Source organism: Enterobacter cloacae complex sp. 394F7 (assembly GCF_057320385.1).
Genome location: NZ_JBXWCS010000009.1, coordinates 1 through 57,350, shown reverse-complemented (window position 1 = coordinate 57,350; position 57,350 = coordinate 1). Strand labels below are relative to the sequence as shown.

The following is a 57,350-nucleotide window of genomic DNA, read 5'->3' as shown; positions in this document are numbered from 1 at the left end:
TGCGCAGAAACTGTTATTTGGCTACAGCGATGAAGGTGATATTACTCATCTGTTCAGCGGCTACTTTGATACCCATATTGGTGCCAAGCGTGAGGTGCAGTCTTATCAGAATATTGCGGCGCAGACGGGCATCGCCCCGTCGCAGATCCTGTTCCTGTCGGATATCCATCAGGAGCTGGACGCCGCTGAGCAGGCCGGTTTTCGCACCCTGCAGCTGATTCGCGGTGATGATGACGGCGCAAGCCACCATCATCAGGTTCACCAGTTCGACGAGATTAACCCGGAGCAGATCCCTTCATGAGCGCATTAACCATTTATTCCGATAAAGACGCCAGTAAGCACCTGTGGCACAGCACCGACGCCGCCGAGATCGCCCAACAGCTCAACGCCAAAGGCGTGCGTTTTGAACGCTGGGCGGCTGACCGTGATTTAGGGCGCGACCCTGCCCCAGAAGTGGTCATTGACGCTTACCAGCATGCCATCGACAAACTGGTCGCGGAGAAAGGCTATCAGAGCTGGGATGTGATCAGCCTGCGCGCCGACAACCCGCAAAAAGAAGCGCTGCGCGCGAAATTCCTCAACGAGCACACCCACGGCGAAGATGAAGTGCGCTTTTTCGTGGAAGGCGCGGGATTGTTCTGCCTGCACATTGGCAATGAGGTGTATCAGGTGCTGTGCGAGAAAAACGACCTGATTTCGGTACCGGCGGGCACACCACACTGGTTTGATATGGGCTCAGAGCCAAACTTTACGGCCATCCGTATATTCGATAATCCGGAGGGCTGGGTGGCGCAGTTTACCGGTGATGCGATTGCGGATGCGTATCCGCGTCTGGCATAGGTGAAAATTGCTCCCTCTCCCTTTGGGAGAGGGCTGGGGTGAGGGGGAACATACAGCTCTGGTGGTCATTTCCGCAGTCACACATTAATTAAATACTGGCGATAATCCTCTGCACATCTGCCCCAACCAATTTTGCCAAATGCACAAACTCCACCACATCTAACCTGCGTTCACCACTTTCCACTTTAGCGATAAACGACTGCGGTTTTCCCAGCGCCTCCGCAAGCTGCGTCTGAGTAATCCCTTTCTCTTTACGTGCCTTCTTCAACGCATTGATAACTCGCTGGTATTCATCTGAATAAACTGAGGCCATTGTTCCGATTCCATACAAATATCCTGAAATCGAATATCCTCCCATTGTCTTTTTATCCCAAAACGGGATAATTGAGCCCGTAACGAACTTACGTAAGGAGGATACAATGCGTGATAAAAACTGGCATCCTGCCGATATCGTTGCCGCGCTAAAGAAACACGGAACAAGCCTGGCAGCCTTGTCACGTAAGGCTGGACTATCATCATCTACACTGGCAAATGCGCTTTCCCGGCCATGGCCTAAAGGGGAATGGCTAATCGCTCAGGCGCTCAACATCTCGCCTGAAGTGATATGGCCGGAAAGGTATTTTGATGAAAAGGGGACACCCATTTTTCGTCAGAGAAGGGCGACAAGAAAACGCCCCCATCTTTAACACTATCACCGTATGCTCCCCCTCACCCCAACCCTCTCCCTCAAGGGAGAGGGGGTCTGAGAGACTTCACATACCCCACCAGCTGATCCAGCACGATCCCCCAGCCTTCATGGAAGCCCATCTGTTCATGCTGCTCACGGATTTCTTTCGTGGGATGGCGCGCAATCGCCGTATAGCGGGTTTTGCCCTCCCCGAGATCCTCCAGCAACAAAATCGCCGTCATAAACGGCTTTTCGGCCGGTTTCCACCCTTCGGTATAGCCGTCGGTAAAGACCAGCTTTTTACCGGGATCGATTTCCAGGAAAACACCTTTATTGTCCATTTTTTGCCCGTCCACGTCGAAAACGGTATTGAATCGTCCACCCACGCGCAGGTCGAGGTCGCATTCGGTCACTTTATGGGGGGCAGGAATAAAGAAGTTTTTGATGTGCTCTGGCGTCGTCCAGCAAAGCCACAGCAGGTCGCGCGGTGCATCCACCACGCGTTCCAGTTTTAAGTCTGTTTCGGGATCGAGCGTCACGATGTTGTCCTCTCAGGGGAACCCCTTACAAGGATAGCCGGACTCAGGCGAATTTCCCCTTTGCTACCGCTTCCGGCGTGACCACGCCCGTATCCAGTACCCAGCCGCTTATCAGCGAGGCTGGGGTGACGTCAAACGCCGGGTTGTAAACCTGCGCATTTTCCGGTGCCCACTGTACCGCGCCGAAGCTTCCCGCCACGCCCGTCACTTCGCTGGCCGCGCGCTGTTCAATCGGGATCGCCTCACCGTTCGGGCACGCCGGGTCGAGGGTGGTTTGCGGGGCGGCGACATAGAACGGAATGCCGTGAAATTTCGCCAGCACCGCCAGGGAATAGGTGCCGATTTTGTTGGCCACATCGCCGTTGGCGGCAATACGATCTGCCCCCACCCACACGGCATCTACCTCCCCTTTTGCCATCAGGCTGGCGGCCATGGAGTCGGTAATCAGCTGATACGGCACGCCCAGCTCGCCGAGCTCCCACGCGGTCAGCCTGCCGCCCTGCAGCAGCGGACGGGTTTCATCCACCCAGACGTTGCTGACGTTGCCCTCCTGATGTGCGCGAGCAATAACACCCAGCGCAGTGCCGACGCCTGCGGTTGCCAGACCGCCAGTGTTACAGTGGGTCAGCAGGCGGCTACCGGGCTTCACCAGCGCGCTGCCCGCTGTCGCAATGGCGTCACAAAGCTGCCTGTCTTCGTCAATCAGTCGCAGAGCTTCCGTCACCAGCGCCGGAACGAAATCTTCCTGCCAGAGCGCCTGCTTCATGCGGTCGAGATTGTTCATCAGGTTGACCGCCGTCGGGCGGGCAGCGCGCAGCGTTTCCAGCGCCAGCGCCAGCTCGTCGCGGCTTTTCCCCTTTTCCGCCAGCAGCGCCAGCAGCAGACTTGCAGAGAGACCAATCAGCGGCGCACCGCGCACCCTAAGGGCGTGAATATGCCCCACCAGCGCCTCGACCGTTGAGGCGTCAAGCCAGCGTTTCTCCTGCGGAAGGGCCTGTTGGTCGAGAATAAAGAGCTGATTATCCGCCACCCGCAGGCTGGTCGTCTGTAATGTCTGCATGTCGTTAATTCCCTGTTGCGTTGTTGTAGCACATTGTGTCAGGATGAAATCCAGATGTATAGACGTCTAAATGTCTTTATTCGCAAATCAGTGAGGAGCAGGCAATGTCGCAATACCGTACCTTTACCGCCCAGGACGCCGTGGAGTATGCCAGGCAGTTTGGCGGCCTTGATAATCCATCATCACTGGTAGAGGCGCAGGAAGTAGGCGACGGCAATCTCAATCTGGTCTTCAAAATTTTCGATGCTCAGGGCGTGAGCCGCATCATCGTAAAACAGGCGCTGCCATACGTTCGCTGCGTCGGTGAGTCCTGGCCGCTGACGCTGGACCGCGCCCGTCTTGAGGCGCAAACGCTGGTGGAGCATTACAAACACAGCCCGCAGCATACCGTGAAAATTCATCATTTTGACCCGGAACTGGCGGTCATGGTGATGGAAGATCTCTCCGACCATCGCATCTGGCGCGGGGAGCTGATTAAGAATAACGCCTACCCGCAGGCTGCGCGTCAACTGGGGGAGTACCTGGCGCACACGCTGTTCCACACCAGCGATTTTTACCTGCACCCGCACCAGAAAAAAGCGCAGGTTGCCCAGTTCATTAACCCGGAGATGTGCGAGATCACTGAAGATCTGTTCTTTAACGATCCGTACCAGATCCACGAGCGCAACAACTATCCGGCAGAGCTGGAAAACGATGTCGCCGCCCTGCGCGACGACGATCAGTTGAAAATTGCCGTGGCCTCCCTGAAGCATCGCTTCTTCTCCCACGCCGAAGCGCTATTGCACGGGGATATCCACAGCGGATCGATTTTCGTGGCCGAGGGTAGCCTGAAAGCGATCGACGCCGAATTCGGTTACTTTGGCCCGATTGGGTTTGACGTGGGCACCGCCATCGGCAATCTGCTGCTGAACTTCTGTGGCCTGCCGGGGCATTTAGGCATCCGCGATGCCGCTGCCGCCCGGGAACAGCGTCTGATCGACATTCAGGCGTTATGGAATACCTTTGCGGAGCGCTTCCAGGCGCTGGCGCACGAGAAAACCCGGGATGCCGCGCTGAGTGCGCCGGGCTATGCCTCTGAATTTTTGAAAAAGGTCTGGCGAGATACCATTGGTTTCTGCGGAACGGAGCTGATCCGCCGCAGTGTGGGGCTGTCACACGTCGCGGACATCGATACCATTCAGGACGACGCGATGCGTCACGAATGTCTGCGCCACGCCATCACGCTGGGTAAAGCGCTGATTGTGATTGCTGATCGCATCGACAGCGTGGAAGAGCTGGTGGCAAGAGTGCGCCAGTACAGTTAAAAAAAACCTCCCTTTCGGGAGGTTTTTGCATCAGTTTTTGGTAAGCGTGGTGGTCACGGTGTAATCGAGAGACCACGATGAATGCCAGTCTTTACCGGCAAACTTGATATCCCCACGGTAAACCCCGCTCGGGAGATCCGGGTTATCGGCCTCAACATACTTAAGGCTGGCGCTATAGCCTGTGGTTTCCCAACTGCTACACAGAACCGCCACATTGAACGGACGGGTGGAGCAATCCGATCTGCGCTGCGCGCGAATCTTCACGTCATGGGTATTGCCTTGTTCGTCCTTCATCGGCACGACAAGCGTGCTGTAACCTTCTGCGGTCCATACCAGGGACGTCGGCCCCTGCGTACTTCCCGTTGCCACAAACCCAAGCGAAGGGAAACCAAATATTGCGCCCGTACTGAATGCTCTTGTCGAACCGGTGACGCTCCACATGGCTGAATAGCTGGCAATAAACACAACCGTTTGATCGGTTTTAGTGGTGTTATTACTCTCTGCACTCACCTTCGCCGTACCGGTATCCGGACCACTCAGCTTCACGGTCGCCACGCCGCTGCCATTGGTCACACTGGTTTGCGCTGAAAGGGTATTAAGCGTGGTGTTCCAGTTGACCGTCGCATTTTTGACGGCATTACCGTTTACGTCTTTCACCACTGCGGTGTAGGTAATGCGGTCGGTGTTGACTACCGCGTGGTCAGAACTGGCCTTGAGGCTCTCAACCCTGGCAGTGGTCGCATCGCCAATAAATGTTACCGGCTCCGCGTTTATCGCCGCCGTTGAACCGACAACTGTTGCGCTAACCGTTGCCGTTCCGGCCGTTGTCGTTGACGCCGTTACAACCGCCTGACCCGCTTCGTTGGTTTTTGTGCTGGCGCTGGCAAGCTTCACGCTGCTGTTATCTACACGCCACGCCACATCCACACCGCTAAGCGGGTTATGGTTGGCGTCTTCGACGGTGGCGGTCCAGCGTATGGTCGCGTTCCCGTCAGCCACCGCCTCTTTTTTATCCGCACTCAGGCTCGTAAATTGCGCTGTCGCCGGATTACCGGTCACGGAGAGAGTAAGCGTCTGACCGCTACCATTCACCGTCGCGGTAACCGTCATGTTGCCCGCTTTGCGCGATGAGAAGCGCGTTTCAGCCTGCCCTTGCGCATTGGTCATTGCTGAAACGGGCGTCAGGGTCACATCAGCCGCATTACTGCTGCTCCAGTTAACGGCAACGCCTGGTACAGGGTTCTGATGGCTGTCCACCACGGTTGCGGTTAACAGTACGGTATCGCTGTCAGCCACAATGCCGGTCGTTTTATCCGCCGTGAGGGTAGCCAGCTTTGCCGTGGTGGTGTCACCGGTGAAGGTCAGTTTTGTCACGCGTAACGTGTCACTGCCGAACGTGGCCTGAAGAGAATATTCCCCCGCGGTTTCAGAACGTAAGGTCACGCTCGCCTCACCCGATGCATTCGTCACGCTGCTCGTATCGGACAACGTCGCGCCGGAAGGGCTCACCGCCCAGCCAACCTTCGCTCCGTCAACCGGGTTGTCATTGGCATCCACAACGGTAGTGCGCACGGTGATACCGTCGGTGCCATTGGCTACCGCCGTCACGCTGTCGGCGGCCATCTCCGTCATTTTCGCGGTCGTGAGATCGGCCGTGAAGGTTGCACTGTCAGCACGAACGGGTGCGCTTTCAGCGGTCTGAGCCGTGATTACAACGCTGCCTGATTTCAGCGAGGTAACCACCAGCGAGGCATTGCCCTGCGCATCCGTCCGCGTACTGCTGGCGGCGAGCTTAACGTCTGGGTTATCTGCCGACCAGTTAACCTCTACGCCCGAAATGGCGTTACCCTGCAGATCGCGCACCTGCGCCGTCCAGGTAATACTGTCGCTGCCGTTGGCCACGGCCTGTTGCTTATCGGCCACCACGGCGGCGATACGCTGCGTGCTGGTGTCTGCGACAAACGTTACGGCTTCCGCTTTCACCGCATTCTGCTGATTTACATCAGCATAAACCCAGGCAACGCCCGTTTTTGCTGACGACAGCGACAGCGTTGCGTTTCCGGCGGCGTCGGTAACCGAGGTTTTGCTTCCTGCGGTCGTGCCATCTTCCCGCTTCACCGTCCAGTTAACCGTCACGCCTTCAAGCGGATGATTGCTGTTATCTGCGACCTGCGCGGTATACGATACGCTGTCGCTGTTATTGGCAACAATGCGGGTTTTATCGACATTGACCGATCTCACCTGTGCGCTGGCGCTGTCCGCAACAAATTTTAGCGTCGGGGTAGAGAGCGGGTTACCGTCCGCCAGTTGCGCACTCACTGTCGTCGCAACCACGTCACGACTAATGAGTTGAATGCTGGCCTGCCCTTGCTCATTGGTGAGGGTGCGTTCAGCAGACAGCTGAACCGCAGCGTTATCCGCTGTCCATTTCACCTCTTGCCCCGAAACGGGATTGCCGGACCGATCGACAACGCTTGCCACAACGACAATTGGCGTTACGCCGTCTGCCGGTGCGCTTACGGCCGACGGACTGAGTGAGGCAAGTTCCACAACCTCGGACACCGCCTCTTCAGTCACAGAGGCGGTAGCAAGCTTAATATTGCCGTCGATGAACGTCTGAATGGTGAGGGTGGCAGGCGCGGTTCCGCTGATAAGCGTTGCGCTGTATACGCCGCTGCTCGTTTCGCGAAACGCGCTTATTTGCGGTGCGACAGGCGCCGCGGTGCCTGTAACGGCATTTTTCAGGGTGATCGATGCGCCAAGACGCTCCGATAACCCGGTTGCAGCCTCGCCGGATGCGGTTTTTAGCGCCAATGTTAATACCGACTGACTGGTGCCATCCGCCGGTAAGCGGGACGGAGACGCCGTCAGGCTGGGCTGCAGCGTGGTCACGTCCATGCCGTTTACGTTCACCGTCATCCGCGCGGTATCAGAAGCGTTACCGTGCTTATCCCAGGCCGTTGCGGTTAACGTATACGCGTTGGAACCGCCATTTTTCCAGGCTGGAAGCGTAATCACCACCTGGGCCGGATCGGCACCCGGTGTGATTTTGCCGCCGTTACGTATCAAATTGTCACCCTGCCAGTCGATGCGTTCGAGCCCGTATTTCGTTTTAACCTTCGCGGTTACGGTCTGGCGGGCATTTTCATTCCCGGCGATGTTTTCTGGCAGTGCGAGCGAAATCAGCTCCTGCTTACGGTAATCCAGGACAATATTGTTATTACGATCGACCAGCTCCTGACGTGACCCCAGCAGCGTACGGCGTGCCCCCACCTGGTCCGCATCAAGCTGCGTGCGCAGCGGCACGCCCGGCGCCCAGTTGACCGCAAGGTTAAACTGCGTATCCGATGCCTCGCCCTTACCCATTTTTTGGTTTACACCCAGGGTAACCAGCGGAACGGGCGTGTAGCTCAGTCCAACGGTTACGGCGTAAGGATCTTTCTGACGATCGTCCTCATCGTCACCGAAAAGCCCGACGTGCTGACCATAGTATTGTTCGTAGACGAGGTTCGCCCCAAGCTGCGGATAGGCGGGAAGATACCCGGTTGCACGCAGGTCAAAGCCGTTCGCCACGCGCTCGTCATAATCGCGATAGCGGGACGAAGACATCCAGTCGCTTAAACGGTAGTAGCCGTTGGCTGAAAGACGCAGATAGTCCCAGCCTAGCTCGGCTCCAACACCAAGGCGCTGATGCTGATTCGCCGAAACCTGGCGATCGTAAAAGGTATTCACGCCCCACATCCATGCGGTATTAAATTCACGGTAGCCAAACCCGACATTAACGATATTTCTGTCGTCGTGACGACGACCACCCAATTGGGTGAACACCAGCGACGTTTTTTGCTCGTATAAAGGGATAAGCAGATCTAACTCCGCGTCCTGAATGGAAAAATGCTCATCAGTACCGATATTCAGACGCGTGGTACCGAATTGATTTAACCAGGACTCAATTTCCTGCGTGGCGGTATTTGTTGCCTGGGACGTAATTGCGCTGGCGACAGAACGGCCACTGCCGCTCTCCAGCAGTGACCCCGCCTGCACGGCGGTTTGTGCCACTACCCGCTCGGTGGTTTGCGGCTCGGCTACCTTATCCTGCGCGGCGACGGGCGTCGCGCCCAACGAAAATAACGACGGCGGAAGGAGTTGCAGTGCTATTTGCAACCAGGCTGCACATTTTTTCAGGCTCATTAAATTCATCCTTGAATAAAAAAAAGCCATAGTACGTATCAGGACTTAAAGATAAAGTCGGCGCGTTTATTTTAAGAATCTATAAATATAAGCATTCACCTTATAAATATATTTCAGCACCCCTTCCCCTCTCAGCCTAAATATTCAATCACCGACAATCCGCCGTTATAATCCGTGCTATAAATAATTCCCTGCGCATCCACAAAAACATCACACGACTGGATCACCTGCGGGCGATTCGGGCGTGTATCCATCATCCTTTCAGGTGCAGCAGGTACCAGCGCCCCCGTTTCCACCGGGCGGTAGGGATTCGAAATGTCATACGCACGCACCCCTGCATTCTGAAAGGTGGCGAAGATCAGCGTGGAACTGACAAAGCTTCCCGGCCGGTTCTCGTGCAGATTATGCGGGCCGAAATGCGCGCCTTTCGCCACGTAGTCTCTTTCATCCGGCTGCGGGAAGGTGGAGATACTTACCGGGTTCGACGGCTCGCGGATATCAAACAGCCAGATGAACTTCTCGCCGTCCTCCTGGTTGTCGAGCACCGCTTCGTCGAGCACCACCAGCAGATCGCGGTCCGGCAGCGGCAGCGCGGTATGCGTCCCGCCACCAAACGGCGGGCTCCAGTTGCGGTGGCTAATCAGCTTCGGCTGAGTGCGATCTTTGACATCCAGCAGCGTTAAACCACCGTCACGCCAGCTGCCGTAAGCCGTATCCCCGGCGATAATGGCATGATGCAGCGCATAGCGTTTGCCTTCCGGCCACTCTGGCCGTTCACCTGCGGCCTGGTTCATGCCCGGCAGCCACCAGCGCCCTGCCACTTCGGGCTTACGCGGATCGGCCAGGTCGATGGTCAGGAAGATATAGTCGGTAAAGCCGTCGATCAGCGCCGACACATAGGCCCAGCGACCGCCGACGTACCAGATGCGGTGAATGCCAATGCCATTTAACGACAGAAAACCGATTTCACGCGGCCTGTCCGGCGTGGAGATATCAAACACGCGCAGCCCGGCGCTCCAGCCTTTGTCCTGCACGTCGCTGACGGTCTCCCCCACCTGACGGGTGTAGTAGACCTTTTCATCGGCGAAGCGGGCATCGGCAAACAGATCCCGGGCGTTAATCACCAGTAGCAAATCGTCGTGTGCCTGCAAATGCACATTCCAGGTGCCGGGCGGCGCAGGTACATAACCCGCCGCTTTCGGGTTTTTCGGGTCGCGCACGTCAACAATCGAAAAGCCCTGCGACACCATATGGCCAATATACGCATAACCGCGGTGCACCATCAGTTGCACGCCGTCCGGGCGACCGCCCTGGTCGCTATGGCCAATCAGCCGCATATTGCGGCTGTATTCAGGGGTGGGTAATGTTGTCACCTTTAGCTCCTGTTGGTTTTCCCCCTCTCCCGGTGGGAGAGGGCCGGGGTGAGGGCATCAGGCAGCACCAGACGCCACCCGGCTTGTTTTTATTTATTTTTCGCTTCCAGCGTCGCAAACCACGGCGCAATAAAGTCTTCGGTCTGTCCCCAGCCCGGAATGATTTTCCCCAGCGACGCCACGTTCACCGCGCCCGGCTGGGCGGTCAGCAGCGCCTGCGGGATCGCCGCTGCTTTAAAATCATAGGTTGCAGGCGTCGGCTCCCCGGCAATCTTGTTGGCGATCAGACGCACGTTAGTTGCCCCAATCAGCTTCGGATCCACCGCCACGCTCACTGCCCACGGGCTTCCCGGCTCGCGCATCAGCTGTAAATCCTGGTTGGAGATGTCGATGCTGTAGAGCTTGATTTCAGTGCGGCCATTCTCCTTCAGGGCTTTATACGCCCCCTGGCTGAAGGCGTCCCAGGTGCCCCAGATAGCGTCGATTTTACCTTTCGGGTATTTCGCCAGAATTGCCCCGACCTTGTTGGCGGTATCGCCCTGCACGTCCGACGACACCGCGCCAATAGACTCCAGCTCTTTGATATTCGGGTACTGTTTCTGCAGTTCCTTATACGCCGCCTGACGACGCTCCATCGGCGGGAAACCGGCGACCCACAGCTTGACGATATTGGCCTTGCCGTTGAAATCTTTCGCCAGCTGGCCGAAGGAGAGATTCGTCAGGGAGGCATCGTCCTGCTGGGTGACCGTCACGCCTGGGATCTCGCCTTTGACGGCGGTATCAAACACCGAAACCTTAATCCCGGCATCCACCGCCTTCTTCACCAGCGCGGTCGCATACGGATCACGCCCCTGAGAGAGAATAATCCCGTCATATTTCTGGCTGATCGCCTGATTCACAAAGTCCTGGAATTTTGCGTCGTCACCGTTGCTTAAAAAGGTGCTGACCTTAAAGCCAAGTTTTTTTCCTTCCTGGATCGCCCCGGCGACAAACTGCGTGGTGTTGTCATCCGAGCCAAGGTTGCGGATCACCGCAATGCGAATGGGGCCGTCGTGGTTGGCAATGGCCGCCGGAACCGGTGCAGGCGTGGCCGCAAAGCCCGGCAGAGAGGTGAGTAACCCAAGAGCCACCAAAGAGAGTGCAATCTTTTTCATTTTTTATCCCGTTGTGTTGTCAGCGTTTTTGTATGTAAGTAATCGCCAGCGCCACGGCAAGCACCAGCCCTTTTATAATGTCCATGGCATAATACGGTACGGAGAGCATCACCAGCCCGTTCGACAGCACGCCCAGAATGACCGCCCCCACCAGCGTTCCAAGCGCGTTCGGCTTGCCGGAACCGGCCAGCGAAAAGCCGATCCACGCTGCCGCCACCGCGTCCATCAGATACCCGCCGCCCGCATTCACCTGCGACGACCCAATGCGCGAGGCCAGCAAAATCCCGCCCAGTCCGGCCAGCAGCGAGGCAAGCACGTAGGCCGCAACCTTGTAGCGCGTGGTGCGAATGCCTGAAAGGCGCGCCGCCTCCGGGTTACCGCCGATGGCGTACATGCGCCGGCCGTGTGTGGTCAGTGACAATCCCAGCTGTGCCAGCAGGGTCACCGCCAGCATGATGATGACGATGGTCGGCACCTGCCCCAGCAGGCTGAACGCCGCCGGAATGGTTCCTTCCGCCATATCACCGCTCGGCAGCACCATGTTCTCGGTAATCGACCCGCCGTAGCTGTAGGTCATCGCCACGCCCTGTATCACGAACAGGCTGGCAAGCGTCGCGAGCATGTCCGGAATACGCAGAATAACGATCAGAAAGGCGTTAAACAGCCCGACCAGGGTACAGAGCGCAAGGGTGATCACAATCGATTCGGTGGTGCCGAAGCCGTGCCAGACGAAGAGCGAAATCACCAGCGCATTCGCCAGCGACGCCGTGGAGCCAACGGAGAGATCGAACCCGCCCACGGTCAGTGAAATCGATACGCCAATGGCAATCACCGTGACGATGGCAATCGAGCGCAGAATGTTGATGATGTTGTTCGGATCGAGGAAGCTGTCTGAGGCCAGGCCAAAAACCACCACCAGCGCCACCACGGTGAGCAACATGCCCCACCGGTAGAGAAAATCGAAAATCTGTTGACGGCCAGACGCCGCCGCGGTCACTGAAAGGGCTTTGCTCACGACGCCGTTCCTCCGGTTGAATAATAAAGTAGTGTCTCTTCCCGCGCCTCGGCCCCGGGGATTTCCGCCACGATGCGTCCGTCCCAGAGCACGCAGATGCGGTCGCACAGCCCTACCAGTTCGGCAAATTCGCCCGAGGCGTAAATCACCCCTTTGCCCTCGCGCGCCAGACCGTCGATCAGCTGAAACAGATCGGTCTTCGCTTTGACGTCAACGCCCTTGGTCGGCTCGTCGAATATCAGCACGCTGGCGTCATTGCGCAGCCATTTGCCAATGGCGACCTTCTGCTGGTTACCGCCAGAAAGCCGACGTAAAACCTGCCCCGGACCGCGTGTTCGCACGCCGACGCGGGCTATCACCTCTTCCGCCCAGCGCCACGCCTGACGATGACCAAAGAGACTCCAGCGCGAAAAGCTGTTATCTGCCGTCACGGCCAGGTTCATGCTCACCGGCTCGTCGATGAAAATCCCCTCCTTGCGCCGCTCCTCCGGTACCAGCGCCAGCCCGCGCAGCACGGAATCGGCCGGATCGCGCGGTTTCCAGGGCTGATGATTGAGCTCGCCACGCTCCACCCGGCTTTTGCTGGCACCAAACAGCGCCTTGCAAAGTTCGGTTTTGCCTGCGCCCGCCAGCCCGGCAATGCCAAGGATTTCGCCTTTACGCAGATGCAGGGAGATATCTTTCAGCAATGCGTCGTCGTGCAGCCCCTCCACCCGCAGCAGCGTCTCGTCGCTATGCACAGGACGGGCTGGCGGGTAGATATCGCTCAGTTCGTGGCCGAGCATCTTCTCGACGATCGCTTCTCCGCTGAGATCCGCCATCGGGCCGGTCTCAATCAGCTTGCCATCGCGCAGCACCGTTAAGGTGTCGCAGATGGCTTTCAGCTCATGAATGCGGTGCGAGATAAACACCACGCCAATGCCCTGCTGCTTTAAACGCCGCACCACCGCGAACAGGCGTTCACTGTCGTGGGCATCCAGCGGTGCGGTAGGTTCATCGAGGATCAAAAAACGGCAGTGATGTGACAGCGCCCGCGCCAGCAGGATCTGCTGTTTTTCAGCCAACGAACAGCTGTCGATGGAACGGCGAATGTCCAGCGCAACGTCGAGCTGCGCCAGCGCCTGCTTCGCCTGTTGACGAATAGCACGCCAGCGGTAGCGATGTCCCGGCTGCGCCAGCTGGTCGAGCATGATATTTTCAGCGATGCTCAGCCCCGGAACCAGCGCCACGTCCACTTCCTGCTGCACAAGGTGGATCCCCAGCCGTTTGGCATCGAGCGGTTCGCGGATCGTCACCGGCTGGTTATTAATGCAGATCTCCCCCTCATAGCGATCGTGCGTTCCGCACAGCACCGCCATCAGCGTCGATTTCCCCGCGCCGTTAGCCCCGGTCAATGCATGCACCGATCCGCCGTTCAGGGTAAAGTCCACGCGCGACAGTGCCTGAAAGCCGGAAAAGGCCAGGCTGATACCGCGCATCTCAAGGCGACTGGAAACCATCCGCGTAGGATCCTCATTAATAGTTTGATTTATTGAATTTTTCACAGCTCCGGTTGACTGACAACGACAGAAAAGGCATAAGATAAAGCCAAATATTATTAGCCATCCGGATGTCCAGACATAACATCGGGTTAGCGCTTGCTAAAAAGGACAACACCATGAGCAACACCGATATCCGCGTCGTTCCCGGCCCGGCGAACTACTTTTCTCACCCCGGAAGCCTTGCGCATCTGCATGACTTCTTCACCCCGGAGCAGCTTTCCCGCGCGGTGTGGATCTACGGCGAACGCGCGCTTGAAGGCGCTCGTCCCTACCTGCCGGAGAGCTTTGCGGCCCCCGGCGCAAAACACCTGTTGTTCAAAGGCCACTGCAGCGAGCGTGACGTCACCCATCTGGTGAATGAATCCGGCAGCGAGGCGGCCGTGGTGATTGGCGTTGGCGGCGGAGCGGTGATGGATACGGTCAAAGCCGTGGCGCGTCGTTTGGGCGTTCCGTTCGTGGGTATCCCGACCATCGCCGCTACCTGTGCGGCATGGACGCCGCTCTCCGTCTGGTACAACGATGCCGGGCAGGCGCTGCAGTTTGAAATTTTCGACGATGCCAACTTCCTGGTGCTGGTGGAGCCGCAAATCATCCTTAACGCCCCGGCGGAATACCTGCTGGCTGGTATCGGCGATACCCTGGCGAAGTGGTATGAAGCGGTTGTACTCGCACCGCAGCCTGAACACCTGCCGCTGACCGTACGTCTGGGGATTAACGGCGCGCTGGCTATCCGCGACGTGCTGCTGGAACGCAGCGAGGACGCGCTGGCTGACCAGCAGCGCAGCGAAGCAACGCAGGCATTCAGGGATGTGGTGGATGCCATTATCGCCGGTGGCGGCATGGTCGGTGGGCTTGGCGAACGCTATACGCGCGTGGCGGCGGCACATGCGGTGCATAACGGCTTAACCGTCCTGCCGCAGACGGAAAAATACCTGCACGGCACCAAAGTGGCCTACGGCATTCTGGTGCAAAGCGCCCTGCTCGGTCAGGACGACGTGCTGGCGCAGCTTGTCACCGCGTATCAGCGCTTTAACCTGCCGACCCGGCTTCGCGAGCTGGAGGTGGATATCAACAACCGTGACGAACTGGACAAGGTCATCAATCACACCCTGCGCCCGGTGGAGTCGATTCACTATTTGCCCGTGGCGCTCACACCTGACGTTCTGCGCGCGGCATTCGAGAAAGTGGAATACTTCAGCCGTTAAACGCGCCGAGCGACTATACCTAATGATGATTCTCACCACTCTCGCAACGAGGTCATCATGCAGATCGATTTAACAGGTAAGAAAGCGCTGGTTACCGGTGCCAGCCGGGGATTGGGCCGTGCTATCGCGCTGTCGCTGGCACGCGCCGGTGCCGATGTGGTTATCACGTATGAAAAGTCCGTCGATAAAGCCCAGGCCGTGGTCGATGAGATAAGCGCACTGGGGCGGCACAGTGAGGCGGTTCAGGCCGACAGCGCCAGCGCAGAGGCTATTCAGGACGCGGTCACCCATGCGGCGCGCACCCTCGGCGGACTGGACATTCTGGTCAATAACGCCGGTATCGCCCGCGGCGGCCCGCTGGAGTCCATGACGCTGGCGGATATCGATGCCCTGATTAACGTCAACATTCGCGGCGTGGTGATCGCCACTCAGGAAGCGCTGGTACACATGTCTGACGGCGGACGCATTATCAATATCGGTAGCTGTCTGGCAAACCGCGTGGCGATGCCGGGTATCTCCGTCTACTCCATGACCAAATCCGCGCTTAACTCCTTCACGCGCGGTCTGGCGCGGGATCTGGGGCCCCGCGGTATTACCGTGAACCTGGTGCATCCCGGCCCAACCAACAGCGATATGAACCCGGAGGACGGCGAACAGGCAGAAGCCCAGCGTCAGATGATTGCCGTCGGTCATTACGGACAACCGGAAGATATCGCGGCGGCGGTCACCTTCCTCGCCAGCCCGGCCGCCGGACAGATCTCCGGTACGGGGCTGGATGTGGACGGCGGTTTGAACGCCTGATCGCACATTTTCTGCAAGCCTCTGTCGCCCGGCAGAGGCGTTTTCGCACCGCCTCGACGGTTTGCGTTTTGCCTCTTACCTGCATTTGTTCTCCGCTCTACAGTAGCCCATAAGAAATTCGGAATTTATCTAATAGTCTTATTATTTCCTTATACTTTGTGTGGGCGTACAGTGGAGGTACGGATGAAGATTGTCTGGTCCAATGGGGCAAAGAAGGCATTTTTAAAGTACGCGTTGGCGATTACCGCATCGTCTATACGCTTCGGGACGAACCCGATAACCATTGTTATGTTTTGGCCGTTAAGCGCAGAACATCAACAACTTACCTGCACGAGGAGAAAGCCACCTATGGCTGTTCAGCTAATTAAGGACGATAACGGAAAAACGCAGTACGTGGTTATTCCCTATGATGAATATTTTCGTATGTGCCTGCAGATGGCGGAAATCGACGACGAAACCGACGACGATCTGGAGGATATTGAAGTCGAACACGATGAGCTGGATGACGTTGAACTTCCAGGTGAGGTTTGCAGCATCATGACCTGGCAGAACGTCAGCCTGCAGGCCGCCTGGCGCATCCTGCGCGGCATGTCCCAGCAGGAGGTGGCAGAAAAACTCGGCATCACCCAGTCTGCCGTATCACAGCTGGAAGCGCTGGACTCCCGTCCGCAAAAGCGCACCCGTGAAAAGCTGGCGGCGATCTACGGCTGTAAACAGGAACAGATCAGCCTCTATTTACCGAAAGAGGGTTAACAGCACTTCGCCCCGCCCTTGCCGCCGTAACGGGCGTCCTGACGATCGCGGAAAAATTCGTCGTAGGTCATTGGCGTCTGGTCCGGATGGTTGACCCGCATATGCTCGACATAGTTGTCGTAGTCCGGCACGCCAATCATCATTTTGGCGGCCTGGCCTAAGTATTTGCCTGCTTTGGAAAGGGTGTCGAACATAAGTCATTTCTCGTTTGTTTCCCTCACCCCGGCCCTCTCCCAAAGGGAGAGGGAGGATAAGAAATGTAGGCCGGGTAAGCGCTAGCGCCACCCGGCACACAGGTTAATGCGCCCCTTTGGCCTGGGTGACAATCTCTTCCAGGTTTTCAGGCATTGGCTCGTAAGGCGTCTCTTTCGCTGTCGGCTTGTCTTCTTTCAGCGCCGCCAGCGCGGTCTTCAGAGAATACAACGCCAGTACCACGACCACCACCATAAAGAAGATGGTCAGCCCGGCATCCAGACGATTGTTAAACACCAGCTGCGACAGCTGTGATTCCGTATACTGCGCCGGGATTTTACCGCTGTCGATCATCTCCTGGAACTTATTGGCAATCGCCAGGAAGCCCACTTTATTGTCCGGGCTGAAGGCTTTCTGCCAGCCCGCCGTCAGGGTACAAATCAGCAGCCAGGAAGTAGGCAGCAGTGCCACCCAGGCATAACGCTGGCGCTTCATCTTGAACAGCACCACCGCACACAGCATCAGCGCCATCCCTGCCAGCATCTGGTTAGCGATACCGAACAGCGGCCACAGCGTGTTAATACCGCCCAGCGGATCCACCACGCCCTGATGCAGGAAATACCCCCACGCCAGCACGCACAAGGCCGTTGCCAGCAGGTTCGCCGGGAGCGAATCGGTACGCTTCAGGTTCGGGGAGATCACACCCAGCAGATCCTGCAGCATAAAGCGCGCCGCACGCGTCCCCGCATCCACCGCCGTCAGAATAAACAGCGCTTCAAAGAGAATGGCGAAGTGATACCAGAACGAGACATCCATCAGGCCGCCCAGCGCACCGTGAAGTATGTAGGCCATGCCCACCGCCAGCGTAGGCGCGCCACCCGCGCGGGAGATAATCGACTGCTCGCCCACTTCACTGGCGATACTCGATAACGTATCCGGGGTAATGGCAAAGCCCCAGCCGCTTACCACCTGTGCTGCGGATGCCACCACGTCAGCGGTGCCCGCCGGAGCCAGAACCGCCATTGGGCTGTTCATCGCGAAGTAGACGCCCGGGTCGATAATGCAGGCAGAGACCAGCGCCATGATCGCCACGAAGGACTCCATCAGCATGCCGCCGTAGCCAATCAGGCAGGCCTGATTTTCATTCGCCAGCATCTTCGGCGTGGTCCCGGAGGCAATCAGCGCGTGGAAGCCAGACACCGCACCACAGGCGATGGTGATAAACAGGAACGGGAACAGGTTACCGGTCCAGACCGGGCCCGTACCGTCAACGAATTTGGTTAATGCTGGCATGGTCAGCGTCGGGCGCATGATCAAAATACCAATAGCCAGCCCGACGATGGTGCCAATTTTCAGGAACGTGGAAAGGTAATCACGCGGGGCCAGCAGCAGCCACACCGGCAGCACCGCGGCCACAAATCCGTACCCCACCAGCATCCAGGTCAGCTGTACGCCGGTAAAGTCGAAGAACGGTGCCCAGGTTGGGCTCTCTGCCACCCAGCCGCCGGAGATAATGGCGAACACCAGCAGCACCAGACCAATCACCGACACCTCACCAATGCGTCCCGGACGCAGGTAGCGAATGTAGATCCCCATAAAAATGGCCAGCGGAATGGTGAACGCGACGGTGTAAGTCCCCCACGGACTGTGGGTCAGCGCTTTCACCACAATCATCGCCAGCACCGCAAGGATGATCACCATGATCATAAAGGTCGCCACCAGCGCAATCACCCCGGCCGTCGCGCCCATCTCCTCTTTCACCAGCTCGCCAAGCGAACGGCCGTCGCGACGGGTGGAGACGAACAGCACCATAAAGTCCTGTACGGCCCCCGCCAGCACCACGCCGGCAAGGATCCAGATCATCCCCGGCAGATAGCCCATCTGCGCCGCCAGCACCGGCCCCACCAGCGGGCCTGCCCCGGCAATCGCCGCAAAGTGGTGACCGAACAGCACTTTCTTATCGGTCGGAACGTAGTCCAGCCCGTCGTTATGACGAACGGCGGGCGTCATGCGCGTGCCGTCAACCGCCAGCACCGTTTTGGCGATATAGCGACCATAAAAACGATACGCGATCAGATAAATGCAGACGGAGGCAACGACAATCCAGAGCGCATTGATCTGTTCCCCCCGGTTGAGGGCGATATAGCCCAGGGCAAAAGCTCCCACAACGGAAAGCAGTGCCCATGTAAGGTATTTCCCTGAGTTGTTCATAGTTGTTGTCCGTTGTTGTGGAACAGTGAGATGTTACATTTTGTTTCTAGAACAACGCGTAAAATTTAACAACTTTGAAACGCAATAATGCGTGGTCAAACCAGAGATTTACACCACAGTGTTAAGTCGATCACTTTCAGGCTGAAACAACCCCGTCGCTGTCATCGGTCACACTTCTGCGTTTTTCGTCCTGGCTCAACCTTACGGGATGATTTGTATCATTTTTTTTACGCTCAACCTCGCCAGAATGACCCTGCGCGATCGCGCGCTTACCGCTTACAAGGAAAAGGAAATGAATCTGGATCGCTACATTGAAGAGCTGAAAAGCCTGGTGAACGTGGACTGCGGCACCCAGACCATCGCGGGCGTTGCTGCCGTGGCTGGCATTTTAGAATCACTCTGGCAACGCGAAGGCTGGCATACCGGGCAGGTAAACCTGGGCGAGAAGGTTGGCCCGGGCCTCTTCGTCAGCAACAAGCCGCAGGCAGAGCAGTTCGACGTGCTGCTGGTCGGCCATCTTGATACCGTTTTTGCCCCCGGCACCGTGGCCGAACGCCCGTTGAGCGAGGACGATACGCGTCTCTACGGCCCCGGCGTGTCTGATATGAAAAGCGGACTGCTCAATATTCTGTGGGCAATGCGCGAGCTAGATCCTGCGGATAAAGATCGCCTGGCAATCGCGGTCGCGATGAACCCGGACGAAGAAACGGGCTCGGTATACTCCCACGAATGGATCGGTGCACTGGCACAACGCTCCCGCTGCGTGCTGGTGTGCGAAGCTGCCCGTGCTGATGGCTCTCTGGTGAAAGCGCGTAAAGGTATGGCGGGTTATCACCTCACCTTCAAGGGCGTGGCGGCACACGCGGGTAACGACCCGGAAAAAGGCCGTTCGGCAATCACTGCGCTGGCAAACAGCATCGTTGCCCTGAATGCGCTGAGCGACGGGTCGCGCGGCACCACGCTCAACGTGGGGGTGATTAGCGGCGGCAGCGCGGCAAACGTGGTGGCGGACCACGCCGTGGCCGAGCTCGACGTGCGCTTCTGGGAAAACGACGAGTACGACCGGGTGAATCAGGCGCTGGAAGCCTTGTGTGAAAAAGGCTTTTTAGACGGCGTGACGACGACGCTGATGCGGGTCAATCACAAACCGGCGATGGCAGCAAGCGTTGCGACTCAGGCACTGATGCAGCAGGTTGAAGCGGCAGGTAAAGCGGAAGGCATCGCCATTACCTGGCAGGCGGTCGGCGGCGGCAGCGATGCCAACCACACCGCTGCGCTGGGTATCCCCACGCTTGACGGCTTAGGGCCGATTGGCGCGGGCTTCCACAGCCCGGCGGAGTGGCTGGACAAAGCGTCCATTGCGCCGCGAATTCGGTTACTTAAACGCGTCGTCTCAATGCTCTAATTTTGTACTACACCGTTCCCTCTCCCTGTGGGAGAGGGTTAGGGTGAGGGCAACAGGCCGCACAACATTACCCCAGCACCATCGTACTCAACCGGCAGGTACAGCACCGCCGTCCCTGCTCGTCGAACACCACAATCTCCCAGCTCTGGCTGGATCGACCCAGATGCAGCGGCTGACACACGCCGCGCACGGTCCCCTGCGCTACCGCACGATGATGGGTAGCATTCAGCTCCGTTCCCACCACGTTCTGCCCGTCGCGGGTCATCAGAAAACCGGCCATCGAGCCCAGCGTTTCCGCCAGCGCCGCCGACGCGCCACCGTGCAGCAGGCCAAACGGCTGATGGGTGCGCGCATCCACCGGCATTTCCGCTTCCAGCATATCGTCGCCAAGGCGGGTATAAACGATGCCCAGATGCGCCACCAGCGTGTTCTGGCTGGTGGCATTGAGCGCATCTAACGATAAATGGCGTTTCCAGATCATTACGCCCCCAGCGTGGAGCCGCCGTCCACCACGATATCCTGCAGGGTGATATGGCTGGCAGCATCGGAGGCCAGGAACAGGATCGTGCTGGCAATCTCCTGAGGACGGGCAATTTTCCCGAGCGGGATCCCCAGCTTAAACTGCTCGCCAAAACCGCGAATGCGCTGCTGCTCCGCATCGTCGCAGGTCCACAGGGTGCGCTGCATATCGGTATCCGTTGACCCCGGCGACACCAGATTACAGCGCACGCCGCTGCCCGCCAGCTCCAGCCCGACGGTGAGGGCCAGGCTTTTCAGCGCCGCTTTCGAGGCGCCATAGGCACTCATCCCGATGCGCGGCGTGTGGGCCGCGTCGGACGCCACGGTGACAATCGCCCCACTCTGCTGACGACGGAACTGGCCCATCGTCTGTTGAAAGAGGTTAAACGCCCCGCCAACGTTGACCGCAAACGTCTGCTGCCAGTCCTCCTGCGAAAGCTGGTCCGTGGCGCCCATGCGCAGAATGCCGGCGGCGTTGACCAGTATATCCAGACGTTCCTCTACGGCGAGCAAGCGCCCGCAGACATCGCTCACCTGCGCCGCGTCAGATACGTCCAGCGTTTGGGTAGCAAATGGATAATTCTCCTGCGGGAAAGCCAGATCGAATCCGGTCACCTTCGCGCCCGCGTCGGCAAAGGCCAGCGCCGTCGCATAACCAATCCCTTTACCCGCCCCTGTCACCCAGACGGTTTTGCCGGTGAAATCAAAAACCATTACTGCACCTCGCGGGAGAGTAGCGCCCACCAGGCGTCGAGGGTCGGATTTTTTGCCAGCATCACGAAATCGATATCGCCGTGGACTTTACGCCAGCGTGCGGCGAGCGCCATCATGCGCACCGAATCCAGGCCGTAGTCGATCAGGTTTTCATCATCCATCGGTTCGTCGGTTTCATCGAGTAATGGCAGGATGAGCTCACGCAGCGCCGCTTTTGAGGCCGGAACCGACGGCAACAGATCATCGGTCATCACCACGCGGCCGGAACGCCCCGCCACATAGTTGAGCGACATCAGATGCTCTTCGCGGGTGAAATCTGCCAGCGCGTCGGCAATAAAGAAGGGTTTGATGTCGCGCATAAACGCATCGGTGGCGGTGGTCATGCAGCCGATGTGGGCATACACGCCGGTGATCAGCAGCTGATTGCGGCCTGTCTCTTTCAGCATCAGCTCCAGCGGCGAGCGATGAAACGCGCTGTAGCGCCACTTCACCAGCACGGTGTCCGCTTCGTCCGGGGTCAGTTCAGCGACGATGCGCTGCTGCTCCGGGGAGCGGGTCAGGCCCGGGCCCCACATGTCATTCAGCAGGGCGCGGTCTTCGTCGCTCTGCTCTTTCGGCTGGGCGGTGTAGTAAACCGGAATGTTGTGTGCTTTACAGTACGTGCGCAGCCTGGCGATGTTCGCCACCACCTGCTGCATCATCGCGCTGTTTTCGCCCCAGAAGTTCAGGAAATACTCCTGCATATCGTGGATCAGCAGCGCGGCACGTTCAGGCTCAAACGCCCAGTTCACTTTACTTGTCGGCAACTCTGCGGCAGTTGGCAGCGCATAAGCGGTTAATTTTGGAATAGCCATACTCTGTTCCTCAGGCCCGGGCGCGTTCAGCGATCCACAGGCGCAACTGTTTCTTATCGACTTTGCCGACCGGCGTTAACGGCAGCGCATCCACGCTCTCCACGCGATCCGGCAGTTTGAATTCGGCAACGCCCTGCTCGCGCAGGAAGCGACGCACCTCAACCGCGCGCAGCGGCTGTTTCACCACCAGAAACGCGCAGCTTTTCTCGCCCAACAGGCTGTCCTCCATGCTCACCAGCGCGGCGTGGATCACCGCCTCATGGCGCAGCAGCAGGTTTTCGATCTCTTCAGCGGCGATCTTCTCCCCGCCGCGGTTGATCTGATCTTTCTCGCGCCCCTGCACGGTGATGTACCCCTGCTCGTCGATGGCAATCAGATCGCCGGAGCAGTAAAAACCGTTGGCATCAAAGGCGCTGGCGTTGTGTTCCGGGCTGTTGAAATAGCCGCGGAAGGTGTACGGCCCACGGGTCATCAGACGTCCTGTTTCGCCACGCGGCAGCGGGTTGCCTTGCTCGTCCGCCACCCACACTTCGTCATCCGGGCACATCGGACGGCCCTGGGTGTGGATGATGCGCTCCGGGGTATCGTCGAGAGCGGTGTAATTCACCAGCCCTTCCGCCATGCCGAACACCTGCTGTAGCTGGCAGCCAATTTCCGCCGGAATACGCGCGGCAAGCGTGGCGGAGAGGCGTGCGCCCCCCACCTGCAGCAGCTTCAGCGATTTAAGCTGCGCATTGCCCGCGCCGTCGGCAATCGCCTGCAGCCACAGGCTGACCGCCGGGGGTACCAGCGAGGTGACGTTAATTTGATGGCGTTCAATCAGCGGGAAGCAGATCGTGGCGCTCGGATCGTGCGCCAGCACCACGCAGCCACCAGCCATGAATACCCCTAACGAACCCGGGGAACTCATGGCGTAGTTATGGGCCGCCGGTAGCGCATTCAGATAGCGGGTATCCGCGGTAATGCCGCAAATTTCGTTGCTGCGACGGATGCTGTAGTCGTAATCGTTATGCGTACGCGGGATCAGTTTTGGCGTGCCGGTACTGCCGCCTGAAAGCTGGAAGAACGCCACTTCGTCGGCAGGCGTGGGGTTGGGGATGAAATGGGTCGCCGGGTGGGCGATGGCCGCCTCCAGGGCATGTGCGCCGTTATCGCCACGCAGCAGGACAACACGCACAGAGCGATGTTCATCCACAAAACGGTTCAGGAAATCATCGCCTGCAAACAGGGCGTGCTCGCGGTCGGCAATCAGCAGCGCGGGTTTGATCTGTGCGGCGTAGGCGTTCAGCTCGTTACGTTGGTGGCTGAAAAGCGCGTTCACCGGAGCCACACCCACCTGCAGAAGCGCGAAAAAGGTGATGTAAAACTCAGCCACGTTGCCGAGCTGAACCAGCGCGGTCTCGCCACGACGCACGCCCTGCCCCTGCAGGACGGAGGCCAGGTTATTCACCGCCTGGTTGAACGCGCGCCAGGTCAGGTGACGTTCACCGTCAATAATGGCGACGGTATCTTTCTCCGCGTGGTCGGTCAGAATGTGGGTCAGCGGCAGATCCTGCCAGTAGCCTTTTTCACGGTAGCGCCGGGCAAACTCCTCAGGCCAACGGGTAAAGGGGATGGTCATGATGATTCCTCAGTGCAAACCAAAAACGTTGAGCATGGTGGAGAGCTTCACCCCGGTTTCGCGCCACTCGCCCACCGGGGAGGAGGCTGGCACAATGCCCGCACCGGCAAACAGGCGAACGCGATTTTTAAGCAAACGCGCGCAGCGGATGGTCACCACCCACTCGCCGTTGCCTTCGCTGTCACACCAGCCAACGATGCCGCCAAACAGTTCGCGGTCGAACGGCTCCAGCCCGGCAATCAGCTCTTTTGCCGCCTGATGCGGGAAACCGCTCAGCGCAGGCGTCGGGTGCAGCAGACAGGCCAAGGTCAGGGCGTTCTCATTTTCACGGGCCTCCCCTTCCACTGGCGTCGCCAGATGCCAGAGCGTTGGGGTGGTGATCAGCTGCGGGGAAGCTGGCATGCTGAGATGATGGCTGCGCGGTGCCAGAATGGCTTTCATCGCCTGGGTCACCAGATCGTGCTCGTGGCGATCCTTCTCGGAGGCCAGCAGCTTATTACCCGCCTCGCGATCCAGCACGTCATCCGGCTGACGACGCGCAGAGCCCGCCAGCGGCAGAGAGCTAAAGTGTGTCCCCTCTTTACGCAGCAGCAGTTCCGGGCTCGCGCCCAGCAGCACGCCGCCATCTTCCAGCGGCACATGGAAGTTGAAGCTGGCCGGATTCTGGGCGATCAGTCGCTCCATCAGCGCGCCGCTATCAATCGTTTTATCCGTCGCAATATCAATCAGCCTCGACAGCACCACTTTGTTCACCTGTGGCGTGGCGGTGAGCGCTGCCGCACGGGCAACCATCTCTTCAAACACGGGCTGCGGCGGGATCTCAGTGCGGGTTTCCACGTTCAACGTCTGAGAAGCAGAAAAATAGCGCGCGGACTGCTGACGCGCCGGGCGCGAAAAGGTCTGCCAGTGCTGCGGAATAAACAGGGATGAGGGCTTGCGGGTATCGAACGGGATGGCACCCACCATCACGGGATGGGCAATGCCGCTGGCCTTCGCGTTGCGGAAAGCCTGAGCCAGTTTCTGCTGGAAGGCCCCCGACGGGTTATCACCGCCCTCGGCGGGTTCAGAGAAACGGGAAAAACAGCCTGACGTGGTAAAACTGCGGTAAGGCGACATAAAGAAAAAGCTGTCTGATGGCAGCGTGGTCGCGGTGTGCTGAACTTCCTCAGCCAGGGACGTATCCATATCATCCTCCATAAAATGATAAAAGAAGCAATAATGATTATCATTTATATTTTCGTTGGCTAACCTAATCCCACATCGCGCCGGTGTCAACCGCAGAGCGAACATCTTGTGCGAGTATCGCTTGCATCCCCTCGCCGCAATCATGAAAATGAGAAGCATTAACTTCAAAGAGAACAGGATGCCGCGTTGTGAAATTCCCCGCCGTTTGCCGTAATGCCCTTCTTTTAACGGGATGTTTTGTTTTAGGACTAACCTCAGCCATCGCCGCCGACTGGCCGCGTCAGGTAACCGACAGCCGCGGCGTGCATACCCTGGAGAGCAAACCCACGCGCATTGTCTCCACCAGCGTGACCCTGACCGGCTCATTGCTGGCGATTGACGCTCCGGTAGTGGCCAGCGGGGCGACCACGCCCAATAACCGCGTGGCGGATGCGCAGGGCTTTTTACGTCAGTGGGGTGATATGGCGAAACAGCGCAACGTGGCGCGCCTGTACATTGGTGAGCCGAGTGCGGAAGCGGTGGCGACGCAGATGCCGGATCTGATTCTGATTAGCGCGACCGGCGGAGATTCGGCCCTGGCGTTGTACGATCAGCTCTCCGCCATCGCGCCGACGCTCATCATCAACTACGACGACAAAAGCTGGCAGGAACTGCTGAAGCAGCTAGGCACGATAACCGGACAGGAAAAACAGGCCGCCGAACGCATTGCAGCATTCGATAAACAACTCGCGCAGGTGAAACAGCAGATGACGCTGCCGCCGCAACCGGTGAACGCCATTGTGTACACTGCTGCCGCGCACAGCGCTAACCTGTGGACCGCGGAGTCTGCCCAGGGCCAGCTGTTGCACCAGTTAGGCTTTACCCTGGCCGAACTGCCTGCCGGGCTGCACACCTCAAAAAGTCAGGGCAAACGTCACGACATCATCCAGTTAGGCGGTGAAAATCTGGCTACCGGGCTGAACGGTGAAGGCCTGTTCCTGTTTGCCGGCGATCAAAAAGACGTTGAGGCGATTTACGCCAACCCGCTGCTGGCTCACCTGCCTGCGGTGAAGAATAAACGCGTGTGGGCACTGGGAACGGAGACGTTCCGCCTGGATTATTACAGCGCGATGCTGGTGTTAGAGAGATTAAATACATTGTTTAAGTAGGCATTTTCCCTCCCTCTCCCCGTGGGAGAGGGGCGGGGTGGGGGCATCAGGCCGCACCGTCGTTCAATACAACCTCCTGCCTGAAGCGGCGCAACTCTGCTAATACCATTAACAGGATCCCACCTACAACGGCTAACACAAACCCGCTGGTGCTCGCCGAAGCCACCGGCGTCATGACGGCCCCCAGCCCACCGAGGATCGCCGCGCCAATGGCATCGCCCGTCACGTTTTGCGCGGTCCACAGGCCGTTGATGCGCCCGAGCATCCCCTCCGGCGTCTGGGTCTGGATCAGGGTGTACTGCAACAGAGAACTGATGGCGCTCAGCCAGCCGAAGAGAACCAGACACAGCACACCCAACGCCCAGACCGGCATCAGGCTGAAGAACCCCATCGCGATAAACGATGCCAGTGTCGTCAACAGCATAATCAACCCTGGACGCGCGCTCTGCGCCAGCCTGCCGCTGGTTAGCGCACCACACGCCGCGCCGAGCGGAATGGCGGCGTACAACACGCCAATCTCTGAGGCGCTCATCTGCCACACCCCCGCCAGCGCCGGATACAGCACGCGTACGGCGCTCGCCATCGTCAGCAGACCACCGAGCAGCGCAATACCACCAATCAGCGGGTTGCTGAACAGAAACCGGATCGCCGCCATCATCGATTTCAGCGGATGCTCCCGCGGCTGCGGCGGCGGTGGCAGAAGCGGCAGACGCAGCAGGGTTAAGGTGGTAATAAACGTCCCCGCAGCCGCGAGGCCGTAGTTCCACGCCACGTTACCGGTGGCCAGCAGCAGGCCGCCCACCATCGGCGATATCACCGAGCCAAGACGGACGGTGAGCATGGTAATTGCCCCCGCCTGCATCAGATTCTCACGCCCTACCAGCGCGGGTGTGGCGGCCAGCAGCGCCGTCACGCCTAACGAAGCAAAGAAACCATCCCACAGCCCGAGGGCGTAAATGGCGAGTAAGGAGGGTTCTGGCAGCATTGCGTTCAGGCACAATCCGACAAACCCCACCCCGCAGGTGCCGCGCGCCAGCAGGATCAGCTTCTTGCGTTCGTACCTGTCGGCCAGCACGCCGCCGATCATCAGACCGATAAACATCGCCCCTCCGGTTAAGGTGACCGACAGCCCGACCAGCCAGCTTGAGTGCGTCAACGTCTGGATCTGTACCGGGACGGCAACGCCGAGCAGGCCGAGGGACAAAATGGAGATAAAACGCGCGATAAACACGGCGCGATACGCCGGGTGCGTCTTCAGCAGGCTGAGGTTAATCAGCCAGGATTTTTGATTCATGACAAGACCTTGAGTCTATTTCTACCCATTCCATGGGCGCACATGCTAACATAGCCAAATAAGATAGATAACGATAATCACTATCATTATCAAATCATGGATGTTGCTATGTCGTTTTCCTCTTCTTCTGCGGTGCGCGCCGTTGCCGTGCCCGTGTTATTGCTGCTGTTAATCCTTGCGATGGCGCTCAGTCTGCTGGTTGGTGCGAAACCGCTGCCCGCCTCCGTGATTGTTGATGCGCTCTTTGGTACCTGTCAGAGCGCCGACTGCACCATCGTGCTGGATGCCCGCCTGCCCCGTACCCTGGCCGGATTACTTGCCGGTGGCGCACTGGGCCTTGCGGGAGCCCTTATGCAAACCCTCACCCGCAACCCGCTGGCTGACCCCGGCATTCTTGGCGTGAATAGCGGTGCCAGCTTTGCCATTGTGCTTGGCGCGGCGCTGTTCGGGTTTACCTCTCCTTCAGAACAACTGGTAATGGCCTTTTGCGGCGCGCTGGCGGCCTCGCTGATTGTCGCCTTTACCGGCAGCCAGGGGGGCGGGCAGCTTAGCCCGGTACGTCTGACGCTGGCGGGCGTGGCGCTTGCCGCCGTGCTGGAAGGGTTATCTAACGGCATCGCCCTGCTTAACCCGGATGTTTACGACCAGCTCCGCTTCTGGCAGGCCGGTTCGCTGGATATCCGCACGCTGGAGACGCTTAAGGTGGTGGTCATCCCGGTGATGATTGCCGCCGCCGTAGCACTCGGTTTAAGCCGGGCGCTGAACAGCCTGAGCCTTGGCAGCGACACCGCCACCGCGCTCGGCAACCGCGTGGCGCGAATCCAGTTGACGGGATTAGTGGTCATCACCGTGCTGTGCGGCAGTGCGACGGCAGTGGTCGGCCCGATTGCCTTTATCGGGCTGATGATGCCGCATCTGTCGCGCTGGCTGGTGGGGGCCGATCACCGCTGGTCCCTGCCGGTGACGCTGCTGGCCACCCCGGCCCTGCTCTTGTTCGCTGATGTTGTCGGGCGTCTTCTGGTTCCCGGCGAACTGCGCGTTTCGGTGGTAAGCGCCTTTATCGGCGCGCCGGTCCTGATCTTCCTGGTACGACGTAAACGCGGAGGTGACGCATGATGGCCCCCTCTCGTCGTTTGATCGTCAGCGTTTCGCTGCTGGTTATCGCCATTCTGATGCTGGCGATCGCAAGCCTGTGCAGCGGCGCAGTGACGCTCGATCTGGCCCAGGTGTTTAACGCGCTCACCGGCAGCGCCCCGCGCGCTGTCACGATGGTGGTGACGGAGTGGCGACTGCCGCGCGTGGCAATGGCGATACTGGTGGGTGCCGCGCTTGGCGTCAGCGGCGCGATTTTCCAGTCGCTGATGCGCAATCCGCTCGGCAGCCCGGATGTAATGGGTCTCAACACCGGTGCCTGGAGCGGCGTGCTGGTCGCGATGGTGCTGTTTGGTCAGCATCTGACGGCCATCACCGTGACGGCGATGACCGGCGGGATACTGACCGCGCTGGTGATCTGGCTGCTCGCCTGGCGCAACGGTATCGACACTTTCCGCCTGATCATTATCGGTATCGGCGTGCGTGCCATGCTGATGGCGTTCAATACCTGGCTGCTCTTGCAGGCTTCGCTGGAAACGGCGCTGTCGGCCGGGCTGTGGTATGCCGGTTCCCTCAACGGCCTGACCTGGGGCAAAGTCTGGCCAGCCGCGCCATTGATTCTGCTGATGTTTATCGCCGCGCTGCTGCTGGTGCGGCGCATGCGGCTGCTGGAAATGGGTGACGACAGCGCCTGTGCGCTGGGGGTCGGCGTTGAGCGTTCGCGTCTGATGCTGATGCTGGTCGCCGTGTTGCTCACCGCGGCCTCCACCGCGATTGCCGGACCCATCTCCTTTATCGCCCTTGTCGCCCCGCACATTGCGCGTCGTCTTAGCGGTACGGCCCGCTGGGGCTTAACCCAGGCGGCGCTGTGCGGCTCAATGTTACTGTTGGCCGCCGATCTCTGCGCCCAGCGGCTGTTTATGCTTTATCAACTTCCGGTGGGCGTTGTCACCGTCAGCCTTGGCGGGATTTACCTCATCGTCTTGCTCGTTCAGGAGTCACGCAAGAAATGACCGATTCAACCACCCGCTTGCGCGGCGAAAGCCTTACTCTTGGTTACGGCAAAAAAATCGTTGCCCATGACTTAACCGTCAACATTCCTGACGGCCATTTCACGGCGATTATCGGCCCGAACGGCTGCGGCAAGTCGACCCTGTTGCGCACCCTCAGCCGCCTGATGACACCGGTTGAAGGCCACGTATTCCTCGACGGCGAGCAGATCCAGCGCTTTGCCAGTAAAGAGGTGGCCAGGCGCATCGGGCTGCTGGCGCAAAACGCCACCACGCCGGGAGACATCACGGTGCAGGAGCTGGTCTCACGCGGACGCTATCCGCACCAGCCGCTGTTTACCCGCTGGCGCAAGGAAGATGAAGACGCGGTGAACCGCGCGATGCAGGCAACGGGCATTACCGACCTTGCCCGGCAGAGCGTGGACACGCTTTCCGGCGGCCAGCGTCAACGGGCGTGGATCGCGATGGTGCTGGCGCAGGAGACCTCCATTATGCTGTTGGATGAGCCGACAACGTGGCTCGATATCAGCCATCAGATTGATCTGCTTGAGTTGCTAAGCGATCTCAACCGCACGCAGGGTTACACCCTGGCGGCGGTGCTGCATGATTTGAATCAGGCCTGCCGCTATGCCACGCATTTAATTGCACTGCGCGACGGCGAAATTGTGGCGCAGGGTGCGCCGAAGGAGATTGTGACGCCGGCGCTCATCGAGCGGATCTACGGCATGCGCTGCATGATTATTGACGACCCGGTGGCGGGCACGCCGCTGGTGGTGCCGCTGGGAAAGCGTGCGCGCTGATGCCCTCACCCCGGCCCTCTCCCACAGGGAGAGGGAGCAAACCACCCCCTCTCCCCGTGGGAGAGGGTTAGGGTGAGGGGAAATCACTCCCCCAACATCTTCTGCAACACCGGCCCAATCTTCTCAAACGCCTGCGGCGAAATGATGTCCACATGGGCGCAATCCTGGCTGTATACCTCCAGTTCATTTACCCACGGCGACCATGCCACCTGCGGATCTATCGTTCGCGTGCGCTCGGCAACAAACAGCGTTGCTTTCCCGTCAAACCGCGAGCTGTGCGCCGTGGTGAGCAGCCGCACCGCGTCGGCGTAGTTACCTTCAATGGCGTTGAATAGCGCGCTGGAGCTCTGCCCCTGCTGGGCAGCGATAAACGCCTGTCGCTCGCGCTCAATTTCGGCCAGCACCGCCGGGTCGAGTCCGTTGGCCTCTTTTTCCGCCCAGTTCTGGGTTTCCGGTGGCCAGGTATCCAGCAGACCCAGGAAGGCGACGGTTTCGCCCTGTTCACGCAGACGCGCAGCAATCCCCTGCGCCAGCGTACCGCCAAGCGAGTAGCCGAACAGGTAATACGGCCCGTGGGGCTGCCGGCCACGTAACGTAGTCAGATGATGTTCAATCACCCCATCCAGATCCGCACACTGCTGCATCGGCCCCTCCGGGCGCGGCGACTGAATGCCGGTAACAGACCAGCGCGGGCTAAGGTAGCGCGCCAGCACGCTGAACTGCCAGGCAAAACCGGAAGCCGGATGGAAGCAGAACAGCGTCGGGCCGTCGCTTACGCGCAGCGGCAGCAAGGTTTCATAACCCAGACGCTGCGCCTGCTCGTCGCTTATCGGCGAATCCAGCAGAGCACTCAGCCTGCTGACCGTAGAGGCGACCATTATCTGCCCTGGCGTCACCTTGCGGGCGAACGTACGGCTGAGCTGTGCAGCCAGGCGCATCGCCAGCAGCGAGTGGCCGCCGAGGGCAAAGAAATCGGCTACGATGTCGTTCACCGCGCAGCCCAGCAATGACGCAAACGCCTGCGAGACGGCAATTTCGGTTGCACTTTCCGGTGCGCGTCCGCTGGTTTTGCTGGTCAGCTCCGGCAGCGGCAGCGCCTTGCGATCCAGTTTGCCGTTTGCGCTTAACGGCAGCGCGCTGATTTGCAGTAACACCACCGGCACCATATGCGGCGGCAATTGCGATCTGAGTGAGGCAAGCAGCGCGTCGCGATCCAGCGGTAAGCCGGATTCAGAAACCACATATCCCACCAGCTGACGGGCATCGCCGCCCGTGGCCGCCGCCTGGTTGAACACGCAGGCGTGCGCCACCGCCTGAGCCACGTCAGGCAGCGCCAGCATCGCCCGGTCGATTTCGCCAAGCTCGATGCGCTGGCCGCGAATTTTCAGCTGGTCGTCGCTGCGGCCTAAATACTCCACCGCGCCGTTGTCCAGCCAGCGGGCGACGTCACCGGTACGGTACATCCGCTCGCCCGGCGCGAACGGATCGGCAATAAAGCGGCTGGCGGTGAGATCCGGACGCCCCAGATACCCCTGCGCCAGCTGAATGCCGGTGAGATAGAGATCGCCCGCCACGCCAAACGGCACCGGGCGCATCATCGCATCCAGGATCCGCAACCCGGTGTTCCATACCGGGAAACCGATCGGCACGCTGTTACCTGCAACTGCCGCCAGCTCTGGTCCAAATGCCGGATACCAGCTAACGTCCACCGCCGCTTCCGTCGGGCCGTAGAGGTTATGCAGCGGCACGTGGGTGAGCCGCTCCCATTCGCGACAAAGTTCCGTCGGCAGTGCTTCCCCGCTGCAGAATACCTGCCTGAGGCTCTTACAGCAGTCGGTGTTTTCCGGCGTCAGCGAGGCGACAAACGCCGCCAGCATCGACGGCACAAAGTGGGTAGTGGTGACGCCATAGTGCGCAAAGAATTGCTGCATGGCCTGAGGATCACGGTGCGCGTCCGGCTCGGCCATCACCAGCTTCGCCCCGGCGATAAACGGCCACCAGAACTCCCAGACCGACACGTCAAAGCTGCACGGTGTTTTCTGCGCCACCACGTCACACGCCGTAAGCGGGTAGTGATCCTGCATCCATTTCAGACGGTTAACGATGGCAGTATGCCCGACCATTACCCCTTTCGGACGCCCTGTCGAGCCCGACGTAAAGATGATGTACGCCGTCTGCTCCGGCTTCGCCAGCCGCAGCGGTTCAGCCTCCGCAGCCGGTAATAGTGTGTTGTAACTAAACGTCACGACGGACAGATCGCTAAAGCGCGGGCGCTGTTCGTCGGTGGTGATAAGCAGCGACGGCTTCGCGTCCTCCAGCATCATCCGCAGACGATCGTCCGGGTAGCCGGTATCCAGCGGCAACCACGCGGCCCCCGCCTCCACAATGCCATGCAGCGCTAACGTCAGGAATACCGAGCGCGGCAGCGCCACCGCCACGCTGTCGCCCGGTTTCACGCCGCGCTCACGCAACAGATGCGCCAGTGCCACCACCTGCTCGCGCATCTGGCGATAGCTGAGCTCGATGTGCGCATCCGCCAGCGCGGGCGCGTCCGGCGTTTTGCTCGCCTGTTCCGCCACCAGTTCCGCAAGCGTGGTGGACGGTAGCGCCAGCCCGGTATTGTTGATGCGTGCAAGCTGCTGGTATTCCTGCTCTGAGACCGTTTCAACCTCGCCACAGCGCAGGTCCGGGTTAGCGGCAAATTGCGTCAACATCGCATTCAGGCGCGCCACGTGACGGGCCAGCGTGGTTTCATCGTAGCGCTGTTTATTGGCGAGGATCTCAATGCTCAGCCCGCCCAGCTCGTCCGGGAACAATGCCAGCTCCAGATCGTTCACCGGGCCGGTGGCCAGCGTGTGGGTGGTGGCCTCCACGCCGTCGATGTCCAGCTGATAATCGAATACCTTGACGTTGAGCACCGGGCCGAACAGGGCTTCATCACCCGCGGCACGCCCGCTGTCGCGCACGATCTGCTCGGCGTCGTAGCGCTGGTGGCGACGCATTTTTTTCAACTGGTTTGCCAGGCGCTGCGCCAGTTCCGGCAGGCTCTCGTGCGGATGAATGTTCACCGCCAGCGGCAGCACGTTGAGCACCGGGCCGGTCGCGGTCAGCGCAGCGGAGCCCATGCGGCGCATAAAGATAAACCCGGCGGCGTAGTCCAGCCGTCCGGTGAGACGGCCCAGCCACAGCGCCACCAGCGCAAGCGCCAGATCGGTGCGCTGTACCTGTCCTGCGGCCTGCGCAAGCTGGCTGAAGGCGCGGCCATCGGCGGCGATTTTCAGGCGCAGGATGTCGGTGGTGGCGGCGCGCCCCGGCAGCGGCGCAGAGGAAAGCGAGACCGGAGAAGGAAGCTGTTTGCGCTGCTCAGCCCAGAAGGCGCCGTCGCGCTGATACGCCTCGCTGTCGCGGTAGCGCTGATACTCCTCCACCACCCCGGCGAACGGCGTAAACGGGGAGTCAGGCGTGGGCTCGCCCCTCTTCCACGCGGCATAAATCGCGGCGATCTGGCGGGTAATCGCCGGGAAGCTGAAGCCATCGACCACTAAATGGTGATAGCGCTGATACCAGTACCAGTGTTGCGGACCGATCTGAATCAGCAGGTGAAACGCCAGGGGCTGACCGCTGTCGACACGAAGGTTCTGATTAAGGTCTGCGTCCATCAGCGCCACGGCGGCGTCATGGGAACCGGCATTCACGATTTCCGGTTCAGGCAGCGTCATTGATGCATCCACCCACTGCCACACCTCACCGTTATCCTCGGTGAAGCGCATGCGCAGAGTGTCGGCCTGCATCATGCCTTCGGCAATGGCTTTTGCCAGCAGCGGTGCGTCAATATCGCCTTTCAGTTCGGTGTAGTGTGCCACGCTCCAGGCGTTCGGCAGGCTGGAAAGCTGCTCCGCCATCCAGATGCCCGGCTGGGCGGCAACAAGCGGCAGACGGTTCATGCATGCTCCCCCGCATAATTAGAGGGGCTGAGCGTCTGCCAGTGTTCGGCCAGCCACTGCTGGCATGCGTCCTGCGATTGCGCTTCGCATACCACGCGCCAGCCTGCGGGCAATTCGCACTGCTGCGGCCACAGGCTGTACTGCCCCTGATCGTTACGCAAAATAGCAAACTGCCCCTGCGGATTATCGAAAGGATTGCTGAATTCCATACAGACTCCGTTAGTGAATAAGCGGCTGCCAGAGGGTCATCAGCCCCTGCGTCAGCCCACCGCGCCAGCAAAGCGCGTCGTGTCCGCCATCAACCTGACGCCAGTAAACCTGCTGCTGTGTGTGCAGTTCGTCGTAAATGGCCTGATTCGCGCGGTAAATCAGCGGCTCGTTGCGCCCGGCCTCAAGGACGATGCGCAGGCCGCGTGCGGTTTTCTCACCCGCTTTCAGTTGCGCGATAAGCAGCCCTTCCTGCTGCCCGCCGCGATGCGGCCACCAGTAAGAGCCGGACTGGCTCAGCACGCAGCCAAAACGCTGCGGCCAGTTTAGTGCGGCATAAAGCGAGGAGAGTCCACCGAAGCTCTGGCCTGCGACCACCGTACGGTCTGCGCGGTCGCTGAATGGCGTGTGTTGTTTTACAAGAGGGAGAAGTTCTTCCTGCACTGCCAGCCAGAAATCGGGGTTACAGGGCAATTCGTTATTGCGATGCGCCATATCTATCACATCGATTAAAACGTAGACGGCAGGCGGCAGTTTGCGTCCGAGGGTTAGCGCCGTCAGCGCTGGCCAGACGGGCATGCTCTCGGCCCAGAACTGGCCGTCGAGCAGCACCGCCAGCGGGCGTTCCGGATCGTCATCGCCAGTGGTAAATATCCAGACGCGACGACGGTTGCCCAGCCGCTTGCTCTGCCAGTCAATGCAGACCGGCTGCCGGTATGGCGTATTGGGGCGATCCCAGCCGGGCTGCACCGGAGCGTCGGGCATCTCCAGCGCAGAGACATCATGCCCTCGCCCGCCTCGCCAGCTCTGGGCATTAAGCGGGTCGGACATCGCCTGCGGCAGCAGCTTGCGCCAGCCTTCGCGCAGCGCCAGGCGATCCGGCTGCTCACCGTGAAACACATCGGGCGCAAAATCGTCTGTATTCTCTGAGGGGATAAAGCAGTAGCTGCCACGCCACTGGGGGCTGAACTCGCCCTGCCATTGCCAGACGTCGGTATCCGGGATGCGTTCGAGGGATTGTGGGCGGGCATTTTTATGGTGATCGGTTACGCCGGTGATATACAGCCAGACGCGTTTCACCGCCGAGGTGTGTTGCGTTCCCGCCGGATCGCGCCACCAGAAGGTGACCCGATATTTCCCCTGTTCACGCACCCATTGCGGGCCGTTTTTCGACTGCCACCAGGCTTCACTTCCCGTTGTTAACACCGTCACCCTTCTAACCTCATGTTTAACAGTCTTTTTTGTTTCAGGACAAATTTTATTGATAATATTATTGATAACTATTTGCATTTGCAATAGCGTAATGCCCGCGCTGTGGGAAGCGCGTTCATAAGAAACCATAAAAGCGGGACATCCAATGAATAAGAAGATTCACTCTCTGGCCTTGCTGGTCAATTTAGGGATTTATGGCGTCGCGCTGCCTGCCATGGCAGACGACAACACCGCCTCCGCGCAGCATGAAGACACCATGGTGATCACCGCCGCCGAGCAGAATTTGCAGGCGCCCGGGGTTTCCACCATTACCGCCGATGAGATCCGTAAAAATCCGCCCGCGCGTGACGTGTCTGAAATCATCCGCACCATGCCGGGCGTTAACCTGACCGGTAACTCCACCAGCGGCCAGCGCGGTAACAACCGCCAGATTGATATCCGCGGTATGGGCCCGGAAAACACGCTGATCCTGATCGACGGCAAGCCGGTCACCAGCCGCAACTCGATTCGTCTGGGCTGGCGCGGCGAGCGCGACACCCGCGGTGATACCGGCTGGGTGCCGCCTGAGATGATTGAGCGTATCGAAGTGATTCGTGGCCCGGCCGCCGCGCGTTACGGCAACGGTGCGGCAGGTGGCGTGGTGAATATCATCACCAAAAAATTCGACGACCAGTGGCACGGCTCCTGGAACACCTATCTGAACGCGCCTGAACACAAGGATGAAGGTTCCACAAAACGCACCAACTTCAGCCTGAGCGGCCCGCTGGGCGGCGACTTCAGCTTCCGCATGTACGGTAACCTCGACAAAACCCAGGCCGATGCGTGGGACATCAACCAGGGCCATCAGTCCGAGCGTACCGGCGCCTATGCCAACACCCTGCCTGCAGGCCGTGAAGGGGTAGAAAACAAAGACATCAATGGCGTGGTGCGTTGGGACTTTGCGCCAATGCAGTCTCTGGAGTTTGAAGCGGGCTACAGCCGCCAGAACAACCTCTACGCCGGTGATACCCAGAACACCAACAACGACAATGCGCTGGTGAAGAAGAACTACGGTAAAGAGACCAACCGTATCTATCGTCAGAACTTCGCCGTCACGTGGAATGGCGGCTGGGATAACGGCATTACCACCAGCAACTGGGCGCAGTACGAACACACCCGCAACTCGCGTCTGGGTGAAGGGCTGGCCGGAGGAACCGAAGGGCTGTTCAACAGCGATAAATTCACCGATACCGACCTGGCCGACGTCATGCTGCATAGTGAGATCAACCTGCCGATTGATTTCATCGTCAACCAGAACCTGACGCTGGGCACCGAATGGAACCAGCAGCGCATGAAGGATTCAACCTCCTTCTCGCAAACCCTGCAGGGCGGGACCATTCCAGGGATGAGCGACGATCGCAGCCCGTATACCTCCGCAGAGATTTTCTCCCTGTTTGCGGAAAACAATATGGAGCTGACCGACAGCACCATGCTGACCCCGGCGCTGCGCTTCGACCATCACACCATCGTGGGTAACAACTGGAGCCCGTCCCTGAACCTGTCGCAAGGTCTGGGGGATGATTTCACCCTGAAGATGGGTATTGCGCGTGCCTACAAAGCACCGAGCCTGTACCAGACCAACCCGAACTACCTGTTATACAGCAAGGGCCAGGGCTGCTACGCCAGCTCTGACGGCGTGGGCTGCTACATGATGGGTAACGACGATTTGAAAGCCGAAACCAGCATCAACAAAGAGATTGGTCTGGAGTGGAAACGCGACGGCTGGCTGGCGGGCGTGACCTGGTTCCGCAACGACTATCGCAACAAGATTGAAGCGGGCTATGCGCCAATCGGCCAGACCTCCACCAGCAAAGTCACCACCGATATCTACCAGTGGGAGAACGTGCCGAAAGCGGTGGTTGAAGGCCTGGAAGGTTCCCTGAACGTGCCGGTCAGCGATACCATCAACTGGACCAACAACATCACCTACATGTTGCAGAGCAAGAACAAGGAGACCGGCGACCGTCTGTCGATCATCCCGGAGTACACGCTGAACTCTACCCTGAGCTGGCAGGTGCATCAGGATGTGTCGCTCCAGTCGACCTTCACCTGGTACGGCAAGCAGCAGCCGAAGAAGTACAATTACAAAGGTCAGCCGGTGACCGGGTCAGAGAAAGACGAGGTCAGCCCGTATAGCATCCTTGGCCTGAGCGCGACGTGGGACGTGACTAAAAACGTCAGCCTGACCGGCGGCGTGGATAACGTCTTCGACAAACGTCAGTGGCGTGCAGGTAATGCCCAGACCACCGGGAATACCTCGACGGGTGCCTATATGTACGGCGCAGGGGCTTATACCTATAATGAGCCAGGCCGCACGTGGTATATGAGCGTGAATACCCGATTCTGATACAGGCAGTGACTTCCCCCCTCTCCCTGTGGGAGAGGGCCGGGGTGAGGGCAACAGGCCGCACAATACTGACTGAAGGGAAAACCATGCACACAACCCACAGCACGTTCGTTCTCGCCAGCCTCACCGTTCACCGCATCACCTTCGCCCCCACCACCTTCACCGACGCCGATCTCCTCTGGCTCCCCCATCACGCACAGCTGGCTGACGCCGGACGCAAACGCAAAGCCGAGCATCTGGCGGGCCGCATCGCCGCCGCGCATGCCTTACCTGGCCACGCCGTTCCCGGCATCGGCCCCAGCGGCGAACCGCTCTGGCCGGAGGGGTTTTCGGGTAGCATCACCCACAGCGGCACGCAGGCGATGGCGGTTGTGGTTCACCATCCTCATGCCCTTGTAGGTATCGATACAGAGGCGATCCTTTCCGACCGTGAAGCCCATGAAATCCAGGACGGTATCATCAATGCGCAGGAAGCGGCGTGCTTAACGCGTTCAGGCTACCCTTTTGCACAGGCGCTGACGCTCGCGTTTAGCGCGAAAGAAAGTTTGTTTAAAGCGCTGTTTCCGCAGGTAAAGATTTACATGGGTTTTGACTGTGCGAGAGTCGCAGCGTTAGATGATAAAACCCTTGTGCTGGTGCTTTCGCGCCCGGCTGGAGAATATGCGGAGGGCACACGTTTCACCCTCTTCTGGCACAAAAGGGATGACAGCGTGTTGACGCTGCTACAAGCCTGATGGCGCTTCGCTTATCAGGCCTACAAAGTTGGCTCGCGGTAGGCCGGGTAAGGCGAAGCCGCCACCCGGCATCAATTTAGAATGCGATTCGCTTACACATCCGGGAACATCACGCTATTCCCCGGCGCTTCCCGGTGCAGATGGATAAAGTTCAGGTGCCGTTCATACTGGTCCAGAATATCCGTAATCACCTGCTCCTTGCTGTAGTCCATCAAATCATTCCCCTGGCTGCCTTCCAGCAGGAAGGTCTCCAGCCGGTAGTAGGTCGATTTGCCGCTGCGCGCGCGGTAGGTAAACCCGGGCACCGAATACTGCTGCGGCCAGATCTGATAGACAAAGTTCTGCTCGTCGCCCATATGCACCAGCAGATCCAGATGCCCCAGGGTCTCGCCCTCTTCCGGCGGCAGGTTTTTCAGCTCCACGTAGGCACCGCGTAATCGCAACTCCTGCGCCACCTCTTCCATTGCCGGGAAGCAGACCGTCTCCATCATCTGGCTGGTGTAGCGCGTACCCGGGTAGTTCATCAGGCGCGAGAGACGCTTCTTCCAGCTCAGTCTGTCCTGGGCACCCAGCGGGCGCGGCGCGGTATCGCGGCTGGCGCTGACGCGACGGTAGTCTTCCACCTTGAGCGATTTATACAGCCCGGCCATCACAAAGAAGATCACAAAGCTGAACGGCAGACCCATGATCACCGTGGTGTTCTGCAGGGCGGAAATCCCGTTGGTCATCAGCATGCCGAGCGTCAGCAGGCCGATGGCGACCGACCAGAAGATACGCAGCCAGTTTGGTGCATCGCTGTTGATGTCCTTCAGCTTCGAGGTGAAGTTCCCCAGCACCAGCGCACCGGAATCCGCCGAGGTGACGTAAAACAGCAGACCGGTAATGGTGGCCACGGAGGCGCTAAAGGTGAACGCCGGGTATTGCGCCAGCAGGCTGTAGAATCCGCGCTCCGGGTGCGCCATCGCCTCCTGCGCAAACGCCGCGTCGCCGTGGATGATCTCATGCAGCGCACTGTTGCCAAAGACCGACAGCCACAGCAGGGTAAAGGTGAACGGAATGATCAGCGTGCCCATCACAAACTGGCGGATGGTGCGCCCGCGCGAAATACGCGCCAGGAACAGGCCGACAAACGGCGACCACGCCACCCACCACGCCCAGAAGAACAGCGTCCAGTTGTTCATCCACTCCACCGGGCGGTCAAAGGCGAAGCTGTTCAGCGTCATGCCCATAAAGCGGTTCACGTAGTCACCCACGTTCAGCACTAAGGCATTGAGCAGGAACGAGGTGTCGCCCACAAACAGCACAAACAGAATCAGCCCCAGCGCCAGCGCGACGTTCAGCTCGGAAAGCACGCGGATCCCCTTATCCACGCCGGCAGTGACCGAGATGGTGGCGATAATCACCGACAGCGCGATCAGCGCGGCTTTCGCCGCCAGCGAATCCGGGATATCAAACAGCACGCTCAGCCCGTAGTTGAGCTGCACCACGCCAATCCCGAGCGTAGTGGCGATACCGAAGATGGTGCCGATCACCGCCGCAATATCGACGCTGTGCCCTATCGGGCCGTTAATCTTTTTACCGAAAATGGGGTACAGCGCAGAGCGAATGGTGAGGGGTAAATTATAACGATAGCTAAAGTATCCGAGCGCCATGCCCATCAGGGCGTACATCGACCAGCCGGTCAGTCCGTAGTGGAACAGCGTCCAGACCATCGCCTGGCGCGCGGCCTCCATCGTCTGCCCTGCCCCTTCCGGCGGCTGCATATATTGCGTGACCGGTTCGGCCACGGAGAAGAACATCAGGTCGATGCCGATACCGGCGGCAAACAGCATCGCCGCCCAGCTTAACAGACTAAACTCGGGTTTTGACTGCTCGGGCCCGAGCTTCACCGAACCAAAGCGCGAACAGGCAATGCAGACAACAAAGACAATATAGAGCGTCGCCGCCAGCAAATAGTACCAGCCGAAGGTCTTCGACACCCAGTTCAGGGTGCGCCCAATCCACTCGGCAGAGAAGTCGCTAAAGAAGATCGTCATCAGGGAAAACAACAAAATCAGTCCTGCGGATGTATAAAAAACAACCGGATTGATTTTGTCCTTTTCTCTGTCTTGCGAAAGATCTGTCATCCAGTATCCCCACTGTTTTTGTAACTATTAAAATCCAAATCCGCAACAATTAAGACACATTTTATATTGAACGTCCAATCAAAAACCGCTTTAATGGTTAACCAACGCTGATGAATGGAGTGGCAAAAATGCCCAAAGTGGGGATGCAGCCGATCCGGCGCAGGCAACTGATCAACGCCACGCTGGAAGCAATAAATGAAGTGGGAATGCATGACGCAACCATCGCGCAGATCGCCCGTCGGGCGGGAGTCTCAACCGGGATCATCAGTCACTACTTCAAAGATAAAAATGGCCTGCTGGAAGCGACCATGCGCGACATCACCGGCCAGCTGCGCGACGCGGTTCTGAGCCGCCTGCATGCCCTGCCGGATGGCAGCGCAGAGCAACGATTGCAGGCGATTGTCGGCGGCAACTTTGATGAAACCCAGATCAGCAGCGCGGCAATGAAAGCCTGGCTGGCCTTCTGGGCGAGCAGCATGCATCAGCCGATGCTCTACCGGTTGCAACAGGTAAGCAGCCGCCGTTTGCTTTCAAACCTGGTGTACGAATTCCGCCGCGAACTGCCGCGTGAACAGGCGCAGGAGGCGGGTTACGGGCTTGCAGCGCTGATCGACGGGCTGTGGCTGCGCGCCGCGCTAAGCGGCAAACCGCTGGATAAAAACGTAGCCCAGTCGCTCACCAGCCACTTTATCAGCCAGCATTTACCGACCGAATAACCGAGGAGAATTTATGTCCCGAATGGCAGAACAGCAGCTTTATATCAATGGTGGTTATACATCCGCCACCAGCGGTCGCACCTTCGAGACCATTAACCCGGCTAACGGCGACGTTCTGGCGACTGTACAGGCCGCCGGGCGCGAAGATGTCGATCGCGCCGTCGAGAGTGCCCGGCAAGGGCAAAAAATCTGGGCGGCAATGACCGCCATGGAGCGCTCGCGCATTCTGCGTCGCGCCGTCGATATCCTGCGCGAGCGGAACGACGAACTGGCGAAGCTGGAAACCCTCGACACCGGTAAAGCGTATTCGGAAACCTCAACCGTGGATATCGTCACCGGTGCGGACGTACTGGAATACTACGCGGGGCTGATCCCGGCGCTGGAAGGCAGCCAGATCCCACTGCGCGATACCTCTTTCGTCTACACCCGTCGCGAGCCGCTGGGCGTGGTGGCGGGTATTGGCGCGTGGAACTACCCGATCCAGATCGCCCTGTGGAAATCCGCCCCGGCGCTGGCGGCGGGCAACGCGATGATCTTCAAGCCGAGCGAAGTCACCCCCCTCACCGCCCTGAAGCTTGCGGAAATCTACACCGAAGCGGGCCTGCCGGACGGCGTGTTTAACGTTCTGCCGGGCGTGGGCGCGGAGACCGGCCAGTACCTGACCGAACACCCGGGCATCGCGAAAGTCTCCTTCACCGGCGGCGTCGCCAGCGGCAAAAAGGTGATGGCGAACTCGGCGGCCTCGTCCCTGAAAGAGGTGACGATGGAGCTGGGCGGCAAATCCCCGCTGATTGTGTTTGACGATGCGGATCTCGATCTCGCTGCCGACATCGCGATGATGGCCAACTTCTTCAGCTCCGGCCAGGTCTGCACCAACGGCACCCGCGTGTTCGTACCCGCGAAGTTCAAGGCCGCGTTTGAGCAGAAAATCGTTGAACGCGTGGGCCGCATCCGCGCGGGCGATCTGTTCGATGAAAACACCAACTTTGGCCCGCTGGTCAGCTTCCCGCACCGCGACAATGTGCTGCGCTATATCGCCAAAGGCAAAGAGGAAGGTGCGCGCGTGCTGTGCGGCGGCGACGTGCTGAAGGGCGAAGGCTTTGACAACGGCGCGTGGGTCGCTCCGACCGTGTTCACCGACTCCACCGACGAGATGACCATTGTGCGCGAAGAGATCTTCGGGCCGGTGATGTCCATCCTCACTTATGAATCTGAAGAAGAAGCTCTCCGCCGCGCCAACGATACCGACTACGGGCTGGCGGCAGGCATCGTGACGGCCGATCTGAACCGGGCCCATCGCGCTATTCATCAGCTTGAGGCGGGTATTTGCTGGATCAACACCTGGGGTGAATCCCCGGCAGAGATGCCGGTTGGCGGCTACAAACACTCCGGTATCGGACGCGAAAACGGCGTGATGACGCTCCAGAGTTACACCCAGGTGAAGTCCATCCAGGTTGAGATGGGTAAATTCCAGTCCATATTTTAACCGGGAGGTTTTTTTGCAATTTGACTACATCATTATTGGTGCCGGCTCTGCCGGCAACGTTCTGGCAACACGACTGACTGAAGATCCGGATACCACCGTTCTGCTGCTTGAAGCAGGCGGCCCGGATTACCGCTTTGACTTCCGCACCCAGATGCCTGCCGCACTGGCATTCCCGCTGCAGGGCAAGCGCTACAACTGGGCGTACGAAACCGAGCCAGAGCCCTATATGAATAACCGCCGCATGGAGTGCGGACGCGGTAAAGGGCTGGGCGGGTCGTCGCTCATCAACGGCATGTGCTACGTGCGCGGCAACGCGATGGATCTGGACAACTGGGCGAAAGAGCCGGGTCTGGAGCACTGGAGCTACCTCAACTGCCTGCCCTACTACCGTAAGGCTGAAACCCGCGACGTGGGTCCGAACGACTACCACGGCGGCGACGGCCCGGTGAGCGTCACCACCTCCAAACCGGGCGTGAACCCGCTGTTTGAGGCAATGGTGGAAGCGGGCGTACAGGCGGGCTACCCGCGCACGGACGATCTCAACGGCTATCAGCAGGAAGGGTTCGGCCCGATGGACCGCACGGTCACACCGCAGGGCCGACGCGCCAGCACCGCGCGCGGCTATCTGGACCTGGCGAAGCAGCGCCCGAACCTGACCATCTGCACCCACGCCATGACCGATCGCATTCTCTTTGACGGCAAGCGCGCCGTGGGCGTTGAGTGGCTGGAAGGCGAAAGCACCATCACGTCCAAAGCATCGGCAAACAAAGAGGTGCTGCTGTGCGCAGGCGCAATTGCCTCTCCGCAGATCCTGCAACGCTCCGGCGTGGGCAACGCGGAACTGCTGAAGCAGTTTGATATTCCGCTGGTGCATGACCTGCCCGGCGTGGGCGAAAACCTGCAGGATCATCTGGAGATGTATCTCCAGTACGAATGCAAAGAGCCGGTCTCCCTCTACCCTGCCCTGCAGTGGTGGAACCAGCCGAAGATTGGCGCCGAGTGGCTGTTTGGCGGCACCGGCGTGGGGGCGAGCAACCACTTCGAGGCGGGTGGGTTTATCCGCAGCCGCGAGGAGTTCGAGTGGCCGAACATTCAGTATCACTTCCTGCCGGTGGCGATTAACTACAACGGCTCCAACGCGGTGAAAGAGCACGGCTTCCAGTGTCACGTTGGGTCGATGCGCTCACCAAGCCGCGGGCATGTGCGTATTAAATCGCGCGATCCGCACCAGCATCCGGCGATCCTGTTCAACTATATGTCCCACGAGCAGGACTGGCAGGAGTTCCGCGATGCGATCCGCATCACCCGCGAAATCATGCATCAGCCCGCGCTGGACAAATACCGTGGCCGCGAAATCAGCCCGGGGGTTGAGTGCCAGACCGACGAACAGCTGGACGAGTTCGTGCGCAACCACGCCGAAACCGCCTTCCACCCGTGTGGAAGCTGCAAAATGGGCTATGACGAGATGGCGGTAGTCGATGGCGAAGGCCGCGTTCACGGGCTGGAAGGGTTACGCGTGGTGGATGCGTCGATCATGCCGCAGATCATCACCGGCAACCTGAACGCCACCACCATTATGATCGGTGAGAAAATTGCTGATGCCATTCGCGGGCGCGAGCCGCTGGCGAAGAGTACAGCGGCGTATTACGTGGCGAACGGAGCGCCGGTAAGACGCTGAGTTGCCTGATGCCGGGTAAGGCGTAGCCGCCACCCGGCAACAAATTACTTCAGCAGCTTAACCGTGGCATCGATATCGATTTCATCTTCGGTAAAGATCAGCGTGGTGTTCTGGAAGGTGGTGATCGCCAGCTTCTTCACCGTGCGCATTTCGCCCGGCTTTTTGTCGGATTTCGGTTTGATGTTGTTCATCAGCAGCCCGACCGACAGCACCGCGTTCTCTTTGTCGATGCCCGTATCCGCAGGCTCTTCTTCGCTAAACACCACGAAGGATTTGATGGAGGTGAGCTTCACGCGCTCGCCCGCAATATAGAGGTATTTACTTTCCGGGATCACCTTCACCGCATAGGCGGAAAGGCCTTTGTTATTGGTGGTTGGCTCAAAAGTCACCGCCGCATCTTTCTTGATCAGATCAGGGTTGGCGACCTTAATCACATGAAAATAGCGGTTGTCACCGTTTTCATCTTTGATAAATCCAAAGCCTTTATCTTTAAACCACGTTGTGATTGTACCGTTCATCGCTGTTACCGCCTGTCAAATCGTCATGACTAAAGTTTTGCAGCGCGCAGTGTAATGCACAATGGCGGAGGAGACAAAAAAAAGCCCCTGCACGGGGGCAGGGGAAAACTCATGTCAGAGCTTATTAGTATTACGTTTTTAGTTGAACACCATCCCACCATCGATTAACAGAGACTGGCCGGTCATGTAGTCGGAATCTGGCCCGGCGAGATACGAAACGCAGGCGGCGACATCTTCCGGTTCGGACAGGCGGCCAAGCGTAATGCGTTTGGCAAAGGTTTCGGTGCCATAGCCAAGCGGTTTACCTGCCGCCTCTGACACCTGGCGGTCAATCTCCGCCCACATTGGCGTTTTCACGATGCCCGGACAGTAGGCGTTAACGGTGATCCCCAGCGGCGCGAGATCCCGTGCTGCGGTCTGGGTTAAGCCACGAACCGCGAATTTACTGGAGCTGTATACCGCCAGTTCGGGGTTACCGGTATGGCCCGCCTGGGAGCAGGCATTGATGATCTTGCCGCCGTGTCCCTCTTTGCGAAACGCGTCAATCGCGGCCTGCATGCCCCAGATCACCCCTTTGACGTTGATGTTGTAAACCTTGTCGACAATCTCCGGCGTGATGGATTCGATGGGCGTAGACGGCGCAATCCCGGCATTATTCACAATCACGTTGAAACCGCCCAGCGCGGTGCGGGCTTTCTCAACTGCCGCAAACACCTGGTCGCGGTCAGAGACATCCACCTTCACGGCGATGGCATTACCGCCGTTACGGATGATTTCATCGGCAACGGCTCGCGCCGTCTCATCGTTATAGTCGGCGATAGCGACAGCAAAGCCATCTTTCACCAGGCGCAGCGCAATCGCTTTACCAATCCCCTGGCCTGAGCCGGTTACGAGAGCAACTTTTTGCATTTCTCTGTCCTTATAGTGAGTCACAAAATCTGGCTGAGATGGAGCTGGCCCATCAGCAGCGGGTTATCGCTGTAGTCGACGGGAATAGCCACCACGGCCGGGCCATTCACATCCATCGCCGCACGCAGCGTCGGTTCAAGGGCATCGGCGCTCTCCACGGCAAAACCCCTGGCGCCAAAGGCATCGGCATAGGCTTTGAAATCGACCGGGCCGAACTCCACGCCGGAAAGGCGCTGGTATTTTTTCTCTTCCTGAATGGCGACCATGTTGTAGCCGTTATCCACCCAGATGATGTGCAGCACGTTGGCATTAAGACGCACAGCGGTTTCCAGCTCCATGCTTGACTGCAGGAAGCCGCCGTCGCCGGACACCGAGACCACTTTGCGCCCGGGGTTGACCAGCCACGCGCCAATAGCCCACGGCAGCGCAACGCCCATGGTCTGCTGACCGTTGGAGATCATCACCTGACGCGCCCGGAAGCTGTAGAGGTAGCGGGCGATCCAGATGTGGAAGCTGCCCATGTCGACGGTCAGAGTCACGTCGTTATTCACGATGTCCTGCATGGCCCGCACGATACGCAGCGGATGCAGGGCAAACTGGTTGAGCGAGGCACCGCGGCGATCGAGCAGATCGCGTTGATGCTGGCGATCGACCAGGATCTCTGACGCACGCTGGCTCAGCTCCAGCTTGTGATCGATCCGGTTAGCAAGCAGGTTCAGCGTTTCGGCGATATCCCCCACCAGCTCGAGATCCGGTACATAATTGCGTTCTTCATAGGCCGGCAGCACATCAATGTGCACCAGCGTGGCGTCGCCGCTGTTCCACATGGAAGGCTCATACTCCACCGGGCTGTAGCCGATGCAGATAATCAGATCCGCCAGATGCAGCAGCCTGTCGCCCGCCTGGTTATTGAACAGTCCGACGCGTCCGGCAAAGCGGGTGAAGTGCTCCTGGTTCACCGCCCCGGCGGCCTGATAGGTGCTGGTGACCGGAATGCGGCTTTTCTCCAACAGCTTACGCAGCGCCGCGCTGTTGGCAGGCTGGCTCGCCATCAGCCCCAGCAGGATCACCGGGTTTTTGGCTTTGTCGATGAGCTTCGCCACATCGTTAATGGCCGATTCGGGAGCCGGGCCCATCAGCGCCGGGCCGCTGGCCGGTAAAATCGCGCCCGTGGCGGGCTGGTCAACAATATCCTGCGGCAGGCTGACGAACGCGCCCCCCGGCCTGCCGTGCTCGGCGGCACGAAACGCATTCGATACCACTTCAGCAATCGCATCCGGAGAGCTGACTTCCACTGCGTATTTGGTGACCGGGCTGAACATGGCAACCGTGTCCATGCTCTGGTGCACCAGTTTGGCTTTATCCGCCCGCTTCACCGCTCCGCCCAGCGCCACCACCGGGTCGCCTTCGCTGTTGGCGGTGGCAATGCCGGTGATCAGGTTGGAACAGCCCGGCCCGGAGGTAACCAGTGCCACCCCGGCCTTGCCGGTCAGACGCCCTACCGCCGCTGCCATGAACGCCGCATTCGCCTCGTGGCGCACCGGGATGATCTCAATGGACGAGTCCAGCAGGGAGTCAAAGACTTTGTCGATTTTCGCCCCCGGGATCCCGAACACCTGCTTCACGCCCTGCGCTTCCAGCTGGCCGACAACCATATCGGCGCCGTGCGCCCACTGACGTGACTGTTTCTCACTGTTCACGGTAGTTCTCCTGTTAGTTTTCGACGGAACGGATCGCTGCATCAAGATTGCTGGGGTGAAGGTTGGACTGTAAAAACGCGCTGTCGGCGGGCAGGTCAATCATTAGCTTGTGTATTTCGCCAAAGGTGAGCACGCCGCTCTCCAGCTGGTAATCCAGCAGATGTCCCCCGCCCTGACGGTCGTCGGTAATGAAATGTTCGTGATAGCCGGCCACGTTGATGCCCTGCATATGCTGCGGCGTGCGGAACCCAACCAGCACCCCTTCGCGCTGGTTAAAGCGGAACACCGGCTGGTCGTCCAGCACGTCGGTCATCGCGCGGTATGGCGGCGTCTGACGCGGTACGGTACGGGTGTGGGCGTGGCGGAAGTTACCGTCGATGCGCAGCGCGCAGAACAGGTTATCCGAGGGGATTTGCTGGTCGATCACGTCGTGGATCTGCTGACGGCTGACCGGCGCATCAAAAGTTTTGCGGTACTGCGGCTGGAACCAGGTCATCACCGCGAACGGCGTTTTCTGCTCTGGCTTCGCGGCGCGTGCGCTGCCGTCGGCGCGCAGCTGGTACACCTGGCTGCTGAAGGCAATCATTTCGCCGTCCAGCTCGTTGAAGGTGCCCAGACCAAAATCACCATGTGCCAGCAGATCGGCGATGGTGGTGTCCCCCTCGTAGACGCCGCTTAGCAGGGCGCTCATTAGCGATGTCTGATAGATCACGCTGTCAGGATGCTTAGCGGAGAACCCGCGCAGGGTCTCGCATAAGCTCGCCTCACAGTCGCAGGCAGATGAGTACATCATCATGCTCGTCCTCTTCAACTTAATTTATAAAGGTTAAATAAATGTTGACCCGATTCAGCAGAGAGTTCCAATATAGAATCCATGCTGGTTTGAGACGTTTTTGATATGGAACTTCGTTATCTGCGGTATTTTGTCGCGGTTGCACGCGAGCGACACTTCACCAGGGCGGCCAAAGCGCTGGGTATTTCACAGCCTCCTCTGAGTCAGCAGATCAAACGGCTCGAAGAGGAAGTGGGCACGCCGTTGTTCAGGCGTCTGACGAGAGGTGTGGAGCTAACCGAAGCGGGAGAAGCCTTCTACGAGGACGCCTGTAAGATCCTGGCGCTGAGCGACGCCGCGCTGGAGAAAGCCCGCGGCATCGCGCGCGGTCTGAACGGCAACCTGTCGATTGGCATCACCAGTTCAGATGCTTTTCATCCCAAAATTTTCGCGCTCATTCGTCAGTTTCAGGTACAGAACATGGCGGTGCAGGTACACCAGGTGGAGGCCAATATGTCTTCTCTGACGGCGATGCTGGCGGAGGGGGAACTGGATATCGCCTTCGTGCGGCTGCCGTGTGAGAGCAGCAAGGCATTCGAGTTAAAAATCCTCGACCGGGAGCCGATGGTGGTGGCACTGCATCGCGACCATCCGCTCGCAACAAGCGGCGATCTGGCGCTGGAGCAGCTCCGGGATACGCCAGTGGTGTTGTTCCCGCAGGAGGTCGCGCCCGGCCTGTTCGACCGGGTTTACAGCTGTTGCGAACGGGCCGGAATAGACGTACAGCACGCGCTGCAGTCGTCTCAGCTCTCGTCCTCCCTGAGCATGGTCTCTGCTGGCGGCGGATTCGCGCTGGTGCCGAAGTCAATGGCGGCCATTTCTCCGCCGAATGTCACCTACCACGCGCTGAGCTCACCGGAGCTTTATACCGATATCGCGCTGTGCTGGCGGCGCTTTGAACGCTCGCGGACGGTGAAGCGGTTCTTGACGATGATAAGCGAGGAGTAGCGGCCGGTTTGGTTGGTGGTTTTTGTAGGTCGGATACGGCGTAACCGCCATCCGGCAAGACAGCTTCTGGCGTCAAATCCAGACATCATTCTCGGCGGTGCGTTCCCCGCCTTCGTGCCCGGTATTAAGGACGCCGCAAGGTTCTATCATCATCATTTTTACCGTCCCCTCTGCAGAGGTTTTGTGCTCTACACCTTTTGGCACCACGTACAGTTCCCCCGGATTGACGAGCACATGCCCGTCACGAAAATCAATACGTAACACACCCTCGACAACGATGAATGCTTCATCGGTTTCAGGATGCGAGTGCCATATAAAATCTCCCTCAATTTTCACAATCTTAAACTGGTAGTCATTCATCTGTGCGATGACTTTCGGCTGCCAGTGCGCGTCAAAGAGGGAAAATTTATGTTCCAGATTAACAGGTTGATACATGGTGACACTCCCTATGGTTGAGAAGTCATCAGGATAGAGTAAGGCCGTTGCGCCAGTCTTGAACGATCGTGCAACTCAGGCACGGCTGTTTTGAATGAATTTTTGCCAGCGTCCCGGCGAGATCCCCACCGTTTTTATAAACTGGCGAGTCATATGACTCTGGTCGGAAAACCCGGCTTCAACGGCAGCTTCAGCAAGCGACAGCCCCTTCTCTATCAAACGTCGGCAATATTCAAGACGGCGCATCGTTACATAGCGATACGGGCTTGTTCCGTAAAGTGCGCGAAAATCCCGGCTCAGGCTCCAGCGATCCCTGCCGCTGACGGCGGATAATGTCTCCAGCGTAATGTTCTGGCTAAACTCGGTTTGTATATACTCGCGTGCACGCTCTGCGCGACGATAATCGAATGCGCATCGTCGAACGCGTTGCCCTCCCACAATGGCCAGCGTGCTGGCCAGATCGTAGAGCGCATCCTCTTCTTCCAGCGTATCAACAGCTTCCTCTGGCGCTTTGAGCAGGGATTCCGTCGCCGCGAAAAGCCGGGGATCGGACGTGATCCCGCCGGGAATAAACGGCAGCGGTTTTCCGCCCAGGATTTTCTGAATTAACGCGGGATCGATATACAGCATCCGATACTGAAATCCGTCAGTCGTCCCCGCTTCTCCGTCATGCACTTCATCGGGATGCAGGACCATCGTCCCGCCCGGAAGGCTGTGTTGTTGGCTGCCCCGATAGTGAAAACTCTGTACCCCGGACAAGGTTCTGCCTATCGCGTAGGTGTCATGCCGATGTGGCTCATAGCCATGCCCGCTGAAATACGCCTCAATGCGCTCTATCTTCCCTGGCGTTTGTGCAAATTTGACCCAGTCTTTGTTCTCTTTTTCGCTCGCCATATGTGCCATCTGATGCCAGTTGAGGGTAAGTCACACCATAAACGCAGGGGGTGGTGTTTGGAAAGAGAGGAATGGCAGGGCTTTCTGGAAGGCGCCTCGCAAACCAGGAAGTAACCTTGTGTAATTCAGGATGGCGGCTTTTCATCACATCTTCATGGCCGTAAAGTGCCTGCGTTGCGGCACCACCGTAACCGGGGCCAGGAACCCACAAGCATGACGCGACATTTTTACCTGAAGAGGATGCTCAATGACGACTCTCCCTGGATTTTCTTACGCACTCGCTGAAGATAGCGCGGTTTATCACCTTATTAACCTGCCCCTTCCCGACACTGCGGATCTGTTCGAACTGGTTGATGCCTGCGCCGCCTGTGTCAGCGTGCTGGTTGAAACCGACGATGCCTTTACCCATGCCACCCTTTGCGAGCGTCTGCTGACGGTACTGAAACGCCTGCGTGAACGTTGCGATGCAGAACTCCCCTCGCATCTGGTTGAGCAACTGATTGCGGGGGAAAAGATCGTTTCCTGTGTGCCGGACTGCTGGCAGGAGACGACGTTGCAGGTGGATTATGCGCTGGCACTTACGCGTGCGGTAAGGGGCGGTACGCTGCCTGCGGACGTGGCAAAAGACCTGACCGGGCTGTTGCACGATATGGTCTGGCTGCTGGCGGAGTTTGTGAAAGAGCCTTATATCCCGGCGCACTGAGCCAGGTAGCGGCTGATAATCCCGGGCGATTGAGGCATTACAATTTCGATAGCGAATGATAAGGTAGATTTCCCACTCACTTACGGACAGGACAAAAGTGAATATTTCAGAGAAATATGAATGGAGTAAGAATAACTACCTGGTGAGTACAGACAGAGAAAAACTGGATGTACAGGCCATCCATCGATATTTAACGAGATCGACCTGGGCAAAAGGCATTCCTCTGGATATTGTCTCTGCGTCAGTCGAAAACAGCCTTAACTTTGGCGTTTACCATAAAGAAAAACAGATTGGTTTTGCTCGCCTGATAACAGATTACGCAACCTTCGCCTACCTTTGCGATGTTTATGTACTTGCAGAATATCAGGGTGAAGGGCTCGGAAGATGGGTTATGGAATGCATACATAGTCATCCCATTTTTGATCGGCTCCGCAGGGTGATGTTATTTACAACCACAGCGCCATGGCTTTATGAAAAATTTGGCTACGAGCCGGTAAACAGAGAAAACTATGCATGGACTATTACGCGTCCTGATATTTATATAAGTGGAAAAAAACCTGATTAATAAATATACATGGCACAATTTGAATTTTAACAGGCAGTCCATTGCCATTATGGCGATGGCTTTGACTCAGCAAAGCATGCATCTTTATGATGTATTAAAACCTATTTCACACTTTATGGAAAAAATATTTACTTCTGACGGAAAAGCACCATTCCGGCGTGATGAAGTTCGTCATTACTGACAAAGATCCCATCAGCGGTAAAACCGGAGTCGTCCTGGTAGTAGATTCTGTTTTGACGAATTTCATAGTCTCCCTGGTAGGCACTAAGCCGTGTGCCGCGTGCTTCATCGTAACGTCCATCCGGTAAAAGTTCATGGCGAATTAATCCATCTTCAGTAACCCAGACACCTGTGTAAAGCGTTTCGTTTTCCATGTATTCTCCTTAGAATGTCAAGTCGCGATAAGATTAATAACACTATTGTTGCGGTGTTGCTTCGGCACCCTTTTAATGGTGCTTTCCCCATACTTATTCACTTCGTCAGAATGGTTTCTTTTGGATTGTCAGAAATTAATCTTGCCGTCATATAGACCCTGTTTTTAACAGATGCCCCCAGGATTTCATAGGATTTACCCTCCTCCTGCGCCAGTAAAGAGATTTTTTTCTCAGCACTGTCAATGGTTGAGTCGACAGCGCTAATAGTCTGGGCGCTACTAATAAAAGTCATGAAAGGCAGAACTGCCGCTACAGTTAAGGAAAAAATATTTCTCATGATGATTCTCCTGATAATTGGTGATGTACATTATTTTGTTAAGGCGAGCGGTTACCGGGCACCATACCCGCCAGATGTATTAAATTTAAAATGGATGTATATATTACAATCGTGCTTCAGTTTGCAGACGCGGTTGGTCTGATGGTTATTTCTGTTGTATCAACGCTTTCCGGTGCCTCAATGATATGCCTTACGGCGCGAGCAATATCAGCAGGTTGAAGTGCAACAGCGCGGTAAACATCCATCGCCGCCATGGTTTCCGCATGGGTAATGGTTGATGCCAGTTCACTTTCCACTACGCCAGGATTAACGCACGTTACGCGAATTTTCGAGCTTTCCTGTCGTAACCCATCTGAAATAGCCCGTACCGCAAATTTAGAGGCACAATACACTGCCGCCGTTGGCACAACGGAAAGTGCACCAATAGAGCCGATGTTTATTATCTGACCAGATCCCTGCGCTTCCATCAGCGGAAGCACAGCGCCAATACCCCACAGCACGCCCTTGATATTAACGTCAATGATGTGTTCCCATTCATCCTGTTTGCCAGCCGAAAGCGGTGAAAGCGGCATAACGCCCGCATTGTTGATAAGAACATCTACACGGCCCCAGTTATCCAGCGCGGCCTGTACGAAGTCAGCCATAGACTGTCGGTTTGTGACATCCAGCTGCTGGGCTTTCGCGATACCACCCGCACTGCAAATTTCTGCGGCAATCGCCTCGGTACGCTCCACTCTGCGTGCTCCCAGTAAAACCTTCGCGCCAGCTTTTCCAAGCTCTCTGGCAATGCCTTCTCCAATACCACTTGATGCGCCGGTAATTAATATCACTTTATTCATGATGCTCTCCTTCAGTTGAGTTCGAAGAGATAATAGATCCTCTCGATTAGTTCCAGTATCCTGCTCTCACTGGACTCACTGGTTAGCAGCGTTAAACAATGAAGATTGATCTTAACCTTTTACCCGTTTTCATCGCGGTGGCAGAAGAGCATAGTTTCAGTAAGGCCGCGGCACGGCTGGGCGTTACCCGTTCGGCGGTCAGTCAGGGAATACGACGGCTTGAGGATGCCTTTGGGACAATGCTGGTCATGCGCACAACACGCTCAGTGAATTTAACGGAAGCGGGCGAACGGCTGCATAAATCTCTGTCATTACCGGTAGCCGGTATTGAAGCCGCGTTCGATGATATGGCTTCTGACGATATGCCACGTGGCCTTCTCAGGATCGCTGTGACCTCGATTGCGGAAGAATTTCTTTCGGGTCCGCTAATCGCCTCGTTTGCGGCAGCGAACCCAGCGGTGACGCTTGATATTGTTGTCACGGATGAGGAGTTTGATATCGTGGCAGCAGGCTACGATGCTGGCGTGAGGCTCGGAGAAGTCATTGAAAAAGATATGATTGCTATTCCGCTTACCGGAAAGCAACGTGAAATGGTGGTTGCCTCTCCCTCCTATCTCGCTGCCAACGGCATACCCGTTCACCCGCGTGAGCTGATGCATCATCGGTGCATTGGCTGGCGACCAGCCCCGGATGTTGCGCCTTATCGCTGGCCATTTGAAGAGAATGGGAAAGCGTTCGATCTGGCGATTGAACCGCAGATTACAACTAACGATCTGCGTCTGATGCTGAGGCTGGCTCTTGCCGGTGGCGGCATAACGCTTGCCACTCAGGAAACATTCAAGCCGTATATTGAAGGTGGTCAGCTTGTATCATTGCTTGATGATTTTCTTCCCCATTTTCCTGGCTTTTATCTGTACTTCCCTCAGCGTCGCAATATTGCGCCAAAGCTCCGCGCCCTGATTGACCATGTCAGGGAATGGCGGCAGCAATCTGCTTAATCGGAGGCACGACTGCGCCCGGCGGCGCTACGCTTGCACGGGCCTACGGTGAGTGTCGAGGCGGGTTTGTTTGATGATGGCAATTGATGATTGGTTTTCGCAGGTAAGGCGTAGCCGCCACCCGGCAATGCAGCTCTTAAAGCCGCATCCTGTTCGATCAGGAGGACATTATGCGATGTGCTAAGAAAAAGGATTTATACGCATGAATAATATGTGTGTCGTCTACTCGGCATGGCTCGCCTGGAATCATCAGAAAGGATGACAACAAAGCCAGTCATATAGCAGATAAAGCGTTATGGTAATTCCAGAGGTATATCACTGCCATCAAACACTTCCTTTAGATACTTTCCAAGGGATTTAGAGTCTTTTGCTACAGGAATGACCACGTGATATTCTCTGATGCCAATTTTTTTGCGGCGTCATAATTAAGCACGATCACAAGTTTGTCTTCTATGAGTTGATCGGAACAAATAGCGTTTGTTAATTCATAAGCGGATGTTGTTGCTGTGATGTTTCCTGCACCAGCTACGCCCACCTTACAGCAATGGATGGGTTTCATCAGGATCACCGCAAGTACTTTTTTATTAAAAATCAAGATCGACTTTAATTACACCTGATGCATCTATTTTATCAATCTGAACAGTAAGCATATCAACAAACTCATCGAAGGAGTTTGCTATTTTCGTCAGCCCGGAGGTCACTACTGAATCATTGAATATTGGATCAGACTCGTGATCCCAAAACCAAATCTCTCCCGACATATCTCCCTTGAGGCAAAGACAGATTTGATTATCAGCAGACGAAGCTCCTATCGGTAACCATTGATCGCGAAAACCATTCCGGTATGTATCAGACATTTCAAAGACAGTATATTCTTTACCCGATTCTGCAAGGCCGTACAAAGACTCAAGCGTATCGTTTCCTTGCTCATCAGACCACGGAGATGGTTGTAACGCCTTGAAAACAATATTTACATCAAAAAGAACAGAAACGCCAAAATGAAGTAAATAGGCACGATAACTTTCAGGAATTGGCCCTGTTGATGTTTCTAATGTATTTAAACTCTTTTTCAGTTCATCTAATGGTAATGATGCCGGTTTCGCTCCAAAACGCTCTATTTTTTCAACAATGTCCTTTACTCCTCATATTTGGTGCGTAGTCAACATGTGGCATACCACTATGAAGCTCTCGGAAATAGAATTATAACAGTAGGATTCAAATGAAGCATTTTATCGCAGGCATCAATTAAATGGTGATCCTGAGCGAGAAAATCATAAAGATAAAAAATTGTTAAGTAGATGAAAAATATTCACACTTCGCCTACTTAAATAGAACTCAGTAATAAACCAGCCGGGAAAATACACCTTTTCCCGGCTCGTCATTTATTGTGGGAACTTTCCACCTTTATACGAAGACCATAGATAACTGATGGCCCAGTTATTATCCTTTCCAACAACAACGCTTTTAGCAATTAATTCAAAATCATCTGATATGCGTGATGATATTTCAGAATTATGAATTACTCTGAATGATAGCTTAAATGCTTTTTCTCGCACGGAATTGATATATTCAATATCATCCGCATCAAAACTTTCATTTTTAAATGAGTTAAACTCTTTCATCCATGCATCATCGAATTCTGGCTCATCTCTAGAATCCAAGGCGCTGTCTGCATCTAATGTTTTGAGAAAATCAAAAACTGATGCAGAGGACAAAAAATTTTCAACTTCAGCTAACTTATTATTACTCATTACATTAACCCTTGTTCTTTTAGCCAGACCTCTATTAAATCAACGGCTTTAACTGGCGTCACATTAGTACCTAACGAATAGGTTCCGTTTGGAGACTTAACATCAACTTTGATATCATCTAATTTGGAATACGCTCTCCTGTAAGCATCAAATAACTCTTTATCTGAACCAGGAAAATCACCTTGTCTTGGCCCTATTGTATCTCTTTCCGCATCATGTAATCGCCAATGATCATGTTCTGGGTTTTCTCCCCTAGGGAATAATGTAGGACGAGTTTTATCTGATCTAGAAATTTCAAATGGCCGCCCTTTTGATTTGCGGACAGCAGGTACATGATGACCAGACTCGCTAACGCCCATGCACTTCATTAAGCCTAACGGATCTATCCATTTGAGAGGGTTTGGAGCATATTGGTAGAGATTTAATCCCCCCGCTAGCCCAATCGGATCCTGCACAATAAACCGCCCGATCTGCGGGTCGTAGTAGCGGAACAGGTTATAATGCAGCCCCGTTTCACCGTCAGCGTACTGCCCTGCATAGCGAAGCGGTTGATGCGCCATCGCCGTGCGGTTC

53 protein-coding genes (1 of these 53 running past the window's edge) are annotated in these 57,350 nt (G+C 57.6%); 21 read left to right on the top strand and 32 right to left on the bottom strand.

Going from position 1 to position 57,350, the window contains the following annotated elements:
• On the top strand, positions 1-301 hold the end of the coding sequence (gene mtnC / locus AC2FAK_RS14380; RefSeq protein WP_020685649.1) for an acireductone synthase. 389 nt of this gene lie to the left of the window's left edge; the window shows 301 of its 690 coding nt (coding positions 390-690); its start codon lies beyond the left edge, outside the window; it ends in the stop codon at positions 299-301.
• A complete protein-coding gene (locus AC2FAK_RS14375) occupies positions 298-840 on the top strand; it encodes a 1,2-dihydroxy-3-keto-5-methylthiopentene dioxygenase (RefSeq protein WP_023621337.1) in 543 nt (180 codons plus the stop codon). Before mtnC ends, AC2FAK_RS14375 begins: the two co-directional genes overlap by 4 nt.
• A gap of 88 nt (positions 841-928) precedes the next feature.
• Here the strand turns inward: AC2FAK_RS14375 and AC2FAK_RS14370 are convergent, their stop codons facing one another.
• Positions 929-1,153: a helix-turn-helix domain-containing protein gene (locus tag AC2FAK_RS14370; RefSeq protein ID WP_047351880.1), complete on the bottom strand. Its 225-nt coding sequence runs from the start codon at positions 1,151-1,153 to the stop codon at positions 929-931.
• 106 nt (positions 1,154-1,259) lie between these two features.
• Here AC2FAK_RS14370 and AC2FAK_RS14365 point away from each other — a divergent pair, with 106 nt between their 5' ends.
• Entirely contained in the window at positions 1,260-1,526 is a 267-nt protein-coding gene (locus AC2FAK_RS14365) for a helix-turn-helix domain-containing protein (protein WP_058650492.1), read from the top strand.
• A 40-nt stretch (positions 1,527-1,566) separates the two neighbouring features.
• Here the strand turns inward: AC2FAK_RS14365 and AC2FAK_RS14360 are convergent, their stop codons facing one another.
• Both AC2FAK_RS14360 and mtnA read right to left on the bottom strand, forming a co-directional pair.
• Positions 1,567-2,046: an SRPBCC family protein gene (locus tag AC2FAK_RS14360; RefSeq protein WP_013097615.1), complete on the bottom strand. Its 480-nt coding sequence runs from the start codon at positions 2,044-2,046 to the stop codon at positions 1,567-1,569.
• 43 nt (positions 2,047-2,089) lie between these two features.
• Positions 2,090-3,106 (bottom strand): S-methyl-5-thioribose-1-phosphate isomerase, encoded by a 1,017-nt coding sequence (gene mtnA, locus AC2FAK_RS14355; protein WP_038418891.1) that lies wholly within the window; start codon positions 3,104-3,106, stop codon positions 2,090-2,092.
• Between the two features lie 104 nt (positions 3,107-3,210).
• Here mtnA and mtnK point away from each other — a divergent pair, with 104 nt between their 5' ends.
• On the top strand, positions 3,211-4,410 hold the full coding sequence (mtnK, locus tag AC2FAK_RS14350) for an S-methyl-5-thioribose kinase (RefSeq protein ID WP_095454638.1): 1,200 nt from the start codon (positions 3,211-3,213) through the stop codon (positions 4,408-4,410).
• A 30-nt stretch (positions 4,411-4,440) separates the two neighbouring features.
• On the opposite strand, the gene AC2FAK_RS14345 is transcribed toward mtnK, so the two are convergent.
• The 5 genes from AC2FAK_RS14345 to AC2FAK_RS14325 form a co-directional block, all read right to left on the bottom strand.
• Positions 4,441-8,598, bottom strand: coding sequence for an Ig-like domain-containing protein (locus AC2FAK_RS14345; RefSeq protein ID WP_095454639.1), 4,158 nt, complete (start codon positions 8,596-8,598; stop codon positions 4,441-4,443).
• Between the two features lie 131 nt (positions 8,599-8,729).
• Positions 8,730-9,971: an LVIVD repeat-containing protein gene (locus AC2FAK_RS14340; protein ID WP_028028043.1), complete on the bottom strand. Its 1,242-nt coding sequence runs from the start codon at positions 9,969-9,971 to the stop codon at positions 8,730-8,732.
• Between the two features lie 89 nt (positions 9,972-10,060).
• Positions 10,061-11,125, bottom strand: a complete 1,065-nt coding sequence (locus tag AC2FAK_RS14335; RefSeq protein WP_095454640.1) for a sugar ABC transporter substrate-binding protein — start codon at positions 11,123-11,125, stop codon at positions 10,061-10,063.
• 19 nt (positions 11,126-11,144) lie between these two features.
• Complete coding sequence (locus AC2FAK_RS14330; RefSeq protein WP_013097621.1) at positions 11,145-12,140, bottom strand: ABC transporter permease; 996 nt, start codon at positions 12,138-12,140, stop codon at positions 11,145-11,147.
• Positions 12,137-13,639 (bottom strand): sugar ABC transporter ATP-binding protein, encoded by a 1,503-nt coding sequence (locus AC2FAK_RS14325; protein WP_095454641.1) that lies wholly within the window; start codon positions 13,637-13,639, stop codon positions 12,137-12,139. The genes AC2FAK_RS14330 and AC2FAK_RS14325 overlap by 4 nt, the downstream gene beginning before the upstream one ends.
• 158 nt (positions 13,640-13,797) lie before the next feature.
• On the opposite strand from AC2FAK_RS14325, the gene AC2FAK_RS14320 reads away from it, so the two are divergent.
• From AC2FAK_RS14320 to AC2FAK_RS14310, 3 genes are all read left to right on the top strand, one after another.
• Positions 13,798-14,886 carry an oxidoreductase gene (locus AC2FAK_RS14320; RefSeq protein WP_095454642.1) on the top strand — a complete coding sequence of 363 codons (1,089 nt, stop codon included), beginning with the start codon at positions 13,798-13,800 and terminating at the stop codon, positions 14,884-14,886.
• Positions 14,887-14,943: 57 nt separating this feature from the next.
• On the top strand, positions 14,944-15,687 hold the full coding sequence (locus tag AC2FAK_RS14315; RefSeq protein WP_013097624.1) for an SDR family NAD(P)-dependent oxidoreductase: 744 nt from the start codon (positions 14,944-14,946) through the stop codon (positions 15,685-15,687).
• Between the two features lie 348 nt (positions 15,688-16,035).
• Positions 16,036-16,440, top strand: a complete 405-nt coding sequence (locus AC2FAK_RS14310) for a helix-turn-helix domain-containing protein (protein WP_013097626.1) — start codon at positions 16,036-16,038, stop codon at positions 16,438-16,440.
• On the opposite strand, the gene AC2FAK_RS14305 is transcribed toward AC2FAK_RS14310, so the two are convergent.
• Both AC2FAK_RS14305 and cstA read right to left on the bottom strand, forming a co-directional pair.
• Positions 16,437-16,634 carry a YbdD/YjiX family protein gene (locus AC2FAK_RS14305; protein ID WP_013097627.1) on the bottom strand — a complete coding sequence of 66 codons (198 nt, stop codon included), beginning with the start codon at positions 16,632-16,634 and terminating at the stop codon, positions 16,437-16,439. The genes AC2FAK_RS14310 and AC2FAK_RS14305 overlap by 4 nt on opposite strands.
• Positions 16,635-16,737: 103 nt before the next feature.
• Positions 16,738-18,843, bottom strand: a complete 2,106-nt coding sequence (cstA, locus tag AC2FAK_RS14300) for a pyruvate/proton symporter CstA (RefSeq protein ID WP_095454643.1) — start codon at positions 18,841-18,843, stop codon at positions 16,738-16,740.
• Between the two features lie 292 nt (positions 18,844-19,135).
• Here cstA and AC2FAK_RS14295 point away from each other — a divergent pair, with 292 nt between their 5' ends.
• Positions 19,136-20,248 carry a M20 family metallopeptidase gene (locus tag AC2FAK_RS14295; RefSeq protein WP_095454720.1) on the top strand — a complete coding sequence of 371 codons (1,113 nt, stop codon included), beginning with the start codon at positions 19,136-19,138 and terminating at the stop codon, positions 20,246-20,248.
• Positions 20,249-20,315: 67 nt separating this feature from the next.
• Here the strand turns inward: AC2FAK_RS14295 and entH are convergent, their stop codons facing one another.
• The 5 genes from entH to entC are packed head-to-tail and all read right to left on the bottom strand — an operon-like array spanning position 20,316 to position 25,141.
• Positions 20,316-20,729: a proofreading thioesterase EntH gene (gene entH, locus AC2FAK_RS14290; protein ID WP_047351875.1), complete on the bottom strand. Its 414-nt coding sequence runs from the start codon at positions 20,727-20,729 to the stop codon at positions 20,316-20,318.
• Positions 20,729-21,481: a 2,3-dihydro-2,3-dihydroxybenzoate dehydrogenase EntA gene (gene entA / locus AC2FAK_RS14285; RefSeq protein WP_013097631.1), complete on the bottom strand. Its 753-nt coding sequence runs from the start codon at positions 21,479-21,481 to the stop codon at positions 20,729-20,731. Before entA ends, entH begins: the two co-directional genes overlap by 1 nt.
• On the bottom strand, positions 21,481-22,335 hold the full coding sequence (locus tag AC2FAK_RS14280) for an isochorismatase (protein ID WP_013097632.1): 855 nt from the start codon (positions 22,333-22,335) through the stop codon (positions 21,481-21,483). Before AC2FAK_RS14280 ends, entA begins: the two co-directional genes overlap by 1 nt.
• A 10-nt stretch (positions 22,336-22,345) precedes the next feature.
• A complete protein-coding gene (entE, locus tag AC2FAK_RS14275; RefSeq protein WP_045293345.1) occupies positions 22,346-23,956 on the bottom strand; it encodes a (2,3-dihydroxybenzoyl)adenylate synthase EntE in 1,611 nt (536 codons plus the stop codon).
• A gap of 9 nt (positions 23,957-23,965) precedes the next feature.
• Positions 23,966-25,141 carry an isochorismate synthase EntC gene (gene entC / locus AC2FAK_RS14270; RefSeq protein ID WP_045293343.1) on the bottom strand — a complete coding sequence of 392 codons (1,176 nt, stop codon included), beginning with the start codon at positions 25,139-25,141 and terminating at the stop codon, positions 23,966-23,968.
• A 188-nt stretch (positions 25,142-25,329) separates the two neighbouring features.
• On the opposite strand from entC, the gene fepB reads away from it, so the two are divergent.
• Positions 25,330-26,289 carry a Fe2+-enterobactin ABC transporter substrate-binding protein gene (gene fepB / locus AC2FAK_RS14265; RefSeq protein ID WP_095454644.1) on the top strand — a complete coding sequence of 320 codons (960 nt, stop codon included), beginning with the start codon at positions 25,330-25,332 and terminating at the stop codon, positions 26,287-26,289.
• Positions 26,290-26,335: 46 nt separating this feature from the next.
• On the opposite strand, the gene entS is transcribed toward fepB, so the two are convergent.
• The gene (gene entS, locus AC2FAK_RS14260) at positions 26,336-27,583 is read right to left on the bottom strand and encodes an enterobactin transporter EntS (RefSeq protein ID WP_095454645.1); all 1,248 of its coding nucleotides are present in this window, start codon (positions 27,581-27,583) and stop codon (positions 26,336-26,338) included.
• Between the two features lie 108 nt (positions 27,584-27,691).
• Between entS and fepD the strand changes: the two genes are divergently transcribed.
• The 3 genes from fepD to fepC are packed head-to-tail and all read left to right on the top strand — an operon-like array spanning position 27,692 to position 30,485.
• Positions 27,692-28,699: a Fe(3+)-siderophore ABC transporter permease gene (gene fepD, locus AC2FAK_RS14255; RefSeq protein ID WP_095454646.1), complete on the top strand. Its 1,008-nt coding sequence runs from the start codon at positions 27,692-27,694 to the stop codon at positions 28,697-28,699.
• On the top strand, positions 28,696-29,688 hold the full coding sequence (gene fepG / locus AC2FAK_RS14250; RefSeq protein ID WP_095454647.1) for an iron-enterobactin ABC transporter permease: 993 nt from the start codon (positions 28,696-28,698) through the stop codon (positions 29,686-29,688). Before fepD ends, fepG begins: the two co-directional genes overlap by 4 nt.
• Positions 29,685-30,485, top strand: a complete 801-nt coding sequence (gene fepC / locus AC2FAK_RS14245) for an iron-enterobactin ABC transporter ATP-binding protein (protein WP_095454648.1) — start codon at positions 29,685-29,687, stop codon at positions 30,483-30,485. The genes fepG and fepC overlap by 4 nt, the downstream gene beginning before the upstream one ends.
• 83 nt (positions 30,486-30,568) lie before the next feature.
• On the opposite strand, the gene entF is transcribed toward fepC, so the two are convergent.
• Genes entF through fes form a run of 3 tightly spaced genes read right to left on the bottom strand, consistent with a single transcriptional unit; the run spans position 30,569 to position 35,926 of the window.
• Complete coding sequence (entF, locus tag AC2FAK_RS14240; RefSeq protein ID WP_095454649.1) at positions 30,569-34,429, bottom strand: enterobactin non-ribosomal peptide synthetase EntF; 3,861 nt, start codon at positions 34,427-34,429, stop codon at positions 30,569-30,571.
• On the bottom strand, positions 34,426-34,638 hold the full coding sequence (locus tag AC2FAK_RS14235; protein ID WP_013097641.1) for an MbtH family protein: 213 nt from the start codon (positions 34,636-34,638) through the stop codon (positions 34,426-34,428). The genes entF and AC2FAK_RS14235 overlap by 4 nt, the downstream gene beginning before the upstream one ends.
• 10 nt (positions 34,639-34,648) lie before the next feature.
• Positions 34,649-35,926: an enterochelin esterase gene (gene fes / locus AC2FAK_RS14230; RefSeq protein WP_276307902.1), complete on the bottom strand. Its 1,278-nt coding sequence runs from the start codon at positions 35,924-35,926 to the stop codon at positions 34,649-34,651.
• A 67-nt stretch (positions 35,927-35,993) separates the two neighbouring features.
• On the opposite strand from fes, the gene AC2FAK_RS14225 reads away from it, so the two are divergent.
• Positions 35,994-38,234 (top strand): TonB-dependent siderophore receptor, encoded by a 2,241-nt coding sequence (locus tag AC2FAK_RS14225; protein WP_013097643.1) that lies wholly within the window; start codon positions 35,994-35,996, stop codon positions 38,232-38,234.
• Between the two features lie 86 nt (positions 38,235-38,320).
• Positions 38,321-38,968, top strand: coding sequence for an enterobactin synthase subunit EntD (gene entD, locus AC2FAK_RS14220; protein WP_095454651.1), 648 nt, complete (start codon positions 38,321-38,323; stop codon positions 38,966-38,968).
• Between the two features lie 92 nt (positions 38,969-39,060).
• Here the strand turns inward: entD and betT are convergent, their stop codons facing one another.
• Entirely contained in the window at positions 39,061-41,094 is a 2,034-nt protein-coding gene (betT, locus tag AC2FAK_RS14215; protein ID WP_013097646.1) for a choline BCCT transporter BetT, read from the bottom strand.
• Between the two features lie 128 nt (positions 41,095-41,222).
• Between betT and betI the strand changes: the two genes are divergently transcribed.
• Genes betI through betA form a run of 3 tightly spaced genes read left to right on the top strand, consistent with a single transcriptional unit; the run spans position 41,223 to position 44,974 of the window.
• On the top strand, positions 41,223-41,810 hold the full coding sequence (gene betI / locus AC2FAK_RS14210) for a transcriptional regulator BetI (RefSeq protein ID WP_013097647.1): 588 nt from the start codon (positions 41,223-41,225) through the stop codon (positions 41,808-41,810).
• Between the two features lie 13 nt (positions 41,811-41,823).
• On the top strand, positions 41,824-43,296 hold the full coding sequence (betB, locus tag AC2FAK_RS14205; RefSeq protein ID WP_095454652.1) for a betaine-aldehyde dehydrogenase: 1,473 nt from the start codon (positions 41,824-41,826) through the stop codon (positions 43,294-43,296).
• Positions 43,297-43,309: 13 nt separating this feature from the next.
• A complete protein-coding gene (gene betA / locus AC2FAK_RS14200; RefSeq protein ID WP_095454653.1) occupies positions 43,310-44,974 on the top strand; it encodes a choline dehydrogenase in 1,665 nt (554 codons plus the stop codon).
• Between the two features lie 44 nt (positions 44,975-45,018).
• Here betA and AC2FAK_RS14195 read toward each other — a convergent pair whose 3' ends face one another.
• From AC2FAK_RS14195 to budA, 4 genes are all read right to left on the bottom strand, one after another.
• On the bottom strand, positions 45,019-45,492 hold the full coding sequence (locus AC2FAK_RS14195; RefSeq protein ID WP_058681125.1) for a cold-shock protein: 474 nt from the start codon (positions 45,490-45,492) through the stop codon (positions 45,019-45,021).
• Between the two features lie 138 nt (positions 45,493-45,630).
• Positions 45,631-46,401 carry a (S)-acetoin forming diacetyl reductase gene (locus AC2FAK_RS14190; RefSeq protein ID WP_013097651.1) on the bottom strand — a complete coding sequence of 257 codons (771 nt, stop codon included), beginning with the start codon at positions 46,399-46,401 and terminating at the stop codon, positions 45,631-45,633.
• A gap of 20 nt (positions 46,402-46,421) precedes the next feature.
• Positions 46,422-48,143 carry an acetolactate synthase AlsS gene (alsS, locus tag AC2FAK_RS14185; RefSeq protein WP_176601416.1) on the bottom strand — a complete coding sequence of 574 codons (1,722 nt, stop codon included), beginning with the start codon at positions 48,141-48,143 and terminating at the stop codon, positions 46,422-46,424.
• On the bottom strand, positions 48,115-48,894 hold the full coding sequence (gene budA / locus AC2FAK_RS14180; RefSeq protein ID WP_095454721.1) for an acetolactate decarboxylase: 780 nt from the start codon (positions 48,892-48,894) through the stop codon (positions 48,115-48,117). The genes alsS and budA overlap by 29 nt, the downstream gene beginning before the upstream one ends.
• A gap of 105 nt (positions 48,895-48,999) precedes the next feature.
• Here budA and AC2FAK_RS14175 point away from each other — a divergent pair, with 105 nt between their 5' ends.
• Entirely contained in the window at positions 49,000-49,881 is an 882-nt protein-coding gene (locus AC2FAK_RS14175) for a LysR family transcriptional regulator (RefSeq protein ID WP_020684590.1), read from the top strand.
• A gap of 72 nt (positions 49,882-49,953) precedes the next feature.
• Here the strand turns inward: AC2FAK_RS14175 and AC2FAK_RS14170 are convergent, their stop codons facing one another.
• Together AC2FAK_RS14170 and AC2FAK_RS14165 are read right to left on the bottom strand one after the other, a co-directional pair.
• Positions 49,954-50,316 carry a cupin domain-containing protein gene (locus AC2FAK_RS14170; RefSeq protein WP_095454654.1) on the bottom strand — a complete coding sequence of 121 codons (363 nt, stop codon included), beginning with the start codon at positions 50,314-50,316 and terminating at the stop codon, positions 49,954-49,956.
• Between the two features lie 75 nt (positions 50,317-50,391).
• Complete coding sequence (locus tag AC2FAK_RS14165) at positions 50,392-51,210, bottom strand: AraC family transcriptional regulator (RefSeq protein WP_095454722.1); 819 nt, start codon at positions 51,208-51,210, stop codon at positions 50,392-50,394.
• Positions 51,211-51,457: 247 nt separating this feature from the next.
• Between AC2FAK_RS14165 and AC2FAK_RS14160 the strand changes: the two genes are divergently transcribed.
• Both AC2FAK_RS14160 and AC2FAK_RS14155 read left to right on the top strand, forming a co-directional pair.
• On the top strand, positions 51,458-51,913 hold the full coding sequence (locus AC2FAK_RS14160; RefSeq protein ID WP_095454655.1) for a hypothetical protein: 456 nt from the start codon (positions 51,458-51,460) through the stop codon (positions 51,911-51,913).
• Positions 51,914-52,010: 97 nt separating this feature from the next.
• Positions 52,011-52,478, top strand: coding sequence for a GNAT family N-acetyltransferase (locus AC2FAK_RS14155; RefSeq protein ID WP_095454656.1), 468 nt, complete (start codon positions 52,011-52,013; stop codon positions 52,476-52,478).
• Positions 52,479-52,606: 128 nt separating this feature from the next.
• Here the strand turns inward: AC2FAK_RS14155 and AC2FAK_RS14150 are convergent, their stop codons facing one another.
• The 3 genes from AC2FAK_RS14150 to AC2FAK_RS14140 all read right to left on the bottom strand — a co-directional run bounded on the left by AC2FAK_RS14150 (position 52,607) and on the right by AC2FAK_RS14140 (position 54,028).
• Complete coding sequence (locus AC2FAK_RS14150; protein WP_047024279.1) at positions 52,607-52,852, bottom strand: Atu4866 domain-containing protein; 246 nt, start codon at positions 52,850-52,852, stop codon at positions 52,607-52,609.
• Between the two features lie 97 nt (positions 52,853-52,949).
• Positions 52,950-53,189: a hypothetical protein gene (locus tag AC2FAK_RS14145; protein ID WP_095454657.1), complete on the bottom strand. Its 240-nt coding sequence runs from the start codon at positions 53,187-53,189 to the stop codon at positions 52,950-52,952.
• Positions 53,190-53,305: 116 nt separating this feature from the next.
• Complete coding sequence (locus AC2FAK_RS14140; RefSeq protein ID WP_095454658.1) at positions 53,306-54,028, bottom strand: SDR family oxidoreductase; 723 nt, start codon at positions 54,026-54,028, stop codon at positions 53,306-53,308.
• A gap of 98 nt (positions 54,029-54,126) precedes the next feature.
• On the opposite strand from AC2FAK_RS14140, the gene AC2FAK_RS14135 reads away from it, so the two are divergent.
• A complete protein-coding gene (locus tag AC2FAK_RS14135) occupies positions 54,127-55,026 on the top strand; it encodes a LysR family transcriptional regulator (RefSeq protein ID WP_095454659.1) in 900 nt (299 codons plus the stop codon).
• A 584-nt stretch (positions 55,027-55,610) separates the two neighbouring features.
• On the opposite strand, the gene AC2FAK_RS14130 is transcribed toward AC2FAK_RS14135, so the two are convergent.
• From AC2FAK_RS14130 to AC2FAK_RS14120, 3 genes are all read right to left on the bottom strand, one after another.
• A complete protein-coding gene (locus tag AC2FAK_RS14130) occupies positions 55,611-56,057 on the bottom strand; it encodes an SMI1/KNR4 family protein (protein ID WP_240516892.1) in 447 nt (148 codons plus the stop codon).
• A 351-nt stretch (positions 56,058-56,408) separates the two neighbouring features.
• Complete coding sequence (locus tag AC2FAK_RS14125; RefSeq protein ID WP_095454661.1) at positions 56,409-56,777, bottom strand: hypothetical protein; 369 nt, start codon at positions 56,775-56,777, stop codon at positions 56,409-56,411.
• On the bottom strand, positions 56,777-57,350 hold a 574-nt coding region (locus AC2FAK_RS14120), incomplete at its 5' end, for an RHS repeat-associated core domain-containing protein (protein ID WP_485453296.1). The genes AC2FAK_RS14125 and AC2FAK_RS14120, both read right to left, overlap by 1 nt.

Bases quoted from the DNA above. Each gene is read 5' to 3' on its own strand.
- AC2FAK_RS14375 (WP_023621337.1), top strand. From the start codon at position 298: ATGAGCGCATTAACCATTTATTCCGATAAAGACGCCAGTAAGCACCTG.
- AC2FAK_RS14370 (WP_047351880.1), bottom strand. From the start codon at position 1,153: ATGGCCTCAGTTTATTCAGATGAATACCAGCGAGTTATCAATGCGTTG.
- AC2FAK_RS14365 (WP_058650492.1), top strand. From the start codon at position 1,260: ATGCGTGATAAAAACTGGCATCCTGCCGATATCGTTGCCGCGCTAAAG.
- mtnA (WP_038418891.1), bottom strand. From the start codon at position 3,106: ATGCAGACATTACAGACGACCAGCCTGCGGGTGGCGGATAATCAGCTC.
- mtnK (WP_095454638.1), top strand. From the start codon at position 3,211: ATGTCGCAATACCGTACCTTTACCGCCCAGGACGCCGTGGAGTATGCC.
- AC2FAK_RS14345 (WP_095454639.1), bottom strand. From the start codon at position 8,598: ATGAGCCTGAAAAAATGTGCAGCCTGGTTGCAAATAGCACTGCAACTC.
- AC2FAK_RS14335 (WP_095454640.1), bottom strand. From the start codon at position 11,125: ATGAAAAAGATTGCACTCTCTTTGGTGGCTCTTGGGTTACTCACCTCT.
- AC2FAK_RS14325 (WP_095454641.1), bottom strand. From the start codon at position 13,639: ATGGTTTCCAGTCGCCTTGAGATGCGCGGTATCAGCCTGGCCTTTTCC.
- AC2FAK_RS14320 (WP_095454642.1), top strand. From the start codon at position 13,798: ATGAGCAACACCGATATCCGCGTCGTTCCCGGCCCGGCGAACTACTTT.
- AC2FAK_RS14315 (WP_013097624.1), top strand. From the start codon at position 14,944: ATGCAGATCGATTTAACAGGTAAGAAAGCGCTGGTTACCGGTGCCAGC.
- AC2FAK_RS14310 (WP_013097626.1), top strand. From the start codon at position 16,036: ATGGCTGTTCAGCTAATTAAGGACGATAACGGAAAAACGCAGTACGTG.
- AC2FAK_RS14305 (WP_013097627.1), bottom strand. From the start codon at position 16,634: ATGTTCGACACCCTTTCCAAAGCAGGCAAATACTTAGGCCAGGCCGCC.
- cstA (WP_095454643.1), bottom strand. From the start codon at position 18,843: ATGAACAACTCAGGGAAATACCTTACATGGGCACTGCTTTCCGTTGTG.
- AC2FAK_RS14295 (WP_095454720.1), top strand. From the start codon at position 19,136: ATGAATCTGGATCGCTACATTGAAGAGCTGAAAAGCCTGGTGAACGTG.
- entH (WP_047351875.1), bottom strand. From the start codon at position 20,729: ATGATCTGGAAACGCCATTTATCGTTAGATGCGCTCAATGCCACCAGC.
- entA (WP_013097631.1), bottom strand. From the start codon at position 21,481: ATGGTTTTTGATTTCACCGGCAAAACCGTCTGGGTGACAGGGGCGGGT.
- AC2FAK_RS14280 (WP_013097632.1), bottom strand. From the start codon at position 22,335: ATGGCTATTCCAAAATTAACCGCTTATGCGCTGCCAACTGCCGCAGAG.
- entE (WP_045293345.1), bottom strand. From the start codon at position 23,956: ATGACCATCCCCTTTACCCGTTGGCCTGAGGAGTTTGCCCGGCGCTAC.
- entC (WP_045293343.1), bottom strand. From the start codon at position 25,141: ATGGATACGTCCCTGGCTGAGGAAGTTCAGCACACCGCGACCACGCTG.
- entS (WP_095454645.1), bottom strand. From the start codon at position 27,583: ATGAATCAAAAATCCTGGCTGATTAACCTCAGCCTGCTGAAGACGCAC.
- fepD (WP_095454646.1), top strand. From the start codon at position 27,692: ATGTCGTTTTCCTCTTCTTCTGCGGTGCGCGCCGTTGCCGTGCCCGTG.
- fepG (WP_095454647.1), top strand. From the start codon at position 28,696: ATGATGGCCCCCTCTCGTCGTTTGATCGTCAGCGTTTCGCTGCTGGTT.
- fepC (WP_095454648.1), top strand. From the start codon at position 29,685: ATGACCGATTCAACCACCCGCTTGCGCGGCGAAAGCCTTACTCTTGGT.
- entF (WP_095454649.1), bottom strand. From the start codon at position 34,429: ATGAACCGTCTGCCGCTTGTTGCCGCCCAGCCGGGCATCTGGATGGCG.
- AC2FAK_RS14235 (WP_013097641.1), bottom strand. From the start codon at position 34,638: ATGGAATTCAGCAATCCTTTCGATAATCCGCAGGGGCAGTTTGCTATT.
- fes (WP_276307902.1), bottom strand. From the start codon at position 35,926: ATGCAAATAGTTATCAATAATATTATCAATAAAATTTGTCCTGAAACA.
- AC2FAK_RS14225 (WP_013097643.1), top strand. From the start codon at position 35,994: ATGAATAAGAAGATTCACTCTCTGGCCTTGCTGGTCAATTTAGGGATT.
- entD (WP_095454651.1), top strand. From the start codon at position 38,321: ATGCACACAACCCACAGCACGTTCGTTCTCGCCAGCCTCACCGTTCAC.
- betT (WP_013097646.1), bottom strand. From the start codon at position 41,094: ATGACAGATCTTTCGCAAGACAGAGAAAAGGACAAAATCAATCCGGTT.
- betI (WP_013097647.1), top strand. From the start codon at position 41,223: ATGCCCAAAGTGGGGATGCAGCCGATCCGGCGCAGGCAACTGATCAAC.
- betB (WP_095454652.1), top strand. From the start codon at position 41,824: ATGTCCCGAATGGCAGAACAGCAGCTTTATATCAATGGTGGTTATACA.
- AC2FAK_RS14195 (WP_058681125.1), bottom strand. From the start codon at position 45,492: ATGAACGGTACAATCACAACGTGGTTTAAAGATAAAGGCTTTGGATTT.
- AC2FAK_RS14190 (WP_013097651.1), bottom strand. From the start codon at position 46,401: ATGCAAAAAGTTGCTCTCGTAACCGGCTCAGGCCAGGGGATTGGTAAA.
- alsS (WP_176601416.1), bottom strand. From the start codon at position 48,143: ATGCAGCGATCCGTTCCGTCGAAAACTAACAGGAGAACTACCGTGAAC.
- budA (WP_095454721.1), bottom strand. From the start codon at position 48,894: ATGATGTACTCATCTGCCTGCGACTGTGAGGCGAGCTTATGCGAGACC.
- AC2FAK_RS14175 (WP_020684590.1), top strand. From the start codon at position 49,000: ATGGAACTTCGTTATCTGCGGTATTTTGTCGCGGTTGCACGCGAGCGA.
- AC2FAK_RS14170 (WP_095454654.1), bottom strand. From the start codon at position 50,316: ATGTATCAACCTGTTAATCTGGAACATAAATTTTCCCTCTTTGACGCG.
- AC2FAK_RS14165 (WP_095454722.1), bottom strand. From the start codon at position 51,210: ATGGCGAGCGAAAAAGAGAACAAAGACTGGGTCAAATTTGCACAAACG.
- AC2FAK_RS14160 (WP_095454655.1), top strand. From the start codon at position 51,458: ATGACGACTCTCCCTGGATTTTCTTACGCACTCGCTGAAGATAGCGCG.
- AC2FAK_RS14150 (WP_047024279.1), bottom strand. From the start codon at position 52,852: ATGGAAAACGAAACGCTTTACACAGGTGTCTGGGTTACTGAAGATGGA.
- AC2FAK_RS14145 (WP_095454657.1), bottom strand. From the start codon at position 53,189: ATGAGAAATATTTTTTCCTTAACTGTAGCGGCAGTTCTGCCTTTCATG.
- AC2FAK_RS14140 (WP_095454658.1), bottom strand. From the start codon at position 54,028: ATGAATAAAGTGATATTAATTACCGGCGCATCAAGTGGTATTGGAGAA.
- AC2FAK_RS14135 (WP_095454659.1), top strand. From the start codon at position 54,127: ATGAAGATTGATCTTAACCTTTTACCCGTTTTCATCGCGGTGGCAGAA.
- AC2FAK_RS14125 (WP_095454661.1), bottom strand. From the start codon at position 56,777: ATGAGTAATAATAAGTTAGCTGAAGTTGAAAATTTTTTGTCCTCTGCA.